Genomic DNA, 57,671 nt, shown 5'->3' on the forward strand with positions numbered 1-57,671 from the left:
AAGTACATCCTCGCATCATAAGTATTCGTAGGTCAGTCAGACCTAAGCCACACCTAGCCCTACTCAGCTAGCAGGTCGACAGATCGATACAGCATGTGGTTGGCACTCAAGATGATTATCTGGGCGGCAGTCTTTAAATGTAGTTGAACTACAGAGGTGAAAAACCTATACCAGTTGACCAAAGCCAATGACAATTAGAGGTTATCATGTAGTGTCCAACAAAGAAAGTAACAACAGTCACTAAAACTTGGTTTAAAAACCAATGTTTAATCTTATAATACGAGAGGTGAAAATCATGAAAAAAGCAACCGGTAAAATGTCAAAACGATCGAGCCTGATAATGTGGGCTGTAATTGTGATCGCTGCCAGCATTGTGGCTACGATTTTCCCGAATGCCATTGTTCAAACGGCTTCGACGATCATTGCTTTGTACGCTCTGTATAAAACAGTTGGGGTTCCCAAGTCATACTATCGTCGGATCGAACGAAACAAAGAGGCACATCAAAAATATAAACAGGAACGTCAAGAAAACTAATTATCGGGCAATGCATTTTCCCTGATTTTTCACGATATTGGTTCATGTTAATGACTGGTGAGGCGCTGCAGACTTGAGTTGCAGTGCCTTTTTATATAGTAGGTGCTAGTTTTTGATAAAAAATGTTTGTTGTTTTTATTAACAGATCACTGATAGCAGATTACTAAAAGACGGTAATATCAAGCTTAAGGTGTGTTTTAGCTTAACTGTCTGGTTTGATAAAGGATAAATTAATCAAAATAAACAAACAAAATAAAACAAATAATGTTGACTATACTGGTTTTATGTGCTAATTTAGACATGTAAATAACATTAACAAACAAAAACGACCATTAAGGAGTTGCGGCCATGCTAAAAAGAGAACGTCTCATGATGCTGCTTGATATGGTCAACCGAAATGGTATTGTCACCGTCAAAGACCTGATCGACCAGCTGGACGTCTCTGATATGACGATTCGTCGTGATTTAGACGAACTGTCGGACAGCGGAAAACTGATCCGGATCCATGGCGGCGCTCAAAGTCTTGCAAGTAGTGATGCGACAGAACTATCCCACGTTGAGAAAAAAGAGATCCACTTAGAGCAAAAAGAAAGAATTGCTCAAAGAGCGGCAAAAATGATCAGTGCTGGCGATACGATCTATATCGGACCGGGGACAACTCAGGAATTGATAGTTCAGTACGTTGATGATGTTGCCAATTTGAGAGTTGTTACGAATAGTTTGCCAGTCTTTGAAAGTTGGCAGTCCAAAAATGTTGACTTGATTTTAGTTGGCGGCACTTTCCGTGAACGCTCGGGTGCATTCATTGGCGGTTTGGCCAGTGATACATTGGGAGATCTGAAGTTTACCAAGTCTTTTGTGGGTGTTAATGGGATCCACAATGAGAGCATGATGACGGCTAATACTGAGGAAGGCAGCGCTCAAGCTGTTGCCACCAGTAATAGTATGAGCAAGATCGTTTTGGCTGACTGTTACAAGATCAATCGTGATGATTTTTATCAGTTTTACAACTTATATGATATGGACTATTTGATCACGAACGATGAGTTGAGCGGTGAAACGCTGGCTCATTACAGACAGTATACGAAGGTTGTATTGGCAGAGGATAAAACAAGCGGCAAATCGCCTAATAGCGGTTTGAAAGCTTGATAAAAATAAGTTTTACCGTACTGGTAAAGTCAAAATTACAAAGGAGATTTTATAATGAAAATTGCATTGGCATCTGACAAAGGCGGATTTGATTTAAAGGAATATATTAAGAACTACCTGACAGGCAAGGATTACGAAGTTGTTGATCTGACAGAAGAACCAGCCGCTGATTTTGTTGATTCTTCTGTAGCTGTTGCCCATGCTGTTTTAGAGGGCAAAGCAGACCGCGGGATCATGTTTGATGAATTTGGTGCCGGCTCAGCAATGGCTTCCAACAAGATCCACGGCATGGTTACAGCTAATGTCGCTGAAGAAAATACTTCACACATGACAACAGAACACAATGGTGCCAAAGCGATCGCGATCGGTGCTGGTATTGTTGGGCCAAAGAAGGCTGAATCATTAGTTGATGAATATCTCGGTGTTAACTACGCTGGCGGTCGTCATCAGATCCGTTTGGATATGCTGGAGAAATTATCTTAATTTATAAGCGGCTTAAACTGAATTAAAAACGTCAACTTCAAGGAGGAAGAAAAATGATTATCGCTTTAGGAAATGATCATATTGTTACAGATACAAAAATTCAAATCTCAGATTATTTAAAGGCTCAAGGCCATGAAGTGATCGATGTCGGGACTTATGACAACACCAGGACCCATTACCCGATTTACGGATTAAAAGTTGCTGATTTAGTGCGCGATGGTAAAGCAGATCTGGGTGTTGTTTTGTGTGGGACTGGCGTTGGAATCTCAACTGCTGCAGACAAAAATACCGGGATCCGGGCAGCTTTAGTGAACGATGTGACAACAGCTAAGTATGCTAAACAAGAATTAAACGCAAATGTGATCGGCTTTGGCGGGGCAGTTGTGGGCGAACATTTAGCCGAAGAGATCGTGCATACCTTCTTGACCACTGAATACAAAGAAACTCCAGAAAACAAGAAATTGATTGAAAAAATCGATGCTGTTGAAAAGGACAACCCCGATCAACATGATAACCCGCACTTCTATGACGATGAAATGAAACTGTGGAACGAAGGCTATTACCACGATTAAGCTTGTGCGTGAGACTAATAATCAATTATAAAGAGGAGAACAAAAAAGTATGTCCAACAAAATTGAAGCATTAAAACGCATGTCCAACAAAGACGGAGTGATTGCTGCTTTAGCGATCGACCAACGCGGTTCTTTAAAGAAAATGTTAGCTTCCGCTGCCAATAAGCCAGCGAACGAAGAAGATATCGTTGAATTTAAGAAGGCTATTTCTTCCGAATTGACCAAATACGCTTCTGCTATCTTGCTCGATCCAGAATATGGTTTGCCAGCTGCCGCAGAACGTGATGCAGATTGTGGTCTGTTGACTGCCTATGAAAAGACAGGTTATGACACAACGGCTCCTGGCCGCATGCCAGACTTGCTGGCTGACTGGTCTGTTAAGCGCCTGAAAGAAGCCGGTGCCGATTCGATCAAATTCATGCTTTACTATGATGTAGATGAAGGCGAAGAGATCAATCGTAAAAAACAAGCCTTTGTTGAACGGATCGGTGACGAATGCTTGGCAGAAGACATGCCATTCTTCTTGGAATTGATGTCCTACGATGCCAATATCGATGATACTAAGAGTGCAGAATACGCTAAGGTTAAGCCGCACAAAGTCAACGCGATGGTCACAGAATTTGCCAAAGAACGTTACAACGTTGATGTTTTGAAGGTTGAAGTTCCTGTTAATATGGACTTTGTTGCAGGCTATAACGGCGACAATGAAGTGGTTTACAGCAAGGACGAGGCTTTGAACTTCTTCAAGGAACAAGACAAAGCAACAGCCGGCGTACCATTTATCTTCTTGAGTGCCGGTGTATCCGCAGAGCTGTTCCAAGAAACCTTGAAATTTGCACATGAAGCCGGCTCAAGCTTTAACGGCGTTCTTTGCGGCCGTGCTACATGGCGTCATTCGATCGAACCATTTGCTAAAGACGGCGAAGAAGCTGGCCGCGAATGGATGCGGACAACAGGGCGCAAGAATATCGAAGACTTAAACGAAGTCTTGGCTGTCACAGCCTCCTCATGGGAAAGCAAAGTAAAATAAGTTTAGTTCGCTTCCCAGATTCAAAAAAGCGCCACCAAATTTTCTTGTTCTTTGAAAATTTGGTGGCGTTTTGTTAGTTATTAAGGCAAACAAGCAGCCGATCGGTCGACGTTTGGAACAAAGATCGAGGAAGTTTGTTCCAAAGGGAAAAAGTTTGGCACAAAGTCTGGCAAACATCCAACCAACCTGATCAAACTTCAATCGATTTGTGACCAGCCCTGTAGTCAATTAGAGTCAAGTCGTTGGATATTTGGATAGAAGCACGAAAAAAGGTTTGAACCGCTGAAAAAAGAACAGTTCAAACCTTTTTATGGTGAAATCTAGATAAATTGCAGGATCGTCATCAACACTGGAACAACAACGATGAATAACACAGTACTCATGACCACGACATCAGTGGCGTATTTGACATCGCTATGAGATTCGTTGGCTAAGATCGGTAAAACTGCCAGCATGGGAGTAGCTGATTGAACTACCAGAGTTTGACTCATGAGACTAGGCATAGTGAAACCTGCACCGGCACCAATTTTGATCAAGATGATCAGTACGAGCGGTGAAAGGATGAAGCGGCCGATCAGTGCTAAAACTGAGTCGCGTTCAAAGTGAAAGTTCTTTAGTCCCGCGTTATACAAAACGATCCCAATGTAAATCAAGGAGAGCGGGGTTACTAAAGAACCGACATAGTTTAGAGTCTGACCTAAGAAGTTCGGAACGGGGATGCCAAGCAGCATCCAAACGATGGCTACGATAAATCCGACCAGTGGCATGGGCAGGATCTTTTTCCAATTAATTTTGCGCTGTTTTTGGGCCGACTTATCAATGGTCGGATCGTCATTTTGAATCAAAAAGACCCCGAAAGCCCAGGTAGAAACCGTATTGACGATATAGTAAACCAGAAAGTACGACATGGCTTTATCGCCAAAGAGTGCCATATTCAAAGGCATCCCAATGAAAATCGTATTGGCATTCACGAAGGCGTTAATAAAGATCCCCCGGCGGCCGCGCTTGATCTTGAAGACTTTGACCATCGTCCAGGCAATCAGATAGCCGATCACGACACCAATTACAGGAAAGACTAATTCCTGTGAGAGACCAATTAAGCTTGAGCGAGTCAGATTTTTCATCACGGCGGTGAAGATCGAAGCCGGCAAAGCGATTTTGGTAATGAGGGAAGAAATTTCACCGCCAAAGGAATCACCGAACCAGTGGTACTTTTTGAGCAAATAACCCAGTGCCATGATCAACACGATCACAACAACACTAGAGACAGAGGTTAGAAATACAGACATGAGATGTGGACCTTCCTTTTTTAAGCAATTTTATGGTAAAAACTATTTGTACTCTGGGACCCATTTAGCAGCCTTGACTGCTTTTTTAGCATCCGTGATGCCTGGTTTAGCTAAGCCCTGGTCAATAGCACTTTGTGCAACGACTTCAGCTACAGTGATGGAAAATGCCGCTAATTTGGAAACAGGAGGTAAGACAGCTGCTCCTGGCTGAGTCGAATCAACGATCCCGCCTAAGGCATGGCTGGCCTGGGCCAACATCTTTTCGTTGATGACTCTGGCACCGACAGCCATTGCTCCAAAGCCGACGCCCGGGTAAACTAAGGCGTTATTAGCCTGACCGATGTCATAACTCACACCGTTATATTCCACTGATCCAGCGGGGATCCCTGTTGCGACTAATGCTTGTCCTTTGGTCCAATTAAGCAGGTCTTGCGCCTTGGCTTCTGCCAATTTTGTCGGATTGGACAATGGAAAAATGATTGGACGAGGAGTATGTGCGGCCATTTCCTGCACGACTTCCTTGGTAAATGCGCCTGGTTGAGTCGAAGTTCCGATCATGACGGTTGGATGGACCGCTTGAACGACTGCGAATAAATCTGTCAAATTAGCAGAATCAGCAAATTCAGTCCGAGAACGCGTAAATTTTTTCTGTCCAGGTGTTAAAGCGGGTGTGTCATCGAAAAGCAGTCCCTGTTTATCTACCAAGTAAAAGTGCTTCTTGGCTTCTGCTGGCGACAGACCTTCACGAATCAATTCGTCGTACAGCATTGAAGCGATCCCGACCCCAGCCGTTCCGGCACCAAAGGTTAAGAATTTTTGGTCGGTGATTTTTTCGCCAGAGATATTTAAAGCGCCTAAAACACCAGCCAGAGAAATGATGCCTGTTCCTTGGATATCATCATTGAAAATTAATTTCTGATCTTGATACTTTTCTAAGAGAACTGCGGCATTATCGCGGCCAAAATCTTCAAAATGCAAGAGTGCTTCAGGGAAGAGGCCGCTGGCAGCGGACACGAACTGTTCGACAAAATCTAAGTAGGTTTGTCCTTGAACCCGCGCGTGCCGGTTGCCGAGGTATTCCGGGTCGTCTAGCAGCTGCTGGTTGTCAGTTCCTACGTCCAAAACAACCGGGAGAACTTGTGCCGGGTCAACCCCGGCTGCGGCAGTGTAAACCATCAGCTTGCCAACGGCGATGTCGACACCATTGACACCCCAGTCGCCGATCCCTAAGATCCCCTGTGAATCTGTCACAACAACAAGGCGAATGTCACGCCCTCCGGCAGCATTTGCCAGAGATTCTTTGACATGCTCAGGATCATCGATCGACAAGAAGGCAGCTGCTTGAGGATCGGTGAATAATTGTCCGTATTGTTCGATCGAGTCCGCGATCGTTGGATCATAAACAACCGGCATAAATTCGGTGATATGCTGATCCATCAGCGCGAAGAAAAGTGTCCGGTTGGTATTAAAGATATTCATTAAAAACAGGCGTTGTTCCAGCGCAGAATCCTTGCTTTTGAACTGGTTGTAAGCTTGTTTGACTTGCTCGGACAAAGTTTGGACTCGAGGAGGCAGAGTGCCGATCAAGTTATATGTCTTTCTTTCATCTGCGGTAAAGGCAGTCCCTTTGTTCTTAAAGGGATCATTTAAGATACTTTGTACATTATTCATAGATAGAACCTCCATTGAATGAAAAAGCGAGTTAGCTAACCGCCTTGCTAAATAAATTAATATTCGTTAAAACGTGTTTCAGTATAGTCGTGTGTTAAAATGATAGTCAAACCTTAAGCTTCGTATAAACATTAATAATATGAGCAGTGTAAAAGCTGATTTGGAGGGCTTTAGATGAATATTAAAGATTTAGAATATTTTAAAATGGTTTTTATTGAAAAAAGTTTTTCGCAAGCAGCGTTGCAAATGCATGTCTCACAGCCCACGATCACGCAGGCGATCAAACGATTGGAGGAAGAATTTGAAAGTGAGCTTTTTATCCGGAATCACTCTCACCAAGAATTGCAGCCGACCAGAGCTGGTAGACAGCTCTTGGTCCATGTGGAGCAGGTTTTACTAGAATTAAAGCTGGCCAGAAAGGAATTGAAACAGTTAGAATTTGGCAAGGTCCGAGTTGGCTTACCGCCGATTATTGGCAATTATTATTTGCCGCAGATTTTTCCGGCCTTATTTCGCAGCGAATTGATCAATAAATTTGAAACGACAGAAGCCGGTTCTGCCGATTTACGCAAACAGCTGATCCATGGGGACTTAGATATTGCGCTGCTCGGTTCTTTGTCACCGATCAGTGATCAGGGCCTGAAAGTTGATCTGTTCGCGCAATCAAGGTTTAAAATTGTAGTCTCTGAGAAAAGCCCCTTAGCCCAAAAAGATACGGTTAAGTTTGCTGATTTGCAAAATGAGAATTTTATCGTTTTAGATAAAGGCTTTGTCCATCAAAAGGCCCTCAAGCAGATCAGCCAGCAAGTTCATATGCGGCCAAAGATCATTTATTCGACGTCGGACATGCATATTTTAAAGGCGCTGGTTGCTGAAGGTCTGGGGATCGGGTTCTTAACAGAGTCGGCAATTGCGGCAACGGACCGGATCCATTCTTTGAGCTTGGAAGATGAAGAACAGCCGATCTTTTACATGTCAACGGCATACCGGCAAAGCAAACTTTTGTCTGCTGATGAACAGAGTATCCTAGAGCTTTTGCAAAAGGAATTGTGAAAAATGGGCTGCACCAAGATAGTCAGCTAACGGCAAGAGTAGCGATGGAAGAACTTTTTGTTTGTGAATGTTTGTTTTTGATAAAAAATGATATTTTTACGTAAAAAACCGTTTACAAAACTAAGAAAGCGGTTTATACTTGGTGATGGATATGAAATGGATTGTTACTATTAGATTAGGCATGACCATAAGACAACCGGTAGTTGAACACGACTGCCTGCTAGTTCTTATGGCCTTTTTTTATCTAAAAAGGGTCAAAGGAGGAAACTTTCTTGCTAGGAATTATCCAAGTACTAAATAACAACTGTGCAATCGTAGACTTGGGTCAAGGCCGCCAAGCATTAGTTAAGGGAAGAGGGGTTGCATACCAGAAACGAAAAGGCGACTCGCTTGATCCCGAGCGAATTGAAAAAGTAATGTACCTGGCGACCAAGGAATCGCAACAGAACTTAGCATTTTTGTTAAAGGATATTCCGATCAATATTGTAACGACAACCTACGAAATCGTGGATAATGCCAAAAGCAAATATCACTATCAAGTGGCCGATTTCGTTTACGTTACTTTAGCAGATCATATCAATGGGATGTATAAGCATCTGCAAAGCAACACTTACCAGAAGACGCCGGTCCCAGATATGCAAGAACAGTACCCGACCGAGTATCAAATCGCTGCGGAAGGCTTAAGGATCATCAATTCAAATTTGAAGGTCTATTTTCCAAAAGACGAGATCAAAAGTATCGCACTTCACTTTATTAACGGCCGGAGTGAAGGCGACGACGATGATGCAGTCTCAGAAAATGAGAGTTCGCAGCTCACCACTGATTTGAACGATTTGGTCCAGAGCATTTTGCAAAAAAACATGGTGCTCAGAAATGGTTCAAACCAGAACTTTTATGACAGATTGATGATCCACCTTGGCTATCTTGCTGACCGTTTAGCTCGGCATGAACCAGCCAATGAGAGGGCGATCATCAAGATCGAGGAAGAAATGCGCCAGTCTTATCCGCATTCTTATGAGATCGCGCATGAAATTTATAGTGCAATCTGCCAGGAACTCGATGCTGACCTTGGTATCAATGAAGAGCTATATTTACTGATCCACATTCAACGGATCATTGATGAAAAAGAACATGAGAGCGATTTGAAGGCTGAAAGATACTAAAGTCAGCTAATTGATAAACGGAGGAAATTACTAATGGCTACAAAAAATGATATTTCAATGGTAGGTTTCGCAATTGTTGCCTACGCAGGCGATGCCAAATCAGATTTGATCGAAGCTTTGAATCAGGCGCGTGAAGGCAACTTTGCTAAAGCACGTGAATTAGTGGAGTCGGCTAACAAGAACATTATAGAAGCTCACAATGAACAAACCAGTCTGTTGACTCAAGAAGCAGGCGGGGCTGAGATGGACGTGACCTTCATTATGGTCCATGGGCAAGATACCTTGATGACCACAATGATGTTCAAAGATCAAGTTGAGTATTTCATCAATGAATACGAAAGGATCGCGAAAATCGAAGAACGTTTAGATAAGGCAGGTCTTTAATTTATGAGTTATTTAAACCGAGTAAAAAGTTTACCGCAGGACTTTGTCTGGGGCGGCGCGACAGCAGCTTACCAAGTCGAAGGCGCTACGAAAGTCGACGGCAAAGGTAAGACAATGTGGGATGACTATTTGGAAGCTCAGGGGCGTTTTTCACCTGATCCAGCCAGTGATTTTTATCATCGTTTCCCAGAAGATATTGCCTTATCAAAAGAATATGGCTTGAATGCGATCCGCGTTTCGATTGCATGGACACGGATCTTCCCGCAAGGTTATGGCAAGCCAAACCAAGAGGGCGTGGCATACTATCATCGTTTGTTTAAGGAATGCTTGGACAACGGCTTAGAACCTTATGTCAGTCTGCATCACTTTGACAGTCCCCAGACCTTGTTTGAAGACGGGGACTGGTTGAACCGCCAGAATATTGACTATTTTGTAGATTATGCAGAATTCTGTTTTAAAGAATTCACCGAAGTCAAAAACTGGTTTACGATCAACGAACTGATTTCATTAGCTTATTCGCAGTATATTCAAGGCAACTTCCCGCCAAATCACCACTTTGATGTTTCGGCCGGGATCCAGGCTCAGCATAATGAATTGCTGGCTCATGCTCGGGTGGTAAATCTCTACAAGAAGCTGGGGCTGACAGGTCGGATCGGGTTGATCCATGTGATCCAGCCGATTTATCCGATCGACGATGCACCAGAAAACGTCCATGCTGCTAAACTGCAAGATGCTTTTATGAATAAGTTCTTGTTGGATGGCGCTTTCTTAGGACATTATTCTGCAGACACCATGGATTCGATCAACGAGATCTTACGCCTCAATGAGGCTCACCTTGAGATCGAGGATGGTGATTTGGATATTCTGGCAGAGGCCGCAACGCAAAACGACTTCTTTGGCATGAATTACTACCAAAACCAGTTTATCAAAGCCTATCAAGGTGAAAGTACCAACAGTTTTAACGGTACAGGTGAAAAAGGAACATCATCCTTTAAGTTTAAGGGTGTCGGTGAAGCAGTTAAAAAAGAAGGCGTCCCGACGACTGATTGGGATTGGAACATTTACCCGGAAGGTCTGTATGATTCTTTGAAACGCGTGACGCGCGATTATCCGAACTGCAAGACGATCTATATCACGGAAAATGGGTTAGGTTTGAAAGAAGAGAAGCCGGCTGAGGGTGAAATTTTAGCGGATCCAAAGCGGATCGACTACATTGACCAGCATCTGGAAGCAATTTTGCAGGCAAGAGATGAGGGTGTTGATGTACAAGGCTACTTTGTCTGGTCGCTGCAAGATCAATTCTCTTGGGCTAATGGATATAACAAGAGGTATGGGTTATTCTTTGTTGATTTTGAGACCCAGAAGCGCTACATCAAGACGAGCGCGCTGTGGTTCAAGGAGTTAGCAGAAACAAAAACAGAGCGGAGATAAGCGGGAGAAAGCGAGCACTAACAGGCTTTGGGCAAAAATGCGGGTTTAAGCATTGTTGACCAAAGCAAGTTAGGCACAGCTTTCTGTCATGAGCAACTCGACTACAAAACACCGCAGTCTGCCGCTGCAGTGTGTATCAAATAAAATTTGTTCAATAAAAACAGAAAACATCCACCACTAAGGCGGGTCGTTACTATTCAATTAGGCGTGACCGCAGGTAGAAAGCGTGACAAGGGGTAAAGACTATCCTTATCTGCTGCTTTTGGCCTGCGGTCTTTTAAATTCAAGGCATTAATTAAAATACAAAAAAAACAAAAAGGAGTGAGGATCTTTGAACGGTATTATTAAAGCAATAGAAAAACACCAATCGACGTTTGAAAAGATTTCGCGTAATATCTATCTGCAAGCAATCAAAGATGGATTTTTAGCCGCAATGCCAGTCATCTTGTTCTCAAGTATTTTCCTCTTGTGTGCATCTTTGCCGTCAGTTTTTGGCGCAGAGCTGCCAGCTGGTCTGAATGAGTGGCTGAACAAGATTTATAATTTTACGATGGGGGTTGTCGGAATGTTGGTTTCCGCAACAACTGCCCGCTGCTTGGCAGGTTCTATGAACAGAAGTAAGATGCCTGCTGGCAAGGCGATCAGTGAGGTTTCAGTGATGATTGCCGCAATTTCTGGTTTCTTATTGTTAGCTGTCACACAACAAAAAGATGGTTCATTCGTGACTGCTAACATGGGGACCAATGGGATCTTATCAGCTTTCGTATCGGCATTCTTAACAGTGAACGTTTATCGTTTCTGTGTGATCAAAGATATCACGATCCATATGCCAAAAGAAGTTCCTGGTACAATTTCACAGAACTTCCGTGATATTTTTGCTTATTCATTCTCAGTTTTAGGTTGTGCTCTAATTGATTTTCTTTCACGTCAATTCGTCCAGGTTCCATTTGCTCAAGTTATTGCCAAGTTGTTCCAGCCATTATTCAATGGGGCAGAATCATACCTCGGCATGGCCTTCATTTGGTTCTTGATCCCGTTATTCTGGTTTGTCGGTGTGCACGGTCCTTCAGTGGTTAAACCTGCGATCGAAGCTCCATTATTCGGTAACACAACGCTGAACCTGGCTGCATTTAAAGCAGGAAATCACCCAACTCATGCTTTAACAGAAAACTTTGGTAACTTTGTCGGCGAACTTGGCGGAACTGGGGCTACTTTTGTTGTTCCTTTCATCTTCATGTTGGCAATGCGATCCAAACAGCTGCGTGCGGTTGGTAAAGCATCATTTCTGCCAGTAATGTTCGCTGTGAACGAACCATTGCTGTTCGCAGCTCCAATGATTTTGAACCCATACATGTTCGTACCATTCCTCTTGGCTCCTGTTGTTAATGTCTTGATCGGTAAGGCATTCATTCAGTTCCTGGGAATGAACGGGTTTATGTACGTCTTGCCATGGGCAACGCCGGGTCCAATTGGGACCTTCCTGGCGACGGGCTTCCAGCCAATTTCACTTGTATTTGTAGTTCTTCTTTTGGCAGTAGATACATTGATCTACTTCCCATTTATTCGAGCATATGACAAGGAACTCTGTGACCAAGAGGCTGCTAAGTTAGCTGCAGAAGGTGCAGATCAAGCAGATGTGATCGAAACAGTGCCAGCTGAAGGTACACCTGCGATGGCCACTGCTTCTGTTAACGTTGAGACACCAGCAGCACAAGAAACGATCGCTAATGATGTTACAAGTAAAGATCCTGATGATCCAACGAAAGTTTTAGTTCTCTGTGCCGGTGCCGGTACCAGCGAATTACTCGCTAACGCTTTGAAGAAGGGCGCGGAAGAATATAACGTTAACCTGACAGCTCGAGCTGGGGCTTACGGTTCACACTATGATATTCTGCCTAACTTTGATGTTGTAGTTTTAGCACCACAGGTTAAGATGTACTATGACGACATTAAGAAGGATACAGACAAATTTGGTATTAAGTTGATCAAAACGCAAGGCAAACAATATATCGATTTGACTCGAGCACCTAAAGAAGCACTTGAATTCGTCATGGGTCAATTGAACGAAAAAGACGAGGCTAATGTGTAATGCGAGCTGGTCTTTGGACCTGGGCTTTTCAGGTTTAAGAAAATAAATTGTGGGCTGGGATAAAACCAGCTTCGGTAAAAAGAATTGGCTGTAGAAATTGATCGTTGATTTCTGCAGCCAGTTTTTTCTTGTAAAAAGTGCAAAAATATCGCTTGAAGTATCTGCAGAGGATATACTAACAATAGCAAAAATAGGGAAGTGAGCAGCATGAATACAACAAAGGGACAAATGCCAGAGAAAAAAGAACCCAAGAATATTCATGAGTTGTTTGCCTGTTGGCAAGATGATGGACAACGAGACCATGAATTAGACTGGGGAAAAGCTGCGGGTAAAGAACTATAATAATCAAACAAGATATTTCTATTAAGAGAAGGCTGAAGGTTTAATTGGAAAATAGGGACATTTATAGCAAATGGAACCTGAAAAAATAGTTTCTCAAAATAGTGCAAGCAGAAATAAGCAAATCATTTTAGTACTTATGATGTCATTTGTATGTTATAATGACATTAAATTGAGGAGGGAGTGATAGATATGTCAACGAGTGCAACGACAATTCGACTTGATGATGAGCTTAAAGATAAGTTGATAAAAGAGCTAAGTGCCACTGGTTTAAGCATTAACGCTTACTTTAATATGGCCGCGAGACAGTTAATACTTCAAAAAAAGATTCCTTTTGAAATTTTGACTGAAGCAGATGAACCAACGGAGGAAACTAGGCGCGCTTTAGTGGCAGCAGAGGCCAAGAAGCTGGGAATCATTCCCGATGATGTTCCTGAATTTGATAATACCAAAGCTTTAAAAAACTTTTTGGACAGTTGAATATGTATAAACTTAAACCTGAACCACAATTTAAAAAAGATTATCGCTAACTTAAACGGAAACATCATGAGTTGATCACTGATTTAATGCAAGCTTTAGAACAACTTCAAGTGAACGGTGTCGTTAATCAAGAATATCAACCACATGTGTTTAAAAATCGATATTCTGGTAATTTATATGATTCATAGGACTAATCCGGTGATTCGTTTGATTCGAGTGGGTGGACATGATGAATTGTTTCATAATAGATTAAATGTTTAAATTGAAAACCAAAAAACTAGCAAACCTATCCCTGAATTGGGAGTGTTTTGCTAGTTTTTTTAAAAATATAAAAGAATTTCAGCATACGCATTAGCCAAAAAATCAATGTACCAACATCTAGAATATTCTACATGACCGCAGACAAGTCACGGTTGTTCACTTCTGTAGATCAGTCAGCGAAATAATGCGGTCTGTCTGGTGAGCCTCTTCCAAGTTATGGGTGACCATAATAATCGTTTTATGATAATCATCCCGCAGCTTGCTGATTTCTTGGAGAGCGGCCTGAGCATTAGCTGGATCCAGGGCGCCGGTCGGTTCATCGGCTAAAATCAACTCACCAGGTTTTAGGATGGCGCGCGCGATGGCAACACGCTGCTGCTCACCACCCGATAAAGTATTAACTAGTTCGTTTTGCAGGTCGCTGATCCCTAGGCGAGCTAGGACTTCGTGAATGGCCGATTTTTTGTCACTTGAAGATTGATGGACAAAGTTCATGGCCAACCATAAATTTTGAAAAACTGTTTCGTTTGAGATCAACGCAAATGATTGAAACAGATAATTGATTTGTTCTCTTCTGATTAAGGTCGCTTTTTTACTGTTGATTTTCGGCAAAAGGTCACCGTGGAGTCTAATTTCGCCAGTTGAGGGTTCATCTAAAAGTCCCAGCAGATTCAGCAAGGTCGACTTGCCTGCGCCCGAAGGACCGACTAGGGCCACGAATTCTCCTTGGGCCACTGAAAAACTAACCGATTTTAGGATCTCCCTTGCACCGAATGTTTTGCCAAGGTTGGTAACAACGATTTCTTCCATAATATATTCAGCCCCGTTTAAATAAAGTAGTGATTTCATTGAAGTTGTTTCTGTTCGTGTAAAACCAAAAGAGTATGAGTTGTAATAATAAACTGATCAGTACTAGGACCACGCCGATCTTGCTTTTAAGCACAAGGATCACGGCTAGCTGCAAGAGATGGATGAAAATGATCCCGAGTAAAGGAGTCCGGTAAAGCTGAAAGAATGAAAAACCCAGGAATTTTTTAACGGCGAGTTTTTCTTGGTTGGCCGTTTGAAAAATTGTCGCGATGACTAATAAACATAGAATTAGCAGAACCAACGTGACCATAAAGAGGCTGCCAAATAATCTGATGGTCTGTCTTAAATCTTTTTGCAGTCCATCAATATATTTTTGAACGCTCAAAAATGCGGGCTTGTTATCTTGCAAGTGGTGCTGGGCCAAAAGCTGGCTAGTCATCGTTTGATGGGCCTTTTTTAGGCTGCTGAATTTTAGATAACCGTCTAACCCAGTTGCTCGGATTCCACCAGTTTCGATATAAGTCATGTTCTCTGGGGTCGCAATATAAATAACTGGCTGTCTGGTGAAGGACTCTTGCTTAGCCGAATCTACCCAGGTGAAAAACTTTTTGTCAAAATGGTACCTTACGAAACGAAACTCTCTTTTTTTAGTGAAAACGGTTGGCACATCATCAGCACTAAGCCCAAGTACCGAATCTTCTTTCAGGAAGGCAGTGAGCTTATTCTGAGCGCGTGCAGAAAGTGTGTCTGGAATAAGAAATAAGCGTGTCCCTGACTCTGCGGCAGCTAGCTCTTTTGGGGCAAGTTGAATGCCGTTTTTTTGAGCAAAATTTGGAGAAAAAGTCAGTTTCCAGAAAGGCTGCTCGGGCAGGTCATGGTAGGGGCCATCTTGTTGCATACTAGCTAACCAGCCGGGTGAAAAGTAATCCGCATGAATGAGGTAAACGCCTTTTTTCTGGCTAATAGCGGCATAGGTCGACCACAGATCTTGGTCTAGCTTAGACGATTTTCCAGCAATAGAAGAATTATCCGTCCCGGTTGCTAAATCGTTAAGCACAGCCAGCTTGGAAACGTGGTCCCATTGAGTTTTTAGCTGTTGATTTTCTGCGATCGATTTTAACGGCAGGTCGGTGGTGTAACTGATTGCGACGATCCCAGCACTCAGCAGCAAGTAGAGGGTAATTGAGAAAAAATACAATATTTTTTTAGGAAAGCTGCCCTTGATCAGCTCAATATTTTTTAAAACTAGGATCACAGATGCTGCTAAGTAGAAGCTAACAAGGGTCACAAGTAAACTAGCGCTGGCTGCCAGTAGAAAGTATTTCAGCAGTACCAGAGTGAATACTTTTTGACCTAAGCTAAGTGCAAAGATAAGCGCACCTACACTCCCAATTATTAGTGTCCAGATCAAAAAAGGGTACGCTGCCTGAAAAAGGATCCCTTTCTTAGTCCACCCAAGCAGGATTAAACTCCCGATTTTTTTGGCGGAGCGAATGAGCAAAATAATGAAAAAACAAAGCAAAAACAAAAATGTCAGTGCTAAAAAGGCGAGCAGTTCCATAAAAATGAAACGGTCATCAGTGCTGATGCCACTTTTGGCGCGGACTAAATCGGCTTGCTTCTGGTGGGTGAGTAAGGATAGCTCGCGAAGGAGTCGGTGATACTCTTGGGGATTTTTAAAACCGCTGATTTCATAGTGCCCGTTGATCGTCGCGCTGTTCGTGACCAACTTATTGAGTTGGTAGATGGTTGTTTTACCAGAAAAGGGGAACTGGTACAGTGCCTTGATCTCATTAACTGAGCCATTACCTAAACCAAGTGTAGCATTGGGATTACTACTCTTTAGCAGTTTATCAATGTCATCTTTTGTCAGTAAATTGTGTTTAAAAAACTAAAAGTAACATTTTTATTTTTGGTATTCCCTAGTATGCCGATATTTAGGCTTGGTTGACCAGCAATTGTATTCCCGCTGTCTTTGCGCATGATTAGTAAATTATCCTGCTGCGCATACTGGGTAAGCAGGGACATAACTTCTTCTTTTTGCTGGCTAGGCACTTTGTTGAGGAACAGTTGATAATTGTTGTCACTGGAAAGATAGTGGCTCCAAGCGTTTTGATAGCTGTTTCCCACCAGCCAGGTTGAAACTAAGAGCAACAAAATTGTTTGTATCAAAATCAAAGCGCACCCGCCCAGGCGGACACGCTTTGAAAAAATTCTTTTCTTCATGATGTTAATGTCACTTTCTAAGTAGAGTTACTTACACGACCAGTAAGCTTGTAGTGTAGCATTTCCAATGTATTTTGAAGCGTCTGCATCTCGGCGCAGCTTACGCTTCAATAATACCACGAAAGCACTTTCAAAAAATGGGTGTATACCTTTTTAATTATCATTTTTTTGATTGCATTCAGAAAATTATGATAATTATTTTAAAAATAACGGTGTATAAACTAGTCTTACGATCGATAGCTAAAAAGAGATGCCACGACTATTATTAACGTGACATCTTTTTTAGCCAACACGAGTAGTTAACATCAGAGTGACCTGATAAAGTGATGGGTTTTATTGTAAACGTTGATTCAAAATCTGGCGACGAGTTTTAAAGTCAATGAGTTGAAGGTCCTGTTCAATTACCCAAGAATAGTGAAAGGGATCTCTGACAACGCCGTTCAGTACGCCTAGCTCTTTATCTTCCGTCAAAGGCACGATCACTTCAAAACCAGCATTAACAGCACGTTGATATAAAGCCTGTGCATCTCTCACAACCAAGTTGAACCATAATGGTTGTGAAACTTTGGGATCGGGTATGTGCCAGCCCATTTTGGGATTGGCATCAAAGAGGTGAAATTGCATCTCTTCAAGTTCAAAAATAACTTCATTGAATGCTGATTTTGGCAGATTTTTACTCGATTCTTTCAGTTTAGTTTCGAAGACAGTCGCATAGGTTTCATAAGCTTGTAATGCATCTTTGACTACACAATCAATTACGATCACGCTAGCACTCCCTTTTTCTATTGGTTTTACAAATTGGATCCAGCTTCTTAATCGCTGCTGTCGCGGTAGGTGATCGAGGTGCCGACGATCAGACGCTCCGGGACTGCCGTGTGTTCTGATTTAACGTTTTGTAACAAGAGTTCCACTCCGTGCTGGGCCATCAAAGACAGGTTAACTTTAACCGAAGTTAAGCTCGGTTCTGTCTGTTCTGCGACCCGGGAATCGTTAAAACTGATGACTGAGACGCGTTCTGGGACTGGCAAATTTTGTTCTTTGAAAAAGTCCAAGGCACCAACCGCTAAAATATCGCTGGCAATAAAAAGCGCCGTGGGAAAATCTTCTTTTTGTTTCTTGTAGGCTTTTTTTACGGCTAGGTAGCCCGCTTGGCGGGTGACATGGTTAGTCGTAAAGACGTTTTGGGCGCGGTAAAGGTGCTTGGAACGCAAGTGGTGGCGATAGTCAACTAAGCGGCGGTCGTAAATTTTTTCGGTGTTGTCACTGGTCCGGCCTTCAGCTAACAAAATACCAATGTTATCCCGACCGTGTTCGATAAAATCGTTGAGGACTTTTTTGACCCCGACCTCATTATCGCTGGTGACACAGCTGAGATCGTTTTCTAGCGTGTTTTCACCGATGAAGACCAAGTGTGCGTTTAGGCGCTTAAGCTGTTCGCGCTGAGCGGTACTGAAACGTCCGATGGCGAGTGCCCCTGCACAGCGGCGGACATTGGTCCAAGGCGAGTCGCCAAAAATCAATGTAGTTGCGTAACCGACAGACTTGAGTTCTTCTTCAACTGCGATGCGCAGTGTCTGATAGTAAGAGTCATCTTGTTCTTGGTCTTTGGTATACCAGGTCACGATCCCGATCTTTTGTGCATGGTTCTTCTTTTTCCCAGGAGAGTAGTTCATCTCATTGGCGATCCTGACCACGCGTTGCCGAGTCTGGTCGGTCACGGAAAGAGTCGCGTCTTGGTTGAGGATCCGCGAGACGGTTGCGATGGAGACGCCTGCTTGACTGGCAATTTCTTTTAATCCCACTGTTCGACCCTCCTTTAAATTTGCTCTGGCATTACCGTTTTTAGTCTATCTATTATTTTATTGTGAAGTCTGTTTTTTTGCAAAGGGAATTCTGCGCACAGCAAATGTTTTCTAGGCGGGATAGCTGTTTGTTCACGAAATAGTCGGGCAGAATAATGTAGTCGCAAAATCCCCCGTAATTTTAGGCTTTAACCTAATAATTACGGGGGATCATTGTTCGTGTCAGAGGATTATTCCGGCAACTCGCCGGTTTCTGTTATTTTTTTGAACCAGTGGGCACTCTTCTTGGGATAGCGCTGCTGGGTTTCAAAGTCGACAAAGAACAGCCCATAGCGCTTATTGTAACCGTTGGTCCAGGAGAACATATCCTGTAAGGACCAGACAAAGTAGCCTTTGACATTGATCCCATCGTTGATCGCCCGCAAGACTTCTGCTAGGTGCAATCTGATGTAGTCGATTCGTTTCTGATCGTCTAAGATCTTCCCGGCAGCTGGTTTTTCTTCTTTCAGACCAAGCCCATTTTCAGTGATGTAAAGGTCCTTGACCAGGGGATAGTTGGTCTTGATCCGCTCTAACTGGTCGTAAAGTCCCTGCGGGTTGATCGGCCAATCCCAGTCGGTCATTTCGATCCCGTCTGGTACGCCGGATTCGCCAATCCCTTGCAGCCGTGAAATAGAAGAACCTTTCTGGCCAGTCCCGTTGTGGACCGTCTCGGAAATACCGTGATATTCTTTCATGTATTTGCTGAAGTAATAGTTCACGCCAACGAAGTCCAGCTGCTGGGCAGCTTGTTTGAGCTCGTCCATCTCGCTGGGATTGATCGTGATCTCTGCTTGCTGATTTGCCGCTAAGATCTCGTTCATTAACGCCAATGTTTCAGTGCCGTATTCACCTGCCAAGGTCCCGTCTAAGAAAACGCGATTGTCCAGTGTATCCTGGAGTTTAGCAGCGTGAATATCCCCATCTTTAGCCGGGTCAAATGGATAAACGGTCTGCAAGGCATGCACGACCCCAATTTGTCCGGCGATCCCCATTTCTTTGAAAGCATTGACCACGCGGGCATGTGCAAGGTTCAAATTATGCTCTGCTTGGAAAGTTTTGTGGAAATTGTACTTTTCGCCTGGTGGGAAAGTCCCAGTCGTATACTGTTGGACTGCCATCGAGGTGGGCTCGTTGATCGTGATCCAGTAGTTGATCTCGCTAAATTCCTGGAAGCAGAACTTGGCGTATGCAACATATTTTTCAATGTTATCTGGGTTTAACCAATCACCAGCCTGGTGCAGTGTTTCCGGTGTGTCAAAGTGGTGCAAAGTCACGAACGGCTCGATCCCATTTTTGCGGCATTCGGCAAACATTTGGTGATAGTAGTCGACCCCAGCTTGTTCCGGCTTGCCGGCACCTATCGGAAAGATCCTGGCCCAAGCAATTGAGATCCGGATCGAGTTTAAGCCGAAATCGTGTGATAATTTCAGATCTTCCGGGTAGCGATGGTAGAAATCACAGGCGGGTTCAGGATCGAAACGGCCTTGTCTTTCCAGGAAGGGTTCCCAGAGGACCTGGCCTTTGTTGTCTTCCTTCACGGCACCTTCGGCTTGGAAAGCAGCGGTTGCGCCGCCAAAGTAAAAGTCTATTGAAAATTTCATGGAACATTCTCCTCTCATGTCTTTGAATCAATTCTCTTTTTTAGTACAAATTACTGCTCAGTTTGTTGGTTTAATTGTTCTGAGACAAAGGCTAGTGCTTTGTCACCGTCGCGGGTCAGTTCAATATACTGGCGGCCGGTTGTGGAAGCCATCTTGACCCCGTATTTGTCAGTGATGCTCTTTAAGTTGTCTTTCATACTGTCCATTTGCGGTGCCAAGATCACCAGATCCATATCTTGGATCAAGTCCATATCTTGACCATAAGCTCGCGCCGCAGCGGACAGGCTAAGATCTCTTTCTTTTGCCAACTTGTTAAGCGCGTTAGCTAAGATCCCGCTCGTACCGCCGCCGGCACATAAGACAAGGACTGTACTGTTTTCCGGGATCCCGTTAACGCTTGGAGTTGCCGGTGCTTCTTTAGCTGCAAGGACAACTGATCCGTCTGCAGCTGGGATCGCTGTACCGTTTTGTTCTTCGATGACAGTTTCTTTGGCAAGTTCTTGTGCCAGCAAGGTTTTGTCATAGGCTTTGAAGAATGGCCAGTAAACTAGGATATCCAAGACGATGATCAGTCCAACGTAGACAAAGGATAATGGTGCAAAACCAGTTGAAACTGGGATACCAATGAAGCCTGGCAGAGTCCATGGCATGGTGTACATGATCGAATTCATGCCTAAGACCTCAACGAAGAATTTAAATAAGCAAATGTTGACGATCGGTGTCAGGATGAACGGCACAAAGAAGACTGGGTTCATAATGATCGGCGTCCCGAACAAAACAGGTTCGTTGACAGAGAAGGTCCCCGGAATAAAGGAAGTCCGTCCAATCGCCTTGAGCTGTTTGGATTTGGCAAAAAGCATGAAGATGTAGGCTAGAACCAAAGTTGAACCGGTCCCTCCAAAGTTCATCACGTAATCCATCGTATTCATGGCCAGGACATGCGAAGCCTGGTGGCCGCCCTGGTACATCTGTAAGTTGGCAGCGGTGTTGGCGATCATGATCGGGACAACTGCTGGTTGGACGATCGAAGGTCCTTGCACCCCGCAGAACCAGAAGAAGGCCATAGCTCCGGCAATGATTGAAAGCCCCAGGTAGGACTCGCTTGCACTAAAGAGCGGCGACAAGACTTGGATGATAAATTTCGGCAAATTGGTCCCGGTCAATTCTTTGAAGGCAACATCGATCGCCCAGAAAAGGCTGACACTAGCTGCCATTGGGATCACGTCTTTAAAGGTTTGCGCGATGTTTTGCGGAACTTGCGGCGGCAACTTGATCGTGACGTTATTTTTGATGCAGACATAGTAGATGTTTGGTGTGATCAAGCCGACGATGTAAGCGGCAATCAGCCCTTGAGTTCCCAAGTATGTTAAATCTACGCCTGCTTTCAGCGGAACGGCGGCTAAGATAATGAATGAGATCTCGGCAGCCATGATGACTGAGATCGGGTTGATCCGATTAGTCTTAGGCAGACGCAAGTTTTTGGAATCGGTCAGATTTTTGGCAGTTGTTCCGGTGACAAATAATGCTAAAAGTCCCATTGAATAGTTATAGGCGATCATCAGATTATTGGTGACGTTATCCGGCCAATAAAAACCCCAGGCATTCGGAACATACGCGATCATTAGGAAAATACTTGAGAATAAGATAATTGGCATGGCAGCGATAAAACCGTCACGAATGGCTGCTATGTACTGGTTAGATGCAATTTTTTCGAATAATGGCTTAAACTTCTCCATCTTTTTTTCAATTCCGGCGCTCACAGTAAAACCTCCCTGTATTAGTAAAATTAAATAATAAATGAAATTCACAACGTTGAAAGTGAAAGCATGCTCTCTCTGGCCAGAGAATGGATCATTTTTAGAATGCGTTTTCAATCCCAACTATTATTATATTTTTAAAAAAGTAAAAGTCAACACTATTTTTACTAAAATTTACTATTTAAATGCTATAAATCAGCTTTGTAAAATATAATATATGATAAAAAACGAAGATATTTTGGGAAAATACATTGAATAATATAGGTGTGATCGTAATTTGAACGTTGCGCTCCCGAGGGGTAAAAACGTTTTCTTTAAAAGCTTGATTCAGCTAAAATATAATTGAAGCGTGAGTTTAGTAAAGGAAGGGCGGTAAATCTAAAGATGAAAATTGCACTGATCGCACATGATAAAAAGAAACCAGAAATGAAAAAACTGGTTTTGGCATACCGTGAGATTTTAGCGGGACACCAATTGTTCGCTACGGGACATACGGGAAATATTGTCGCAGAAGCAACGGGCTTGGAGGTTAAATGTTTCAATTCGGGGCCACTGGGCGGTGATCAGGAGATCGGAGCCTTGATTGCGCAAAATAAGATCGATGCAGTGATCTTCTTGCGGGATCCGTTGACCGCGCAGCCGCACGAACCAGACGTCAATGCGCTGATCCGCCTGTCTGATGTATATCAGATTCCACTGGCAACCAATCTTGGGACAGCTGAAGTGCTCTTGCGGGGGCTCAATAACGGTTACCTTGATTTCCGTAAGCTCGTGAATGGCCGTGAAGATAGGCACGAAAAGTACTAAAGTAGCTGGGTGTTCTCTGGCTTTTCTTGGACCTTAAAATGGAGAAGAAGGGTCCAAGAAAACTTCTCTTGGACCTTAATATAGGAAAGTAAGGTCCGAGCGAGCTTTTCTTGGACCTTAAATTGGGAAAGTAGGGTCCAAGATAGCTTGCCTTGGACCTTAATATAGCAAAAGAAGGTCCAAGCCAGTTCCTGTCCAGCTGGGAGTAATTTTTGCTAAGTGCTAAGGTAGTGGAAACTTATTGTGATGAATGGTTGAATGATTTGTCCTTAGTGGTTAACATTAGAATTAAATTTGATATTAAAGTGGCATGAAGTTTCACTGGGGAATGGAGGTTAGTTGACTTTAAGCCAGACTCTTATCAAATAGAAGATACTTTAGCTTTACCCCAGTCTCTATCTGGGTTAACTTTGTAATACGAGGAGGCAAAGAGATGACAAAAGAGATGCGTATCGAAGAGGATACCTTAGGAAAAGTTGAGGTCCCGGCTGATGCTTTGTGGGGACCGCAAACCGAACGAAGCCGTCATAATTTTCCGACCGGAAGTTATATGCCGCTCGCAATAATTAAGGCTTTGCTGCAGATCAAAAAAGCTGCTGCACGAGCCAATGAACAGGAAGACCAATTGCCTGGAAACAAGGCACAACCAATCATTAAAGCAGTGGATTCACTGCTCGCACTATCAGATGAAGAATTAAGAAAAAGTTTTCCGTTGAAAGTCTATCAGACAGGTTCGGGGACACAAACCAACATGAACGTTAATGAGGTCATTGCGCATGCAGCACAAAAATATAGTGATGGTGTGGAGATTTTGCCCAATGACGATGTTAATCGTGGACAAAGTTCAAATGATATCTTTCCTACGGCAATGAACATCACTTCTAGCGTGGCTGTCTCAGATTTGCAGGCAGCAGTGCGGCATTTGATCAAGGAACTTAAGGATAAACAAGACAAATATTGGCAGGTCGTCAAAATTGGGCGGACTCATCTGCAAGACGCGACTCCTTTGACATTTGGACAAGAGGTCAGTGGTTGGGTCAGCATGCTGGGACATGATTTAAATTATCTGGAAAAGCTGGCACCAACACTGTTGGAATTTCCTTTAGGCGGGACGGCCGTTGGCACGGGGTTAAATGCAGATCCGCACTTTGCGGGCGAAATCGCAGAAAAAATTAGTCAAGTTTATGGCTTCCACTTTAACGGACAGACCAATAAATTTTACGGTTTAGAGGCACATTCGGGGCTAAATGCTGTTCATGGGGTGTTCAAAACCCTAGCTGCGGATTGCATGAAAATTGCCAATGATGTCAGGTTTTTGGCGAGCGGTCCGCGTGCAGGGTATGGTGAACTCAATATTCCTGCCAACGAACCAGGTTCGTCGATCATGCCGGGCAAGGTCAATCCGACACAGGCGGAAGCATTGACGATGGCGGCAGTCCGTGTCATGGGCAACGACGTGGTGATCGATCTAGCTGCTTCACAAGGAAACTTTCAATTAAATGTCTATAAACCGGTGCTGATCCAGGCCTTCTTGGAGTCAGCAGAATTACTGACGGGTACGATCAAAGGGTTTGCGGATAAAATGATCCACGGTTTGACGGTTAATGAAGAACGCATGACAGAGCTGGTGGACAATTCATTAATGACGGTGACGGCATTATCCCCGCACATTGGTTACCATGCAAGCACCCAGATCGCGCAGGAAGCAGAGAAAAAGCAAACGACGTTAAGAGAGGCGGCGTTAGCATCAGGCAAACTGACATCAGAGCAGTTTGATGAGTGGGTCGACCCGTTGAAAATGACACAGAGTGAAGCGAAGCGGTTAGAAAGCGAGCACTAACAGGCTTCGATCAATAATGCGGTTTTTCAGCATTGTTGACTGAAGTAGGTTAGGCACAGCTTTCTGCCTCGAGTAACTCGACTAAAAAAACAGAGTGAATCGAGGCGTATAGAAGGTGAGCACTAGCAGATTTCGCAATTATAGTGCGGTTTGTGCACTATGATGGAGAAATAAGCTAGGCACAACCTTCTGCCTCGAGCAGCTCGACTAAAACCGTGCAAAATAAGGAGCCGAAAACGTGGCAAAATATACTTTTGAACCGAATGATCTCCATGAATTGAAAAATAACTACGATGTGATCATAGTTGGGGCAGGCGGCACCGGCCTGGTGGCGGCATTACAAGCTAAAGAACTGGGATTGTCTCCGGTCATTTTGGAAAAGATGGAGCGGATGGGTGGTAATACGCAGCGGGCATCCTCTGGCATGAATGCGGCTGAGACTAACTTCCAGCTGCAAAATCATATTGTCGATAGCTTTGCAGATTTTTACCAGGATACTTGGCAGGGCGGCGGTCAGCTGAATGATCCTGAACTGTTAGAGTACTTTACTTCTCATAGTGCTTTGGCGATAGACTGGCTCGCAGATCATCAGATCATTTTAAACGACCTCACGATCACTGGTGGGATGAAGACTAAACGGACCCATCGACCCGCCAGCAAAGCGGCGATCGGCAGTTACTTGGTCACGGAATTACTGAAACAAGTGGAACAAGCAGAGATCCCGCTTTTTGCACAGACTAAAGTCAACCGTCTTTTAGCGGAAGAGCAGCATATTATTGGAATCAGTGTGAGCTTGCCAAATGAAGAAACAAAGGAGATCCACGCACCAGCGGTGATCCTAGCGACCGGCGGTTTTGGCGCTAGCCATGAATTGATCAGTAAGTATCGACCTGATCTGGCAGAATACCAAACGACTAATCAAAGCGGTGCGACCGGCGATGGCATTGAGTTGGCACGGGCAATTGGAGCGAGTCTGGTTGATATGGACCAGATCCAAGTCCACCCCACCGTCCAACAGGAAACGGATCATGCTTATCTGATTGGAGAAGCAACGCGTGGCGAGGGCGCAATTTTAGTAGATGCACAAGGCCAGCGCTTCGTCAACGAATTAGACACGCGTAAAAATGTCACGGCAGCTATCAATTCACTCCCCGAAAAGAGTGCTTATTTGCTGTATGACGCACAGGTGCGGCAAAACGTACCCGCTATTAACTTTTATGATCAAATCGGTTTGGTCAGACATGGCGAAACTCTTGCAGAATTAGCGACTAATATTCAGGTTGATCCAGCAGCTTTGGCACAAACGGTAGAGACCTGGGATCAAGCCGTCAAAGACGGGCAAGACGGCCAATTTGGCAGGTCAGCAGGAATGGAACGGACACTGGATCATGGCGGTTATGAGGCTATTCATGTTGCGCCCGCCGTGCACTATACGATGGGCGGCTTGAAGATCAACGCCCAGGCTGAAGTTTTAGATGAGCAGGGGCAACCTCTGCCGGGATTATATGCCGGCGGTGAGGTGGCTGGCGGCCTGCATGGTAACAATCGACTAGGCGGTAATTCGATCGCTGAAACTGTTGTTTTTGGACGGCAAGCTGGACAACAAGCCTATCGGTATTTGAAAAAAATGACAAATCGATAAACATTACGCAAAAAATACGGCAGTTAAAAATAGCTCTTTCCCTTGGTGAGTATGGGAAAGAGCGTTTTTTAGCAAGTGAAAGTGTCAAAGAATTGGTCTAATTACGTTGAAAGAGCTGGTAGATCTCATCGGGATCCTTGGTGTCTTGCAGCCGCTTGATGAAGTCAGGGTGAGTCAGGAGCTTAGCAGTGTTGGAAAGATATTCGAGATGGCTTGATTGAGCATATAGATCATGAGAAGCCCCCTCCTTGCTGTGCGCTATGTTTCCATGGTTATCATATAATGCGGTGGCATGTGACCCAAAAAGATAAACCTTTAAGTTGCTTTAATAATTAGACATAATATGATAAAGCAAATATCTACTAAGGAATATAATTACTGAAGGAATAATATCAAATATGGACAGACTGTGTTTTGCTAAGAAAAAATACTGAAGAATTTGGAATTTTTTCAGAATGACTATAAAAAAATGATTTTTTATAAATCGTCTTGACAATCATAAACTAAAAATAATATAATGAAATCGTTTACAATACGATGCTCTTCAGCCTTTGAATTGGAATAAATTATAAAGTGTAAATCTTAACGTGTTACTATGTGATCTGCTTTTTTCTTAAATATTATAGTTGTGGAAAAGGGACATGGGCAAAGGCTAAGTACAAGAAAATTCCAGTAACAGGTTTGAACTACTGGTGGAATGTTAGCTAATAGAATTTGTTAACAAGTGAAAGATACACTTTCGCGTATGTGAAAGTGTATCTTTCGTGTTTATTTTGATTAAGGGTGATGAGCTTGAAAAAAATTCTGTCAATGTGTGTTTTTTTAGTGGTTATATGTTCTGCTCTAATTACAGTTAATATTTTTCAAACCAAAGATCTTATTCGGACTAATACGATCGAGAAGACAGATGATTCGTTTAATTTTTATGTAACTGAGAGCCAGATTTCAGGCAAAGATGAAATCAAAGAATTTACACGGTTAGCCAATCAGTATCAAGTTAATATTTTTCTTAGCACAACGAATTCTCAAGGAGCTACTGTCAAGTCCGTTGTCTATCAACGTAGTAGTTTTCCCTATGATAATTTTGGATTGCATTCTAAAAAACTGTTTCCAGGACAAAACAATTACTACGCCAGTTTTCCAACGGGTAGTAAATATCAGATAGGGAAAATTCCAGTCTTTTACAGTAAAAACCACGTAATTTTACAGACCCTGGCACGTTACCATCAAAAGAATAACCGAACTGCAAATGGGTCATTTACAGTCGTTGGAGCAAAGGCAGCTGATAAAACTAAGATCATTCACCAATTGAGTTTGTTTTTTGGGATTACACCAACCCAGCTGCAAACGAAAAAATTTGAACAGAGAACAGAAATGTTCAACAAGAATCTTGGGATATTTTTGCTTATCTTGGGAATAGCGGTATTGATTTTTCTTTTGGTTGTTGTATATCTGCCGGTATCGAAAATGCATACTATCGGGGTAATGAAACTCAACGGCTGGAAAAATGGAGCAATTATCTGGAGTTTCATACGACCTGGCATCATTACACTGTTGGGCACGAGCGTGGTGGTAGATCTGATAATTTTGGTTTTATATCGTCATTTCCTACCACATACTCTTCTGCCAATTTTAGTTGGAGGGCAAGTTGGACTAGCAATTCTATATTTGTTCACAAATCTTGCAGTGTATTTGCTGGTGTATAAAACCACGATCCGTGATTTGTTGAAGAATCACTTTAACTTTACCCTTGGAACGTGGTTGGCATTTGGGTTAAAAGGTCTTTTGACGCTTATAACAACTATATTGCTTGTCCAGACTTCGTTTGGTATCACTGAAACGATCCGGCAGGCACAGCAGGTCAAGGATTGGCAACGTTATGGAGAAGTGTTAACACTCGATAAGGTGATGCTGGCAGATCAAGAACAGGCAACCAAAACCCTAACAAAATTATATGCTGATCTTGATCAGAATACGGATACAATGTATGTACGCAGTGTTATCGTTAACCCTGCTAAGGAATTAACAACAAGTACACAGAGATCAGAGTTTGCCGCAAGTGAACGTTACCCGATCATGACTGTGAACGAAAATTATATTCAAAATAAAGTGCCGCAACTTTCGTCACTTTTGAAAGTTAAGTCTAATACTCGCTTATACTTAATTCCTCGCAAATATCAAAATCGCAGTAAAATGTTGCGGTTGGTGCAGAGCTTTCAATATAGCTTACTTAATAGCGAACAGCAAGCACATACGAGTGTCAAAAAAATGAATGTGAAGCTGGTCTATTATGATGATCGGCAAACCAAAGTGTCAGTCTTTGCTTATGACTTTGACATTAATAAAAGGCTGCGTGCACCAATCTTTTCAATTGTGACCCCAGCTAACATGACCTTTTTTGACAAAGAAACTTTATCTGATACTAGTGGGGCAAGCCCTTTGAAAATTCCACCTAGTAAAGCAACAATGCGTGCAGTAAGGCAAGCAATTACTAAAACTAATGCTAGTTATCTGAAGCTGCATTTTGCTACGATGAACTCAATGCTCTCGGATACACTTTCTGAGAACAATGAAGGCCTGGCGTTGTTTACCCTCATGTTAGTGACCGTCTTTTGCTTAAACCTGCTGGCTTCTGTTTTCTTGTTAATGTGTATCATCCAGAATAAAGCACGATCCCTCGCAATTAAAAAGATACTGGGAATCAAACTGACCGAGCGGTACAAGTGGGAAGGACTAGTTGCGTTGGCCCTATATGCAATTCAGTTTTTTGTAGTCTTAGTTTTTGGAAGTTCAAAACTGATACTAATTTTTGCTCTGGTCATGATCATTTTGGATGCGCTGATCTCAGCAGGCTTTATTTCAATTGTTGAGCGGCGTAATCTTCCGGCGGTTTTGAAAGGAGAATAAGATGATTGAGTTAGAGAATGTCATAAAAAAGTACAATACAAAGACAGTGTTGGATAATTTTTCTCTTTCATTGAGGATGGGGAAATGATCGCTATCACGGGGCCTAGCGGATCAGGCAAGAGCACGATCCTAAATATCTTGGGGTTAATAGAATCATTCAATACTGGGACCTATAAGCTATTTGATCAAGTGAATATTAAACCGAATAGCAAGACCGCACAAGCAATTATTAGGGAAGATATCAGTTACCTATTTCAAAATTTTGCGCTAATTGAAGATGAAACAGTTGAGTATAACTTAATGCTTGGAATTCGATATTTACGGTGCGGAAAATCAGAAAAATTAACGATTATTAATGATGCACTTAATAAGGTCGGTTTGCAAGGATACGCAAAAAGTAAAATCTTTGAATTGTCTGGTGGTCAGCAACAACGAGTGGCAATGGCACGGGCACTTATTAAGCCCAGTAAACTGATCCTGGCAGATGAACCTACTGGATCTTTAGATCAGAAAAATTGTGATGAAATAATGCAGTTGCTGAAAGAAATGAATAAGCAGGGCAAAACGATTATTGTCGTTACACACGACGACGAAGTTGCCAAACAGTGTCAACGAATTGTTCATCTTGCTGCGATAGAGGAATAATCAGGTTGTTACACAAGAATGCTTGGAAATAAAAGTATTCTCTAGCTGAACTTTTTCTAAATTTCAGAGAACTGAGAAATAGATTTAAAGGCAATTTTCGATAATAAAATGGCACCCAGGATTTTTCACCAAACAGTAACGCTAGATTTAGTTGAGGCAAACGATTATTTTCCTTATTATGCCCACGTTTAACTTGTGTGAGCGACTCAGAATAACTTGAAATACTCGTTGTATCAAACGCCCAGTATTCATTTTCACTCCGTCACTTGGCTTGCAGTTTAAAGAAAGCAATAAGCTGCTCTTCGGTGATTTCTTGAAAGAGCTCACTGATACGATGGGAAGAAATCGTTTGACCATAAGGATGCTGATGCAATTTAGACCAATGGTCAAACCGACTTAAGGTGCCATTGTCTGATGGGACTAGGAAATAAGCCAGTAACAGCACTTGTCGATAATTATCAGAAAAAACACGCTTTAAATCGTCAGTCAGTCCCGTTTGGCGTCCAATTTGATCCAACAAGTAAGTTGTCGTTACACTTCTGGGAATCTAGGTAACATGCAGACCGTAAACACCTAAAAACATGTAGAAAGGTAAGATCTTTCATGACTAAATACTTGGTGCTTCTTCTCCTGATTGCATTTGTAATGGTATACATCGGCGTTCAGAAGCAGAATAAAATCATCTTATGGTTATCAGTTGCCGTCTTTGTATTGTTAATTCTATTTATCGCTTGGATGATATTTTTGCTTATACCATCGATGTGAGCGCATACGGATGGAGAACGTATTTATTTTTAATTCTAAAAATAATAATATGAAGATAATACTTCAGGGGGGCAGATTATGATTACTGCAAATGAAGTGCGAATTTCCACACGTAGTGAACTACTACATAATTTTTCGTTTGACTTTCGAGATGGCAACATATATTTGATTACGGCGGAAAATGGATCAGGTAAGACCACCCTTCTAAGAACAATGGTAGGGTTAATCCATGTGAAAAAGGGGACTTTCTTAATTGATGGAGCCAAATTTAAGGATAAAAAGTTGCAAACATTTTACTGGGAATCCAGCGACTGGTTCAACGACCAATTAACCGGTGCCGATTATCTCAAATTTGTTTACAAGCAATGGCACTCGAAACAAAACGTAGCGAAAGTAATTCAATTTTGGGGTATGGGTGACTATGTAAATTTACCAATAAAAAAATATTCATTGGGCATGAAACAGAGATTAATCATTGCCTTGTATGAGACAAGCGACGCCAAAAATCTGCTTATGGATGAAATTAGTAATGGCTTAGACTCAGATGGTAGAGAGCTTTTATATTCCAGACTAAGAATATTGGCTGACAATGGGAAATGTATAATTATTACATCGCACTACCGAGATGAAATCGCTGATTATATTGATTGTCAATTAGCCTTTGACTCCGGTACTCTCGTAGAGGTGAAGTGATGGCATACTTAATTTTTTTCGCAAAACGCGCACTTAAAAATTCGCTAACTCTTGTCACAGTTGGCGTAACGCTCATCTTAATAATGATTATGTTGGCAATGAATATTAAAACATATAAATCAGTTTCCTTGAATGCGAATGCTCAACAAAACCTGGACGCATCTTATCTACTAAAAAAGCTGGCTACTCAGGATTTATCAAAATATGAGAAAGGAACAGATCGATATGAAGCTGCAGTGGCAAACTATTCAGATGCTAATAAGGGAATCAATGAGAACTCAAAATTGATTGATGATTTAAAAGACGGCAATTATATTCAGGCGTATAAAATTGCATTGAGACAGAATAACTCTGCTCTTAAGATCTCACTTAAAGACAAAAGTTCTACACCAGAACTTCTGACTGCTTTAAAGCGTGAAAATTTACGTCTAAAAGAATTAGAAAAGGGGAGATTTAAGGAGCAATCCGAAGACTATCCCGTAGATGCACTTGGTTTTCTGACAAATTGTTTAAGGTATGTTCTACCAGTATTATTTACAGTAATAATAGTTTTTGTTTTATCGCAAACGATGGCTGAAAGGTTTTCTAATAAATTAAGCATTGGAGACTTGTTTCCCTTTCAGCACAGTTCAATAAGTATCTCTGATACATCGGCGGGAATTGTTATTTCAATTGGAATCGTTATTTTTATATCTGTTTTCATATTCATTATCTCCGGGATGATTTCTGGATTTGGTCATTGGAATTATCCCATGTTCACTTACGTTTCACCTACATCAAAAATGAGGTTTATCTCAACAGGAACCGTACTTTTAAGGACAGTTCCGCTTAGTTTATTATTTTTGATATTTACGGTTGTTGTTTGTAATTTCATATCAGTATTGACTAAGAACAAGTTAGTTAGTCTCTTTGCCTCGATAGTAGTATTAGTTGCTTTACCACTCACGACATGGTTGGTTATTCCAATGCAGTCTATTGCTCACTATCTTCCTACGACTTATCTATTTAGTGAGCTTACTGTTACCGGTGAACTTGCAAAAACATTTGATAATTACAATATAACAGCAAATTTGGGCTTGATTGTCGTTATATGCTCTATTCTTCTGATTCTGGCAGGTACGTGGATCGTGGAACGGTCCGAGAATAAATGATTTTACTAGAGTTTACAAGTTAAATAATGCAGAAAATCCCCGGCATGCCGGGGATTTTTCATATAAAAACTACCAAGCCTAGTAGTTTTTGTTGCTTTTAATCTTTAGAAGAAAAAGTGTCAAAGAATGAGCTGGTAGATCTCATCGGGACCACTGGCTCCTTGCAGCTGCTTGATGAATTCAGGGTAAATCAGGAACTTGGCAGCGGTGGATAGATATTCAAGATGGCTGGATCGAACCTATAGACCAAGAAAAGCTCTTCCTTGCTGCAGTATATAAATAATGCAGTGGCTGTGCCAAAAAAATAACTTGTAAGTTTGCCGGAGATATAAGCTAAAAATGTTTGGATTTTTTTTACAAAAGTAATACCATAAAGTTTGTCGCTGTGATATTTCCCGGGAACAATGGCGCATCTCGCACCCGTCCCGTGGTATCAATGTTTCTAGCACCACCGATTTTACTGTGGCACAGTTTTGACCCTTTTCAAATTATTTTGGCTCATCGGGCACCTCCTTGGAGAATATCCCGTTGAGCTTTTTTGCGACTTCAAAGTTACTGTTGGGGTAAAGATGACCGTAAGTGCCGAGCGTCGTTTCGATGTCCTCATGTCCCAGACGTTCTTTAATCTGGAGCGGGTTTTCACCGAGACTGATCAACAGCGACACATGCGAGTGGCGGAGGCCATGCACGGTAATCCGCTGAACTTTGGCGAGTGTACTGTACGCGTCCACAATATCCAAAAATTGCCCGTCAGAGCACGGAATCCCATCACGTGAGAATACCCACTCGGACGTCACCATCGCCGCTTGTGCGACCTGCCACGCATCTAAGCACGCAATGGTATCATCATCAAGCGCCACGGTACGGCGACTGGCGGCAGTCTTTGGCGCTGGAGTTTCAAACCAGTTGCGGTTGTGATAGTCCATGGTCTTATTGATGTTCACCGTCTTAGCTTCAAGATCAACGTCTGTCCACTTTAACGCCCGTGCTTCACCGCTACGCAAGCCAGACATGAACATGAACCACAACATCGTGTAATCAAAGCGGCCAGTGTACGTGTTGGTGTTCGTCTTGGCGAGTACCTTTTGGAAGTCGGCTTGCGTCCAGAAATTGATCTTCGCTTTCTTCTTTTTGATGAGGCCAACGACCCGTACTGGATTCTCGTTGATGATACCAAGCACCTTAGCACGTTCAAGCACTTGGCCTAACATAATGTTGATGGTACGCGCATAGGATTGCTTACAGTCTTTGAGTACGCTGACTTGCCAATGTTGCACATCAATCGGCCGAATTTGGTCAATGATGATGTCGTTGAACCTAGTCAGATACTCACTGTTCATCAATACTAGCCGCTGACGGTAGGTGCGTGGCTTTACTTGGGTTTTGTACCAAGGCTTGAACACGTCTTCCATAAAGTCGCCAAACTTAGTCTGCTTGATGTCCTCATCATCGGCGATCCCCGCCGCCAACATTGCAACTCTTGCTTTTTTCGCCTCCGTTTTCGTTTTGAAGCCGCTGGCACGTTTTTGAATTCGTTTGCCAGTTCGTTTGCCAGTTCGTTTGTCAGTTCCTAAGCTTACGCGGAAGCTAAAAGTGCCGTCCGCCTGTTTGGTAATATGGTCTTTCGTAGTCAAGATAGTTCCTCCTTAACTGCGGAAAGGCCACTTGGTGCACCCTCAAGTTGGCTTAGTTTCAAGCCTAATACTGCGTCTACTGCTTCCACTGGAACACGGTCTACGCCTTTCTTACCGTACCATCCAAGGCCACGTTTGAGCAACAACTCTTTTGCCATTTTGATGATACGGCTTGCTTGCGATTGACTGTACCCCAGCTTGATAAGGTCAGCTCTAGTCATCGTCAGGAAGACTGGCTGTTCTGGTACGTTAATATTCAATCAAATCACTTCCTAAAGTTTGGTGGGAGTGAGATAATCAAACCAGATAGAACCCATATTTTATCTGTGAAGGGTGACTACTTGCTTTGGTCAGCGTAGTCGCTCTTTTTTGATTTCTCACGTTGCTTTGAATCGGTCATAACACCGTTGCGTTGGTGCTGAAAATGGTGGATCACGTCCCAGTGGCGTTGCGTCAACTTACCACTGTCGATGATGGCTTTGAGTTCGTTTGTGTTATTGTACTGGTCAATCAACTGCAACATCTTGAGTGAGGGTGCGACTTGCTTTCTCAACCACCGCGTAATATGGTCATAGTTTAACGGTTCTGGATTAGTGGAAAGTCGCAGCTTATCCCGATTGTTACCGATGAACGCCGCCCAACGAGGATCTAACACCCACTCACTTCTGGGTTTATGACTTGGCGTCAAGAAACGCAGATACTGATTGATGATGCCGAACACGACTTGTTCGGGATCGCGCGTCGCCAATAGATGTTCAACCGCTGTGGCGGCACGTTCGCGGCGTAGCCGCACTTCAAAGCGAGTACGGATCGGTTGATCTTCAATGGCGATTTCTGGGTGTTTCTGATGTTGCTCAAATGCCTTGTCGTAGATACAGAAATTGACTTCGCTTTGTGGCGAACCAAGGTACAAGGTGCGCCCAGAGGCGTGCCACTGTTTGGTGCGGTTGTCCCTGAACCCGCGAAAGCGTGAGCTGAATTCATCATGATCGCACTTCTCAATTAGTGTTGGCACATCTAGTAATCCGTTGCGGTCGTTGATGGCTAAATCAAGTCGGGTGAAGTGGCAATCCAGTTTGAGACAAGTTTCGAGAAAATCGTACCAAGTTCGATGTTGCGATTGCAGATACGATTCGACGTAGCGACAACCTTGACCTTTCAGCTCAATCATTGTGCCACTGTCGTCTTTCGGGTTGTAATCTTCGGCATCCACATCTTGGTAAGGTGATAACATCATCTTGATCTCACCGCATGTTAAGGTTGCTGAATAGCCGTAGTGAGCGCCGTCGTGGAGATTGAAATGGATCGGGCTGATTTGGAACAGTTCGTTAATCAACTCTTCGTAGTCGTGCGTCTTGAAGGTGACGCTGAGATAGTCGATACAGACGTCCAGATTATTCTGACCGGTCAACGCACGCAACGCCAACGTCAGGTCTAATCGGGCTTTATCGTTGAGCGGCTTCTTGCGACCCAGCAGTTGATTCAGGTGTGACCGGCTGTAATTAGCCATGTCTGCGAGCTGACCTTGAGTAATATTGTTATCGCGCATTTCGTCGTGGACTTGATCAAGCCAATCTTTGTTGGTCATGCCGCCAATTAAGTTTAAGTCTTTGAGCATGTTAGCTCCTTTCCAAGCGTCCTAACAGCAATTCGGCGTTTTACCTATACGGTAAGGCCGTGCCACAGGCGCTTTATGCCTACCGTCGGATTTCTTGTTACTTGTATTTGCCCCCCTATTAGATACTGGGGGCTTGAGGCGGCCGGCTAACGCCGACCGCCGCCGCTCGCGCTAGCGGCTTTCGCGCTGCACGCCGCGCACGGCGGCGATGCGTTGCAATACCCTTCCGGAAGGTCTGTGAGAACTTTCGCTCTCAACATATACAGACTGTTTGTAGGACGTATTTTGAAACTGAAAGTTGAACTGTAACAGGATCTTAACATGAACCTGATTTATTCATAGGTTTGTGAAATACAACCATAGGCTCAATAGCGACACTAACTTCGCCATGCCGAATCAATACACCTTGATTTTGGCCAACTTATTCAGAGTCGGCGTCGCCAAATAGACCGAACGTATTTCAACACTTCGGCCAGGCCCGACCATTTAGTTGCTTTGGTCACATTTGCAAAATATCGTTCAACACATTGCCTATAAAGCCACTAAAAACTTGGCTTGAAGCTAAATGTAGGACGATTCGGTGCGCATGATGCGTGATCTTACCCGTAACATGGAGCAATTCAAAGCGCAAGGTTGCGATTGTCTTTCGTGAGTCAAAAGGTATCAAAATGAGTTTGAATAGTTGAACGATGTTGTAAGCAACAGCACTGATCAAGGCCCTAGCAGCGTTCATCGTAAACGAGTGACTGTCATTCTTGTCGAAAGCAAAACCGGCTTTCAATTCTTTGATCAGATCTTCGACTCTTCCGCGTTGACGATAGCGGGTGATCAATGTTTCACACGGAATCTTCGTATCATTAGTGACCAATAAAGTACCCGCGTTTTACAATCAAGTTAGCCACTATCGTTAGCACTCAGACAAAATAAAAAACACCAAGTCGATACGACCTGTTATCATTAAAGTTCCTACACAATTAATGAAAGAGGTATCGTCTTGATGCAAGAACAGAATATCATGTCTCACACCAAAGGTCACCATCTGACTGCTTTCGAACGTGGAAAAATCGCTGCACTTCATGGAGAGGAGAAGTCAAATCGAGAAATTGCACGCATACTTGGTATCTGCCGGCAAACCGTCGCCAACGAGCTAAACCGAGGCCAGATCGATCAGGTTCAGAAGATCAATGGCAAGCGTGTGTATCGCACTGAATACAGCGCTGAGACAGCCCAGCTTCGCTACGAAGATAACCGGCGGCGATGCCACAGACCTCTCAAGCTCGTCCAAGCCGCTGACTTCATCGCTCACTTCACAGAACACTTTAAACAAGACGGCTGGTCCCCAGACGCCGTGGTTGGCCGAGCCAAGGAAAAGAAGCTCTATCGACCCGAGGAGATGGTTTGCACGGCGACGCTGTACAGCTACATTGATGCTCAGCTCCTGGAGATCAAGAATATTGATCTGCTGGAGAAGACCAGCCACCACATCAAGCACAAGGCCAACACCAAGCATAAACGCCTGCTTACTGGACGCAGTATCGATGAGCGCCCCAAAAGTGTGGATAGTCGCCGTGAGTTCGGCCACTTCGAGTTAGATACAGTGGTGGGTAAGCGTGATGGTCAAGAGAGCGTCATTATGACGTTCATCGAACGCAAGTCCCGTTTCCAGTTCATGCGTCTGATTGACGGCCGCGACGCCGACTCCGTAAACTACGCCATGCGCGGTATCGTTGCGGAGTACGGCGACGTCATTAAAACAATTACTGCCGACAATGGCTCTGAGTTCGCCGACCTAGACTCGGTGGTCGATGGCGTGGCCACCGTGTACTATGCGCATCCATACCGTTCCAGCGAGCGCGGCACCAACGAGGTCCACAATAAGATGGTTCGGCGAGACTTTCCCAAAGGTGAATCCCTAGACGCTGTCAGCCCACAAGCTGTCGCCGAGACTCAAGATCGGCTCAACCGCCTCCCTCGTCGCCAACTCAGATATCGGACGACCGAGGAAGTCTTCGTCGCTGAGCGCGCTCGAGCTCAGCGACGAGCTGCCAAGGTAGTCGTAGCCAGCTAACTCAACTCATCAAAGATAACAGTTCATCTCACGGTGTCGTGCCATGGGGTGGCTAACTTGTTCTTGCAATTTGCGGACCAATAAAGTATGATCGTCCCAAAGAAAAGACTCAGCCTTACTTTCAGAATGCACGATCACGCGATAATTATCCGCCCAAGTTTTAACTTGATAGTCCAGTTCGTGGTCTTCACTTTGAAAATCAGTCGTCATCTCAGTGGCTTGAGTTGCCGTTGTGGTGAGTTCGTTAATGCGGTTATTCTTCTTCAGCCGGACAATAAATTTAACACTGCGCTTGGCACAGGCTGCATAAAACTCTGGCTTGGCAAAGCCTGAATCACCGCGGACTGTGATGTTCATATCAGGGCGTAAGGCTTTAAGATGATCAAGGATCGGGGCGATGAACGTATCAGCATCGCTACTGGTATAGACGTTACCCGGGCGCAACTGCGCACCTAGTAAAAGCCCGGTGGCATCATCAAAAACCAGCAGAGGGTGATAGCCATTAGCTGAATAATGACCATTATAGGTTGCGTGTTCTTGATGGCCGAAGGTATCCGAGTGTGTGGAGTCGATATCAAGGATCATTTCAGTGCGTGAAGGATCTTTAAGGACCACATCAGCCAGTTTCAGTAACAGGTTTTGGGTTTCAACCAGATTATCTTGAGTCAGGCTTGCGATGAAACGTGAAATAGAAGCTTGAGAGGCCACACCATACTCACCTAAAGCAATCCTAATAGCAGGATCCTGACGCCAAGTATTTGCCGCAGAGTCAGTGCAATAACCGGCAATCCGGAGCATAAGCGTAAATTCAAATAGATATACGAAAGAGATCTTGGCAAATTTTCGCTCATCATTAAAGAAAATCGTATTACGAATCAAGTTTTTGAGGTGGATCCGATTGGTAAATTCAATTGGTAGTATCATTCCAGCATCATTGGATAATTGTCCGGCGTCGTTGATAACAGATAAATGAGGATTGCATTGAAGTGAAGTTGCGCGTAGTCTAAGCATTGTGTTATGGCCTTCATATTGTTGGTTTTCAGCGACTCTACAATATCACAAGACCGCACCCAGTGGGTGAAAAACACAAAGCAGCGCAACTTCATGCCAGTCATGAGGTTGCGCTGTATTTTGTCGTGTTTAAGAATAATCCAGGCTAAATGTTCTCCCGCTCCGAAGTCTGTTATACTATGCTTTATCGTATAAATTTTAAATTTTAATGAATTTCTTTAGGGGGAATAGGTAATGCTATTTGTAAAGGATATGTTCGTGCTACTAGTCGCCGTTGAGGCATTGCTGATAATGCTTCTCGAGATGTTTGGCACCCAAACAAAAATGGCCCGTAAGGCTTTTGACTTGTCAAAAGGATATCTTGCCACCAAAGAAGCCAAATCATCGATGGCAAACCAAGGACTATATAATGGATTTATCGGTGTAGGCTTGTTATATGCTCGATATGGGCTCAGTGGTGGTGCCTCCTACCACGTTCAGATTTTATTCGTGGGTTTTGTCGTGCTTGCTGCCGCTTTTGGATCACTGACAGCTAACAAGAAAATCATATTTACACAGGGTAGTCCCGCAATCGTAGCGCTTTTTATGCTTATATTTGTACACTGATGTGCTCCTCATAGTAAGATAAACTTTGGCTCCTAGAGAAACGGTAAGAATCGTTAGATATGCCAGTTAATTCTGATGAGGATAAGCTATTGAAAGTATTATTGGCCTGCCATCCGGCGGGCTTTTTGATTGCAAAAAAATAAGCCCCATATAGGGACTAGGGTGTACTAATTGGTATGCACATGGTTGGTACACGTGACTACTCTGTGGTCTTTCATGACGTGCAAGTTATATGGGCCTCGCCTCTAGAATGAGTTATTATTGAGTGCCACGGGTGCTCAAAATATCGGTATAAAAGCATTTCTAGTTTTGGGCTTGTCACTGATTTGCACTGATTTTCAAACCTAGGTGATTATCTAAATAGCTAGGCAGACGCCAGCCAATTCATTATGAGGCGCTATTTTTAATTTTCAGAACGTCCCCACTCTGCTATACTTCTTTTCGTAACATAAAATTTGGAGGCATTCAAAATGATTAAAGAATTTAGAGACTTCATTATGCGTGGCAACGTTCTAGATCTTGCTGTAGGTGTCATTATTGGCGGTGCGTTCACCGCTGTTGTAACTTCCCTGACCAAAAACTTGATCAACCCAATTATTTCTATGTTTGTAGGTAAGGCTGATTTAAGTAAGCTATATTTTACAATTTTGAACGCAAAATTTACGTATGGCAGCTTTCTTAACGACGTCATTAACTTCTTGATCACTGCTTTTGTAGTCTTTATTATTGTCAAGACGGTTAATCGTATTATGCCGTCTAAAAAACCTGATGCTCCTGTTGTTTCGAAGGAAGAACTCTTACTTACACAGATTCGCGATTTACTGCGCAATTCACAATGAGCTATCGTAAGTAGTAAGAGGGAATAGATATCTTCGGCTTTCTTTTTGGCCTTAACTCCTGTATACTTATAATTAGTAACAAAGAATATATTTAATGGGAGGGATTTACATGCACTTCATTTGGTCACTAATTGTTGGCGCAATAATCGGTGCTATTGCTGGCGCTATTACAAGCAAAGGAAAATCGATGGGTTGGATTGCAAATATTATTGCTGGGCTCATCGGATCATCTATTGGTGAAGCACTACTCGGCCATTGGGGTCCTAAACTTGCTGGTATGGCAATGATTCCATCGATAGTTGGCGCAGTGATTGTCGTAGCGGTTGTATCATTCTTTGTTGGTAGATCTAAAGATTGATTGGAGGTCATATGCATGGATGCTTTAAAATCAATTTTTACATTTATGGTAGCCAGCACTTTGCTGGTTGGAGGAGCTCTGGTAGCTGGTACAATTTTGGCAGCCAAGGAAATAGATAAGGCTGGGGATAAATTGCAGGATTCGATTCATGACTAATGATATACGGGCCGTCTGTGATAGACACACGTTCGCAAAATCCTGCTGAAAGCGTAACTTTCAGCAGGATACGGTACGGTTGAGGTACGAGAAGACTTGATGCTACACACGGAAAAGGGTATCGTGGTTTAAGATGCATCGAAATTAACCCCAGCTCGGCATGTCAATTGGCATGCCGAGTTTTTTTACTCCCTCAATTGTCAAATCAAGTGCAACACTTTATAACCAATTCTTGTTAGTGGTATAGCTTATGCCATATTGGGGTAATAGTCGCAAGGACGAAACCAGCCCAGTGAGCGCCTTGGGCGATGATTCAACGCCGACTGTGCTGGCTGGATCTCATCAAGGGTTACGTTCTTGAATGACTTTCCTTTTGGGAAATACTCACGTAGAAGGCCATTAGCATTCTCATTTGATCCACGCTCCCAGGGTGAGTACGGATGAGTAAAGTAAATCTTCGTGCCAGTCACGCGAGCCAAAGCCGAGAACTCTGAACCATTGTCGAACGTAATGGTATCTAACTCCCTGGCCCCATAAGAATCGATTGTCTCCTGAAGCGCCCGACGGCAGGTCTCAGCGTGGTAGTCAGGTAGCTTAACGATTATCTCAGTACGGGAGTACCGCTCTGTCAACGTCATCAGTGCTGGGTCACTTTCAACTCGCTTTCCCTTGACCAGGTCGCCCTCCCAGTGGCCGACTCCTAGACGGTCGTCAACGGCCTTTGGCCGATTCTCAATCGACTCACCGAGCTTATGCTTGTTAGTGCGAGCGTGGCGCAATCCTGGTCGCTTGATGCGACGCCGTAACTTGACGGGTAAATCTAGGTTGGTGATTGGGAGCAGACCTGCGTCAACCCTTGCTACAAGCGGACTATCACAAATGCAAGCTCGACAAAAACATAACTAAATATCTATTGCCCTTATGATGATATTTTAGCAAACGAGAAAAACTAGTCCGAAATCTCATCATAAGAGCAAGTGTGTTAATCAGTCCGTATTAGATAGTTTTCCGTCGACAATTTTGTAGACATTATCAGAAAACTCTCGCAGACGATCATCGTGCGTGACGATGACGACTGCTTTTTCCTCGTCATGCGCAATATTGGCAAAAAGTTGGCCAACTTCTTTGACACGTGCCGTATCTAAGGCTGCCGTAGGTTCATCGGCTAGGATGATCGCCGGGTCTGTATAAAACGCACGGGCAATTGCAACGCGCTGTTGTTGACCGCCAGACAATTCGCCAGGGTATTTGTTTAATAATTTTTGAATGCCTAGCGTTTCAATAATTTTGTCAAATCCATCTTGACTGAGGTTATTGTTAGGCTTTACCTGGTCAACAAGTTTGAATTGGTCTGCTACGGTTAAATATGGCACAAGATTGTACGCCTGCAAGACGAAACCGATTTGTTCAAGTCGTCTTTTTTCGGCTTCTTTGGTACTCAAATCACTGATATCGTGGCCATTCAAACGAACTGAGCCGTCTGTTGGTGTTTGTAACCCGCCTAAAATGGTTAGCAAGGTACTTTTACCAGATCCTGAAGGCCCAATGATAAGCGACACCTCACCAGCTTTAAACGCTAAACTGACGTCTTCTAGTGCCGTAACTAAATTGGTTTTCTGACCAAATTGTTTCGTCACGTGTTCAAGGGCTAGTTTTTCTTCACGCATCTTTTTAACCTCCAATTACTGATACCGGATCAATCTTACTAATCACACGAATCGGAATGATTGCACCCAGTAACCCGGTTACCATCAATCCGACCGCAATGAGTACCATCAATCCCCAATCAAATGCCATTGGTACGCTATCTGGAATCCCAAATTCAGTTAATGCCGATAGTACGGCACCAACGACGATACCAGTTGCCATGATAAAGAACGTCTCAAATAACGTATTTTGGGCCAAAAAAAGATTTGGAATGCCTTGTGCACGCAAAACTGCCAAGTTAGGCAATTTTTGAACCGTTAGAATGTAGAGGAAGATGGTAATCACAATCAATGAAATGACAATCAGGAATCCAATCATGAGACCAAACGTCGCTTTTTGCGGTGTATAACCTGGCAATTTATTGATAAAGGCTTGGTATGAATAAGTCTTTAATGCTTTATCATCGACCGATTGTGACGTTTTTGAAGCAACGACGCTACCCTGGAATTGATCTGACACGCCCTTAATGATACGCCATTGCGCTAACTCGCCATAAATAACAGGTGCGGTGTTATACGTGGCATTTTTCGCATAACCCACGATTTTATATTTCGTATCAGATAACCCAATCGAAATTTTATCCCCCATACCGTAAATATCCTTATCAACTGAGTCAGCGAGGACGACTTCGTTAGCTGCCTTTGGCAAGTTCCCCTTGGTTAATTGTAGGTTTTTAGCGATGTACTCGTCGTTATTCATCCCAACGAATTGTGCGGATTCACGTTTTCCGCCAATTTTCATATTAACTGGTGTAATGCCAAGTGTTGCGGTTTTGTCGTCGCTTAACTGATCAACCTGTTTCGTTGTCAGTAATGACTGTCCGGCATTACCATTAGCGTCTTTGGTCATTACAAACGACTTAGACTGCCAGCTGTCCACCGCTGCGGTGTTAGCTGTTGCCAGCCCGAGCGCCAGGGCACTTAAAATGAAAATCAAATAACTGATTAAGACGACGACTGTTAGAATCAAGCCGTACCGTAGTTTTTCTTTTTTAATCTCTCTAATTGCTAAAAACATTTGTTCCTCCTGTATTTGTTGAAGTTCAACAAACTTACTATACACAAGCATACATGATATTATGATGAGATTACAAAATGATTTTTCTAGGATGTGTCTTCAAACTATCTAGTCATTAACACTATTGACGCAGCGTAAACAAATGTTCGGAACACATATGACGTCTTATCGTAGCAAGTAGCTACCCGTCTAACATGTTTAAGCCGATTAAAGAAACACTCAATTGAATGTCTTTCTTTATATATCCACCAGTCTACTGACCATGGTTCTCGATTATTCTCTTTTGGTGGGATTGTATACTTTCCGCCTTGGCTCGTGATGAATTCTCGAATTGCTTTACCACCGTATGCTTTATCGGCAACGACATTAACCCCAGTCAACTGAATGGTTTTCAATAATTCAAGCGCTACGGGACCGTCATGACGATTGCCTTCTGTTAACATAAATTTAACCGGGTTTCCCAATGCATCGACCAGCGCATGTATCTTAGTTGAATTACCACCAACGGAACAACCAATATTATTGCTTTCAAGTTTAGGACCGCTTTGTTTAGCACCGGCACTATGCTGATGCGCAATAACAGCCGTCGAATCAATATGCAGGTATTCCATATCCGCGTCCTAGCGAAGCGCGCGGAAGATACATTCCAATACACCATCGCGGCCCCAGCGGGAAAGCCGTGTATAAACCGACTTTCATGGTCCAAATCGTGCAGGTAAATCACGCCAAGGCGCACCAGTCCGATTGATCCACAGAATCGCATTTAACATGGTCCGATTATCTCGTAATATTGGACGACCTGTACTTTATGGTGGAAATAATGACTCGATCTGGGTCCATTGCTCATCAGCGATCTCATAGCGATGAGTAAGCATCACAATCAGCCCTTTACTCCAACATATCAGATTCAGGCCGTTTCGTACAACTAGTAGGCAATTCGCGAATATTTTTGAGTTTGAAGACACATCTTAATTTATATTGTTAACTTGATGTGGCTTTGATTACGGTTACACAGTTTAATCATACCAAACTTCCACCGTTTATTCCACTTGTATAACAATGTGTTCAAACGTAACCTAAAAACAGACGCTCCATGTGTTCGACTGAAAAACTGGTTATTCAGTATAAGTCCAAAAGGCGCAACAGCACCCACGACTTGAACGGCATCGATTGAAAGCCGCAAACCAAACACGCTTGCGGCCATCTAACAATTTAAGGACCTGCTTCAAAAAATCAAAACTATAGACATTCGCAAAGGATAAAGAACTGGAAGCTTGTTTGCCACGAAATTTAATTCACAAAGAGTAGCCATGTTACGGATAGCGTATACAAAAATGCCGCAAAGCATCCGAAAGGTTTGGCTCCATCCTAATTTTGGAAAATGATGGGTGGCTTCATCGGTAGATCACCGTTAAGCACCTCTAATAGGCTCTTGTCGATGTCGCGCTAACCCGGCATGGCAGTTCTGAATGTACCCGCTTATATCTGTGCACAAAGCTACCAACGCTGCGGATTCGAGGAGACACTATGAGCACCACCATAAGCTCTGCGTAGGATTCTGAGCACTGCTCTAAGTGTGTGCCTGGACAACACACAGCACGGTTCTTCTCGTATACGGCAACACCGGTTTCGGCAAAGTAACGCTGGTAGTGTCTGCCAGCACCACGGATCTGTTCGGTATTGCCACGCCTGAGTTCACTGCTAACTGTAAACTTGTTGCGATAAATCTGCTCGGCGGTTTGAGCGATGACGAAAGCAGCTTGATGGAGTGCTTGAAGCTTCCCCCGTTCGTCTAAACTGAGTTATTGATGTTGTCCTGTCGTGCTAATCTGAGAGTGGGCCATGATGGCTCCTTTCTTATATGCATAAGATGCTTATAAGACAGGAGTCATCATGACCTTTTTGGTCTAGTCTATAAGCTTTTGCACTTCAAGTTAAAATCGGAGTTACAAGAAGCCTGAACTCAGTATAACGTTTTGCTAGTTAAAAAAAGAAGCCAACAACGCTTCTCTTTTTTCGTGGGGTGGCACGTTTGTGGCACATTCCATCAGCACATTATATAATATTGATTTAGCAAAGTGTCCTAAAGGGCGGTTTACCCCGCGATTCTAAATTTCATTCGTTTGAGACGTTTATTTCCCAGGAAATTATTGCTAGTGTTTCAGAGAGGAAGTTATTTTGTATGAACGAACAAAAAGTCAGCCGCCAAACGATAGGTTCGATTGCAGCGGCCGCAATCTTATCTTTTATTGGGATTTTGGTAGAGACTTCATTGAACGTGACTTTTCCAGAGTTAACGCGTGAATTTTCAGTTTCACTTGGTACCATGCAGTGGGTCACATCGGGCTATCTGCTAATGGTGACGATCGTGATGAGCACTACCGGATTTTTGAACCAAAAGTTTAATTCCCGCACTTTATTTATGACTGCAATTATTTTTAATATGATTGGAACATTGCTCTGTGCAACGGCCCAATCTTTTCCGATCTTACTTGGAGGACGCTTGCTTCAGGCAATTTCGACCGGTGTTTCTACTCCGTTGATGTATCACATTGTTTTATCGCTTGTTCCGCAAAGCAAAAGGGGCGTTTACCTCGGGATCGCTGCAATGATCATTTCCTTGGCGCCAGCTCTTGGCCCCACATATGGCGGAACGCTGTCTGCTTTTTGGTCCTGGCGTGCTATTTTCATTGTTGCGTTAGTTTTTCTGCTGGTTGCTGCACTGATCGGCGGCAAATATATTCGACTTGAGGCGCGAGGGACAACGACTAAGTTTGATTGGCTGGGGGTTATCTTACTGACCGTCACTTTCGGCAGCTTAAGTTTAGCCTTTGCCAATGCTGGTAATTATGGTTTCAGTGATCAGCGCTTTGGCTGGTTATTTGTTGTTTTTGGAGCGGCAGCCGTTTTATTAGGACTGCACCTGCATTTCTCGCAACGCAAAATTTTGAACTTTGGTCTGCTGCATAACCCAGTTGTTGGCTTGAGATGGTTAAACTTCTTTATCCTGCAATTTATTAACATTGGGATCTCCTTTGTGATCCCGATTTTTATCGAGGATAACCTGCATGCCAGTGCTTTTATAGCTGGTTTAGTATTGTTGCCGGGTTCATTGATCGGTGCCGCGATTTCACCGCTGGCTGGCCGGATTTTTGATCAGCACGGGGCATTTGTCCCACTGTTATGTTCAAGCATTTTTATCTTGATCGGGACAACTCTTTTCTATTTATCCACTTTCACGGCAACACTGCTCATGATCATGCTGATTTATGTTTTCTTGCGGAGCGGCTTTAATCTGGGCTTTAGCAATTCCATGACAGATGCCAGCCTACAAGTTTCTGCCGACAAAAACGCAGATTTAAATTCGTTGTTCAATACATTTCAGCAGTTTGCGGGTTCCTTTGGGACAAGTGTTTTGTCTGCGGTGATTTCTGCCAAACGTCTGCAGCCAGGCAAGGTGGAGTCTTTGACCGCTAGTGGAAGCAGAGTTGACTATGGCCTGCTGGTTGTTCTGGCATTGATCAGTTTAAGTACAGTTGTGATCAGTAGACAGCTTAAAAGTAAAAAGTTGAATAACTTGTAGTCAATGGTTTTTCAGATCCTGCACACAGTATAGTGTGTAATTCTGGTAGAAGATAATAGTCAATCACCGAAAAAAAGCCCCCTCCAATTGGAAGGGGTTTTTGATTACAAAAATTCGTTGGTCATTCACTAGTTTTTTTCTTCAACTAAAACTGAGTTGTTTTGCTTGGACTTTACTCACTTCTGCGACCGGCAGATTGACCATCCAGGCTTGCGGGTCTTTTGCCTGGATCTTTTTCATGAGGCTATGCATCAAACCTACTGGGATCTGGTGAATCAATAAATAATCTCCCTGCTGTATGGGAGCATAGTTGGCAAATATTTGCTGACAATTGAAGACGGCTCGCAGTAAATAGTTGCTTTTTGTCAAGTTTGCTTGAAAGGTCAGCTGGCGCTTAAAGTTACGCTCCAAGTGATTTCTTGACTGATAAATATCCAAGATATCTTGGATTATGGCATTGGCTGTCGGTAATTGCCCGGCGCCCTGACCGATAAATCTTAAATCGCCGATGGTCTGACCATGGAGGGAGATCAGATTGTAATTTTCATGCGTGTTTGCTTCGAAAGTGTTGCTTTGATACAGTGTGGGCTCAACCACGTAGTCAAACTTGTTGCCTTCCTGATGACTTTTACCCATTAACTTGACTGTGTATCCTTCGCGTGCAAAAGCGGTGATATCGGCAGCGGTAATGTTGCGGATCCCAAAGACCGGCAAGTCCTTGGTTGGTACAACAAAACAATCATAGGCAATGTCGCAGCTGATGCAGAGTTTGTTGGCGATATCCCAGCCGTCAATGTCGGCACTCGGGTCGGCCTCGGCATAACCCAATTCCTGCGCCTCGGCCAAAACTTCACCAAACGCGGCACCGCTTTTTTTCATCCGGTCGAGGATAAAATTACTGGTCCCATTGAAAATCCCCTGAATTTGGTTAACATCGTCGATCCGAGCTGCTCGTTCAATTTCAGAGATCCAAGGAGTGCCACCGCCAACACTGGATTCAAAGTAAAATTTGACCCCGTTTTCTGCAGCAGTTTGCGTGAATTCCTGCAAGTAACAGGCAATTACAGCTTTGTTGGCCGTAATGACATGCTTGTGATGGCGCAAGGCAGCTAGAATATACTGGTGAGCCGGTTCCAAGCCTCCGAGCACTTCCACAACGACATCAACTTCTGGATCATTCAAAATTTTGTCATAGTCAGCTGTCATTTCTGGTATGGCAGCTTTTTTGTTTTTTCTGATCAAGATATGTTTGACATGCAGCTCTTCAGTCAGACGGCTGACCTGCTTAACCAGATTAAACACGCCGGTCCCAACTGTTCCAAAACCTAAAATTGCAAGATTCACGCTCGTCCCCTCCAAGAAAATGTGTTTTTTAAAAACAAACACTTGTATTTGTATGGTGAACAGATTATCATGATAATTACAAAAAGGCAAGGAGATATTTCAAATGGGCAAAAAATTTACCAGTACCAGAAGCGAGCAATTTTATGTTTCGGCTAAGGAAGCACTAAAAAAGGGCTTAGCCAGCGACCGCGGTTTATTTGTCGACCCGGAGCTGGGTGAGGAACAGCTCGACCTGGCTGAAATTTTGAATTTGGATTATCAGGAACTCGCGCAAAAGATTTTAGCATGCCTGTTGCCCGATTTTTCTCCAGCTGAAATTAAAGCCAGCGTCCTAAATGCTTATGATGATAAATTTGATAGCAAACAAATCACTCCGCTCCGGCAGGTGGGCGGCTTTTATGCCTTGGAACTCTGGCATGGACCGACCAGCGCCTTTAAGGATCTGGGATTACAGATCCTGCCGTATCTGCTGAAATATGCCATAAGTCCCGGTGAACGCAGCCTTGTTTTGACCGCCACAAGCGGCGATACCGGCAAAGCAGCTTTGGAAGGCTTTAAAGATACAGAAAATGTTGGAATCGTCGTCTTTTACCCCGATGGCGGGGTCAGTTCGATCCAAGAAAAGCAGATGCTGACAACGAACGGGACAAATACCAAGGTCGCGGCGATCACAGGCAACTTCGACGATGCCCAACAGCACGTCAAAGAGATCTTTAATGACGTTCAACTGCAGGAAAAATTAGGTGAGCGGGTGCATCTTTCCAGCGCAAATTCGATCAACATTGGCCGTTTGGCACCGCAAGTTGTCTATTATTTTGCTGCCTATCAGCAGCTGGTTGCTCAAGGTACGATTGAATTAGGCGACCAGGTCAACTTTACGGTTCCAACTGGTAATTTCGGAGATGTCCTGGCTGGATACTACGCTAAGCTCTTAGGCTTACCCGTTAAAAAGCTGATCGTTGCTTCCAATGCTAATAACGTGCTGGTGGATTTCTTTAGCAACGGAGTCTATGATCGTAACCGACCATTCTTGCAAACGGCAGCCCCCAGCATGGATATTCAAGTTTCCAGCAACCTAGAGCGGCTTTTGTACTATGAGTCGGGCTTGGACAGCGGTTACGTCAAAAAACTGATGGACCAGCTGGAAGCAACTGGTCGTTACCAGATCACTGCCAAATTGCTGGAGAACTTGCAAGCCGATTTTGCCTGCGGGTACAGTACTGATGCACAAATTAAAGCCGCGATCCGCGAGGTTTATGAGCAAGAAGGGTATTTAATGGACCCGCACACGGCAGCCGGATACCATGTTATGCACGCATATCAAAAACGCGATTCGACGCCGATGGTTCTGTTGTCCACGGCCAATCCGTATAAGTTTGCCGAAACAACGGCACAGGCGCTCTGGCCGCAAGCCAACTTGCCGGCTGACACGGTGTCTTTGATGCAAAAAATTGCGGAGTACACGCACATGTCGATCCCGCAAAATTTGCTTGAATTAGATCATTTACCGCAGAGGTCCAAAAAAGTACTGGTTCCAGCAGAAATGCAGGAATATGTAAAAGAACAAACGGAGGCGATTTTTGATGATCAAAGTCAAAGTACCAGCAACCAGCGCTAATCTTGGGGTAGGCTTCGACTGCATGGGGCTAGCCGTCTCCTTATACTCAGAATTTTATTTTGAAGAAAATCCCGCAGGGCTGGAGATCAACGGCTGCCCATCCGAATATCAAAATGAACACAATTTGGTTTACCAAGCATTTGTCAAGGGATGCAAATACTTAGATGAGCCCGTGCCAAGCATTAAGCTGACTATTGCCAGCCAAGTTCCGGTTGCACGCGGCTTAGGCAGTTCAGCTGTCTGCATTACTGCTGGACTCAAGGCAGCCGGAGTTTGGTTTAACAACGCGCTGTCTAAAGAAGAAATATTGAAGCTGGCCATCGAGATGGAAGGGCATCCTGACAATGTCACACCTTCAATATACGGCGGGTTGTGTGTCACATTTTTAGACGATGAAGCAGGTGAGCCTGTGCTGGCTCAGTATGAGGTGTCAGAGTCGTTAAAATTTGCAGCTTTGATCCCGGATTATCCGATCAGTACAAAAGAGGCGCGGGCAGTCTTGCCCACAACGATGAATTATGCCACGGCGATCCACCAGGTCAGCCGCTGCACAATTATGGCACGGGCGTTGGAGACCGGAGATGACAGGCTCTTGCACCAGACCTGCCACGACTTGATCCACGAACCATACCGCGCCAAATTAATTCCTGAGTACGGGCAAGCGAAGAAGATGACTGAGGCGTTTCATGGTACGATGTATATCAGCGGGAGCGGTTCGACACTAATGGCGATCATGCCTGATCAAGAAGCAGCTGATTTCTTTGTCGCAGAAGCACAGGCAGCCTTCCCGCAATGGAAGATCAACGAGGTCGCGATCGATCACGATGGTCTGCAAAGTGAGGTAATAGAACGTGGAGAAGTATTATATCGTTGACAGCTCAATTTTGCCCGACTCTTTTGGCAAGGTGATCCAAGCCCGCAAGTTATTGGAAAAAGGTGAGGTTACACAGGTCAGTGACGCGGTCAAAAGAGTGGGCATCAGCAGGGGGACATATTATAAATATAAGGATCTGGTCTTTTCGCCAGATGAAAACGTCGGCATTCGTAAGGCTGTGATTTCACTGATGTTGGCCGACCAGAGCGGGTTATTGGCGCAAGTTTTGCAAAAAATTTCGCTTTCAGGTGCCAGCGTTCTGACAATCAACCAAAATGTGCCAATTAATAATGTAGCCAGCATCGTGATTTCACTGAACATCAATCAAATGACAGAGACGATCACCGTGTTGTTGAACATTATCAAAAAAATTTCAGGTGCCAGCAATGTTCACTTAGTGGCCATGGAATAAGTGTATCTGGGAAAACATCCAAAAAGTCCATTCAAATAGCCCCTGATTTTTTAGTTAAAATCAGGGGCTTTATTTTGATCTATTGTGTCAAAATTTCATCTGGTCCAGTCGTCACCACCAGTAAAAGCAACTCATTGTGATTTAGTTTATAAACTACGATTCAGCCGTCATTTTGATTACCATAGTTGCCATAACGGACCGAATGAAATTCTCGAAAACCATGCCATTTTCCTTGTAAAGCATGGTCTATAATCCATTTTAAGTCACACTTAAATATCTTGGTCGCCGTAATCTCCACCCAGATGGTCTACCCAATCGTCAAAATCTGTCAAGAAGCGAATGTCTGTCACATCATCATTTTTATACGGAAAATCCCCATCAAGTCGGAGATTTTCTGCATGATTTCACTTTCAAACTTTTGTTGCACCTACATTAGCAAATAAAGCGAAAAAATTATCTATAATCGTCAGTTCGATTCTTTAAATTAAGATTATTAAATAAAAAAATAAATAAAAAAGTTCTATTGCAAAAAAATTAAAAAATGACGATGAAATGGTTAGATTTATATTTGATTTTTATAATTATTCGATGTAAGATAAGCATGGATGAAGATTGATGTCCAATATTGGCCAAAAGAGGTGATATTTATGACAGAAGTAGTAGAGTTGCCTGGTGGTTGGCGTTGGGGCAAAAGATAGCATTATCGATGAGCCTTTATTGTTATCTTTGTATTGTTCAATAGGTTCATCAATTAGACGCAAGCAGTGAATACGCACTGCTTGTCGTTTTAAGTTAGGGAGGATTTATCATGAGAATTAAAAAGACACTGCAACCGCTTGAATATAAAGGCAACATTATATTTGGTGCTGGAAACAAAAACATTGTAAGACATATTCCAAACACTAAAATTAACAGACTGCTTATTCAATATTTAGACGGACAAATTAAACGTAGCGAGTTGGAAATATCTGATTCAGAGTTGGAAATTGCTCTTGGCAAGTTTAAGAAGCTGGGATTACTTACAAATAATCCTTATAATTCTTCCGACAGATATTCGAGAAACGCAAACTTTTTCGAATGGCTTGACACAACATCTAATTTAGACCCTTTTGTGTATCAGAAAAGACTAGAATCTTCTGTAGTTCTTATTATTGGGTTAGGGGGAATTGGGTCAACGGTAGCGGAAGAGCTGGTGAGGAGTGGGGTTAAGAATCTTGTATTAGTTGATTACGACTCTGTCGATGAATCTAACATCTCCAGGCAAAGTACATATTGCAATGCAGATGTTGGTACTCTTAAGATTAAAGCTTGTGCGTCATACCTCAAAAAAATTGACAACAAGCTTTCTATTGAGACAATTAACAAAAAAATTTGTACAATTGATGATCTTAAAGAAATGGTCAGCCAAGATATTAACTTAATTATCAATTGTGCGGATACTCCTAAGGAAATTGATATTTGGGCAGATAAAGTTTCTTCAGAACTTAAAATTCCTGTAGTCTTCGGATCATATGCATCAACTACTATAAATACAATTGCTAAAATTCCGGATTATTCTGTAGACATTAAGGATTTTCTTGCCAGTAATGCAATTACATCTGAATCTATTATTAGCACTGATTTTGACACAGCCGTCATTTCTCCGGTTACTTTTATGGCTGCAGGTATGGTTGGATATTACGCTGTGATGATCCTTACAAAGCTTAGACGACCTTCGACAGCAATTCAAATTGATTTGGACGGGTGGGAGGTGCTCAAATATGACATACGAGCAGCGGCAAAAGATTGAGAATGGTAATTTTTATAAGGCTCTTATTGCTCACGGATGTATGATCATCGGTTATGCGTCGTTGGAGATTGTTCTTTTATACCTTCTTGTTCAAAGCTATCACGCATCATCTGCTGTATTGGGTTTTTTTGGTGCTATTGCTGCAGTTCCAGCAACAATTATCGGCTTTCTTGCACCTGTCTTCGACAGAATAACTGCCAGAAAAAAATGGTTGATATTAATGCAGTTACTTGAAATAACAAGCATTTTTCTTCTGGCTGTATGTTTAATATCTAAACAAACATTATATCTGGTTGCTTGTTTGGATCTTCTCCTTGTCGCAGTATCAACGGTTTCGAACACGCTGGAAATTGGGTTTATTCCAGAAATACTATTTGAAGATGAAGCCAAAATTGAAAAGACTGTGGACGTTCAATACGTACTAAGTTCAGGTCTCAGTATTTTGACTGGGTTATTTAGCTCTCCTATTCTGCTATTCGTTGGTTTCAGAGCGCTGATTGTTATTAGTATCATAGCTTCAGCCTTGGGTATTTTTTTCTATCTTCTAATAAAAGACATCCTTCCTAATAGCAGCAACATTAACTTAAAATACATAGATAATGGGGAAACTGTCAACGACCAAAAAAAAGCGAAAAGCGGATATGTTCAACGATTACTGAGTGATGGAAAACAATTTTTACATGCTTTTCCTGCAATAATAATTATTTTTACAGAAGCAATTTTGGGCGGCATAACTGGCCTTTTGTTCCAACTCTTGCCAATTACAATGAAAGAACTGGGAATTCCTGTCGCTTTATTTTCGCTTGTTGATGCAGTGCAACAGGCAGGTGATGCTGCTGGAGGTTTTATAGCTCCCTTTATAAAAGTTCGACTAACCACTTTCTTTATCTTAGACTATCTGTTTTCTGGAATATGTTTCGTCCTGATCGGCTTTTCCAATATGCCCAACATAATACGGATCATTCTCCTACTACTTGCCTCAATAGTAATGGGAATGTCAGGAAATGTATTTGAAAAATTAATGTACCGTTCTTTCAATATGCAAAACATTAGTGCTATGCATGCCATTGCTACCTCCGTTTTTTCTCTATTTTCGATTATTGGATACTTGGGATCTTTAATTCAAGTAGGAACGCTGATGTTTTGGACAACTGCTGGGTTGTTGTCCATTTTCTTTGGACTATTATTAGTAATTATGCAAAAGAAGATGGATTCTTAATATTATTTAGCGGCTAATTTAAGCTTGAAATTCTGAATCCGTTTGTCAAAACAACACTTCAAAAATTATATATCTTACTAGATCTTTCTTTTTTTGGAAGATCTTTTTTGTTCGATAAAAGTTTGCTTTCTTATTTTTCTGTGCTAAAATTAAGTTGTCTAGTCGAACACAAGTTCGTATTATTGGTAAATAACTTTTAAGGAGGTTGGATTTAAAACTACTTACTCATTTGAAAGCTTGTTCGTTTTAGACATTTATGATTACAAAACACAGAAAGGATGTTTTATGTATGGATGAAATGGTAAAAGAGACACAGGTCTGGCTCAACAAAACCTATAGTGCAGTTTCTGGCTTTGGTAAAGTGCCCGAGGATGGTAATACTGGTTGGAACACAGTTTATGGGCTAACTCGAGCTTTACAACACGAATTGGGGATCACAACTCTTGTTGATAATTTTGGCCCTTCAACTGCAGCCAAATGGGACGCCCAATTTGCCAATATAGTTAAAACTGGTTTTAAGCACAATGTGGTTAAGATCATTCAGGGCGGATTTTGGTGTAAGGGTATCAACCCTGAGGACTTTACTGGAGAATTTACTGCTAGCACTGCAGCGGCTGTCGTTGAATTAAAAAAAGACGCCGGTCTCAAGGACACCAGCGCCAAGGTAAACTCGGATATTATGAAAGCCTTGTTGACAATGAGCGCGTTTGTTTTAGTTCCTGGCGGGGATGCTAAAATTCGTTCAATGCAACAACAGCTTAATCATGATTATCAAGCCTACACTGGTATTTTACCATGTGATGGGATTTATCAAAAGGATACGAACACTGCTTTGATCTATGCTTTACAAGCAGTTGAAGGGATGGATACGGGAACTGCTAATGGTTATTATGGTCCTGGTACGATCAATAAAACACCAACTGTTAATTCTGGCGCAACTGGGGCAATCGTCAAAATTATTCAATATGGTCTTTATGTTAATGGTTTCTATTCAGGAGATTTTAATGGCCAATTTACGCAAAGTGTTGCTGACGGTGTAGTTTCCTTTAGAAAATTTATGAAGTTACCACCATATAATTCAACTGCTGATTTGACTGTGATCAAAGGCTTGTTAACTAGTAACGGCAACACTAACCGCTCTTCTGAAGCTGTCGACATGGCTACTCAAATCACATCAGCCGCTACGGCTAAATCACTGAAAGAAGCTGGATATAATATTGTCGGTCGTTATTTGACAGGAAGCGTCGGGACTGGCAGCAATGAACGAGATAAAAGTCTGACTAACAGTGAAATTAAGCTGTTATTAGATGCTGGACTTAAGTTCTTTCCGATTTACGAAGATGGCGGCTATGAAGAAAGTTATTTTAATAGTAAACAAGGTTTCACAGACGGTTCAATTGCGGTTAATGCTGCCCGTCAGCTTGGCCTCCCGAGTGGGACGGTTATCTATTTTGCCGTTGATGTTGATATTCAAGATGGAAACATGAGTAGTACGGTTATCCCTTATTTCGAGGGTATCGCTGGTATTATAGGCTCAACTGAATATAGCCCAGGTATTTATGGAACACGCAATGCCTGCTTGCATGTCAACAAGTTAGTTAAGTATAGTTTTGTTGCTGATATGTCTTCCGGGTGGAGTGGAAATTTAGGGTTTAAAATGCCCGAAAATTGGAGCTTTGATCAGTTCAACGAATTTACCGGAGCCTCAACAGGTATTGACATGGATCAGGTTGCTGTTTCTGGTAAAGATAACGGGGTTTCTAAAGTTACCAAGGTTAATACAAATCCTAATGCCGCCTTTTTTGCCCAACTACAACAAGTTGAAGACCAGGCGTATAGTTATATCAGCAGTGAAAATTCTTCAACTCCTGCTGAACAGCTTGTTGCCCAATTTTATAGACAATTTTCTTATTCTTCACCAAGTTGGGACCCCTTAGCCGGTGGGTTAAATACTAGTTGGGTGGCATTTGCAAACTCAGCATTACATGTTTCAAAAGAAAGTAACTTCGAAACTCTTTATGATAGCACTACTGGCATAAAAATTGGCTTACCACACATGATGGCTTCTTTGAACACACTTTTATTTTGGGGAGAACCACAGTCAGCCTCAGGAATTCAAGACCTTGGAGGATGGTGTGGAGATCTTTTGACAAGTATAGAAGATGCTCATCTTGACGAGAAAAAATACAGCTCTTTTTATAATTCAATTACCGCATATGTAGGTAATAAAGGGCAATTTGGAAGGGAAGACTTGGTTGACGATTTAGATGCACTCAACATTTACAGTACGATCCGTTCACAAAGTAACCAAACTATATCCAAAATCATTAAGACTTATTACACCAGTAATGAAAGCTCCGTTCGGTTTAATTCTTACCTAAGTAATCGTTTTGATGATGACCTTGATTCACTACAAAATGACACATATACTCTTTTAAAAGGTGGAACAGGTTCATGGGGTACGGCTTATAAAACTGCTTTATTGGCTTTTAAAAAATTCAAACTACAAAAGTATCCTTCTTATTCCGACAGTGAGGCCAAAGATGCCGCTAAAGCTTTTCGCAAGTTAATTGAACAAAACGCATAGAAAGTAATAAGCAAAATGATAAACTATATATATTAGTTTGTCATTTTGCTTATTTTAGTCTTCACATTCATTAAAAAAATAGAAAGAGGTGCTATATCAGCCTTGTATTCATGGTTAATGATAATATTAGCTGTCATTTTTTTCATAACAATTGACTTTTTGTATCTAAGTAACCATATAAATGGTACCACCATTGAAAATGGCTATTTTAAAAGCATCATCACAATTATTATTTCACTTTTATCTAGTTGGTTCATCTCCAAAGGTTTGTCCTCCCTTTTTCTAAATTCTCCCTCAGAAGTTGTAGTCGCTAATTTGTTCGGCTTTATACTAATAATTGTGGCATTGATAGGTTTCTTACTTCTATTCAGCACTGCAAGGCATGATATTATAGCTGGAAGAAAAACTATCCAAGAGGCTCAAAAAAAATACTTTGGCCACAATCAAGCCCTAACTTTTGTTATGGTTCATTACGTAATCGGAATAAGTAGTGTTGTATTAATTAATAGCATTATATATTTGCCAATCTTTCTCGACTTTTTGATTCCTATCCCCAAAAGTTATCCTGGTAACATTGAAAAAAGCGAATTACAAGAACTCATAGCTTTTATTAT

The 57,671-nt window shown here is 42.8% G+C and carries 48 protein-coding genes and 5 pseudogenes (1 of these 53 running past the window's edge); 32 read left to right on the top strand and 21 right to left on the bottom strand.

Going from position 1 to position 57,671, the window contains the following annotated elements; all coding sequences use genetic code 11:
* Positions 1–295: 295 nt before the first annotated feature.
* The 5 genes from LFYK43_RS01300 to lacD all read left to right on the top strand — a co-directional run bounded on the left by LFYK43_RS01300 (position 296) and on the right by lacD (position 3,769).
* Positions 296–535, top strand: coding sequence for a hypothetical protein (locus LFYK43_RS01300; protein ID WP_124974658.1), 240 nt, complete (start codon positions 296–298; stop codon positions 533–535).
* A gap of 348 nt (positions 536–883) precedes the next feature.
* Positions 884–1,684 carry a DeoR/GlpR family DNA-binding transcription regulator gene (locus LFYK43_RS01305; protein WP_124974660.1) on the top strand — a complete coding sequence of 267 codons (801 nt, stop codon included), beginning with the start codon at positions 884–886 and terminating at the stop codon, positions 1,682–1,684.
* Positions 1,685–1,738: 54 nt separating this feature from the next.
* Positions 1,739–2,167, top strand: a complete 429-nt coding sequence (gene lacA, locus LFYK43_RS01310) for a galactose-6-phosphate isomerase subunit LacA (protein ID WP_124974662.1) — start codon at positions 1,739–1,741, stop codon at positions 2,165–2,167.
* A 53-nt stretch (positions 2,168–2,220) separates the two neighbouring features.
* Positions 2,221–2,739: a galactose-6-phosphate isomerase subunit LacB gene (lacB, locus tag LFYK43_RS01315; RefSeq protein ID WP_124974664.1), complete on the top strand. Its 519-nt coding sequence runs from the start codon at positions 2,221–2,223 to the stop codon at positions 2,737–2,739.
* A gap of 49 nt (positions 2,740–2,788) precedes the next feature.
* Positions 2,789–3,769 carry a tagatose-bisphosphate aldolase gene (gene lacD, locus LFYK43_RS01320; RefSeq protein WP_124974666.1) on the top strand — a complete coding sequence of 327 codons (981 nt, stop codon included), beginning with the start codon at positions 2,789–2,791 and terminating at the stop codon, positions 3,767–3,769.
* A 320-nt stretch (positions 3,770–4,089) separates the two neighbouring features.
* On the opposite strand, the gene LFYK43_RS01325 is transcribed toward lacD, so the two are convergent.
* Both LFYK43_RS01325 and LFYK43_RS01330 read right to left on the bottom strand, forming a co-directional pair.
* On the bottom strand, positions 4,090–5,058 hold the full coding sequence (locus tag LFYK43_RS01325; RefSeq protein WP_124974668.1) for an AEC family transporter: 969 nt from the start codon (positions 5,056–5,058) through the stop codon (positions 4,090–4,092).
* Between the two features lie 42 nt (positions 5,059–5,100).
* Positions 5,101–6,729, bottom strand: a complete 1,629-nt coding sequence (locus tag LFYK43_RS01330; RefSeq protein ID WP_124974670.1) for a malolactic enzyme — start codon at positions 6,727–6,729, stop codon at positions 5,101–5,103.
* Positions 6,730–6,903: 174 nt separating this feature from the next.
* Here LFYK43_RS01330 and LFYK43_RS01335 point away from each other — a divergent pair, with 174 nt between their 5' ends.
* The 7 genes and pseudogenes from LFYK43_RS01335 to LFYK43_RS01360 all read left to right on the top strand — a co-directional run bounded on the left by LFYK43_RS01335 (position 6,904) and on the right by LFYK43_RS01360 (position 13,668).
* Positions 6,904–7,782, top strand: a complete 879-nt coding sequence (locus tag LFYK43_RS01335) for a LysR family transcriptional regulator (RefSeq protein ID WP_124974672.1) — start codon at positions 6,904–6,906, stop codon at positions 7,780–7,782.
* A 272-nt stretch (positions 7,783–8,054) separates the two neighbouring features.
* Positions 8,055–8,945, top strand: coding sequence for a PRD domain-containing protein (locus tag LFYK43_RS01340; protein ID WP_124974674.1), 891 nt, complete (start codon positions 8,055–8,057; stop codon positions 8,943–8,945).
* Between the two features lie 33 nt (positions 8,946–8,978).
* A complete protein-coding gene (locus LFYK43_RS01345; protein ID WP_124974676.1) occupies positions 8,979–9,329 on the top strand; it encodes a PTS sugar transporter subunit IIA in 351 nt (116 codons plus the stop codon).
* 3 nt (positions 9,330–9,332) lie between these two features.
* On the top strand, positions 9,333–10,760 hold the full coding sequence (gene lacG / locus LFYK43_RS01350; RefSeq protein ID WP_124974678.1) for a 6-phospho-beta-galactosidase: 1,428 nt from the start codon (positions 9,333–9,335) through the stop codon (positions 10,758–10,760).
* 331 nt (positions 10,761–11,091) lie between these two features.
* Positions 11,092–12,849: a PTS lactose transporter subunit IIBC gene (locus LFYK43_RS01355; protein ID WP_124974680.1), complete on the top strand. Its 1,758-nt coding sequence runs from the start codon at positions 11,092–11,094 to the stop codon at positions 12,847–12,849.
* Positions 12,850–13,080: 231 nt separating this feature from the next.
* Positions 13,081–13,191, top strand: a pseudogene (locus tag LFYK43_RS12940) (AbrB/MazE/SpoVT family DNA-binding domain-containing protein); the annotation flags it as partial.
* A 189-nt stretch (positions 13,192–13,380) separates the two neighbouring features.
* Positions 13,381–13,668 (top strand): type II toxin-antitoxin system RelB/DinJ family antitoxin, encoded by a 288-nt coding sequence (locus tag LFYK43_RS01360; protein WP_124974682.1) that lies wholly within the window; start codon positions 13,381–13,383, stop codon positions 13,666–13,668.
* A gap of 417 nt (positions 13,669–14,085) precedes the next feature.
* Here LFYK43_RS01360 and LFYK43_RS01370 read toward each other — a convergent pair whose 3' ends face one another.
* The 7 genes from LFYK43_RS01370 to LFYK43_RS01400 form a co-directional block, all read right to left on the bottom strand.
* Positions 14,086–14,778 (bottom strand): ABC transporter ATP-binding protein, encoded by a 693-nt coding sequence (locus LFYK43_RS01370; protein WP_229717875.1) that lies wholly within the window; start codon positions 14,776–14,778, stop codon positions 14,086–14,088.
* A complete protein-coding gene (locus LFYK43_RS01375; protein WP_158609166.1) occupies positions 14,747–16,027 on the bottom strand; it encodes a bacteriocin-associated integral membrane family protein in 1,281 nt (426 codons plus the stop codon). Before LFYK43_RS01375 ends, LFYK43_RS01370 begins: the two co-directional genes overlap by 32 nt.
* 581 nt (positions 16,028–16,608) lie before the next feature.
* Positions 16,609–16,965, bottom strand: a complete 357-nt coding sequence (locus tag LFYK43_RS01380; protein ID WP_124974686.1) for a hypothetical protein — start codon at positions 16,963–16,965, stop codon at positions 16,609–16,611.
* 333 nt (positions 16,966–17,298) lie between these two features.
* A complete protein-coding gene (locus tag LFYK43_RS01385) occupies positions 17,299–17,730 on the bottom strand; it encodes a VOC family protein (protein ID WP_124974687.1) in 432 nt (143 codons plus the stop codon).
* Between the two features lie 47 nt (positions 17,731–17,777).
* Positions 17,778–18,767 carry a LacI family DNA-binding transcriptional regulator gene (locus LFYK43_RS01390; protein WP_124974689.1) on the bottom strand — a complete coding sequence of 330 codons (990 nt, stop codon included), beginning with the start codon at positions 18,765–18,767 and terminating at the stop codon, positions 17,778–17,780.
* A gap of 230 nt (positions 18,768–18,997) precedes the next feature.
* Positions 18,998–20,410, bottom strand: a complete 1,413-nt coding sequence (gene lacG / locus LFYK43_RS01395) for a 6-phospho-beta-galactosidase (RefSeq protein WP_124974691.1) — start codon at positions 20,408–20,410, stop codon at positions 18,998–19,000.
* A gap of 50 nt (positions 20,411–20,460) precedes the next feature.
* A complete protein-coding gene (locus LFYK43_RS01400; protein WP_124974823.1) occupies positions 20,461–22,158 on the bottom strand; it encodes a lactose-specific PTS transporter subunit EIIC in 1,698 nt (565 codons plus the stop codon).
* A 393-nt stretch (positions 22,159–22,551) separates the two neighbouring features.
* Here LFYK43_RS01400 and mgsA point away from each other — a divergent pair, with 393 nt between their 5' ends.
* The 3 genes from mgsA (at position 22,552) to LFYK43_RS01415 (ending at position 26,456) form a co-directional block, all read left to right on the top strand.
* Positions 22,552–22,974, top strand: a complete 423-nt coding sequence (mgsA, locus tag LFYK43_RS01405; protein ID WP_124974693.1) for a methylglyoxal synthase — start codon at positions 22,552–22,554, stop codon at positions 22,972–22,974.
* A 433-nt stretch (positions 22,975–23,407) separates the two neighbouring features.
* Complete coding sequence (locus tag LFYK43_RS01410) at positions 23,408–24,814, top strand: class II fumarate hydratase (protein ID WP_124974695.1); 1,407 nt, start codon at positions 23,408–23,410, stop codon at positions 24,812–24,814.
* Between the two features lie 238 nt (positions 24,815–25,052).
* The gene (locus LFYK43_RS01415) at positions 25,053–26,456 is read left to right on the top strand and encodes a flavocytochrome c (RefSeq protein WP_124974697.1); all 1,404 of its coding nucleotides are present in this window, start codon (positions 25,053–25,055) and stop codon (positions 26,454–26,456) included.
* A 97-nt stretch (positions 26,457–26,553) separates the two neighbouring features.
* Here LFYK43_RS01415 and LFYK43_RS01420 read toward each other — a convergent pair.
* Positions 26,554–26,670: pseudogene (locus LFYK43_RS01420) on the bottom strand (PTS sugar transporter subunit IIA); the annotation flags it as partial.
* Positions 26,671–27,266: 596 nt separating this feature from the next.
* Here LFYK43_RS01420 and LFYK43_RS01425 point away from each other — a divergent pair.
* Entirely contained in the window at positions 27,267–29,363 is a 2,097-nt protein-coding gene (locus LFYK43_RS01425) for a DUF1430 domain-containing protein (protein WP_158609167.1), read from the top strand.
* 1 nt (position 29,364) lies between these two features.
* Positions 29,365–30,008: pseudogene (locus tag LFYK43_RS01430) on the top strand (ABC transporter ATP-binding protein).
* Positions 30,009–30,270: 262 nt separating this feature from the next.
* Here the strand turns inward: LFYK43_RS01430 and LFYK43_RS01435 are convergent.
* Positions 30,271–30,525 (bottom strand): hypothetical protein, encoded by a 255-nt coding sequence (locus LFYK43_RS01435; protein ID WP_124974701.1) that lies wholly within the window; start codon positions 30,523–30,525, stop codon positions 30,271–30,273.
* Between the two features lie 326 nt (positions 30,526–30,851).
* Between LFYK43_RS01435 and LFYK43_RS01440 the strand changes: the two genes are divergently transcribed.
* Both LFYK43_RS01440 and LFYK43_RS01445 read left to right on the top strand, forming a co-directional pair.
* Positions 30,852–31,466 carry an ATP-binding cassette domain-containing protein gene (locus LFYK43_RS01440; protein WP_124974703.1) on the top strand — a complete coding sequence of 205 codons (615 nt, stop codon included), beginning with the start codon at positions 30,852–30,854 and terminating at the stop codon, positions 31,464–31,466.
* Positions 31,466–32,617: a hypothetical protein gene (locus tag LFYK43_RS01445; RefSeq protein WP_124974705.1), complete on the top strand. Its 1,152-nt coding sequence runs from the start codon at positions 31,466–31,468 to the stop codon at positions 32,615–32,617. The genes LFYK43_RS01440 and LFYK43_RS01445 overlap by 1 nt, the downstream gene beginning before the upstream one ends.
* Before the next feature lie 488 nt (positions 32,618–33,105).
* Here LFYK43_RS01445 and LFYK43_RS01450 read toward each other — a convergent pair whose 3' ends face one another.
* The 4 genes from LFYK43_RS01450 to LFYK43_RS01465 all read right to left on the bottom strand — a co-directional run bounded on the left by LFYK43_RS01450 (position 33,106) and on the right by LFYK43_RS01465 (position 36,737).
* Positions 33,106–34,251, bottom strand: a complete 1,146-nt coding sequence (locus tag LFYK43_RS01450; protein WP_124974707.1) for a site-specific integrase — start codon at positions 34,249–34,251, stop codon at positions 33,106–33,108.
* The gene (locus LFYK43_RS01455; protein WP_225419500.1) at positions 34,248–34,511 is read right to left on the bottom strand and encodes a DUF3173 family protein; all 264 of its coding nucleotides are present in this window, start codon (positions 34,509–34,511) and stop codon (positions 34,248–34,250) included. The genes LFYK43_RS01450 and LFYK43_RS01455 overlap by 4 nt, the downstream gene beginning before the upstream one ends.
* Before the next feature lie 77 nt (positions 34,512–34,588).
* Positions 34,589–35,869 (bottom strand): replication initiation factor domain-containing protein, encoded by a 1,281-nt coding sequence (locus LFYK43_RS01460; RefSeq protein ID WP_124974709.1) that lies wholly within the window; start codon positions 35,867–35,869, stop codon positions 34,589–34,591.
* Between the two features lie 499 nt (positions 35,870–36,368).
* Positions 36,369–36,737 carry a transposase gene (locus tag LFYK43_RS01465; protein WP_124974711.1) on the bottom strand — a complete coding sequence of 123 codons (369 nt, stop codon included), beginning with the start codon at positions 36,735–36,737 and terminating at the stop codon, positions 36,369–36,371.
* 129 nt (positions 36,738–36,866) lie between these two features.
* Between LFYK43_RS01465 and LFYK43_RS01470 the strand changes: the two genes are divergently transcribed.
* Positions 36,867–37,937 carry an IS30 family transposase gene (locus tag LFYK43_RS01470; protein ID WP_124974829.1) on the top strand — a complete coding sequence of 357 codons (1,071 nt, stop codon included), beginning with the start codon at positions 36,867–36,869 and terminating at the stop codon, positions 37,935–37,937.
* Between the two features lie 9 nt (positions 37,938–37,946).
* On the opposite strand, the gene LFYK43_RS01475 is transcribed toward LFYK43_RS01470, so the two are convergent.
* Positions 37,947–38,948 carry an IS1380 family transposase gene (locus tag LFYK43_RS01475; protein ID WP_124974713.1) on the bottom strand — a complete coding sequence of 334 codons (1,002 nt, stop codon included), beginning with the start codon at positions 38,946–38,948 and terminating at the stop codon, positions 37,947–37,949.
* 234 nt (positions 38,949–39,182) lie between these two features.
* Here LFYK43_RS01475 and LFYK43_RS01480 point away from each other — a divergent pair, with 234 nt between their 5' ends.
* The 4 genes from LFYK43_RS01480 to LFYK43_RS12680 all read left to right on the top strand — a co-directional run bounded on the left by LFYK43_RS01480 (position 39,183) and on the right by LFYK43_RS12680 (position 40,907).
* On the top strand, positions 39,183–39,554 hold the full coding sequence (locus LFYK43_RS01480) for a DUF1304 domain-containing protein (RefSeq protein WP_124974715.1): 372 nt from the start codon (positions 39,183–39,185) through the stop codon (positions 39,552–39,554).
* A gap of 470 nt (positions 39,555–40,024) precedes the next feature.
* The gene (gene mscL, locus LFYK43_RS01485; protein WP_124974717.1) at positions 40,025–40,393 is read left to right on the top strand and encodes a large-conductance mechanosensitive channel protein MscL; all 369 of its coding nucleotides are present in this window, start codon (positions 40,025–40,027) and stop codon (positions 40,391–40,393) included.
* Positions 40,394–40,502: 109 nt separating this feature from the next.
* A complete protein-coding gene (locus LFYK43_RS01490) occupies positions 40,503–40,751 on the top strand; it encodes a GlsB/YeaQ/YmgE family stress response membrane protein (protein ID WP_124974719.1) in 249 nt (82 codons plus the stop codon).
* A gap of 15 nt (positions 40,752–40,766) precedes the next feature.
* Positions 40,767–40,907, top strand: coding sequence for a hypothetical protein (locus LFYK43_RS12680; RefSeq protein WP_164507541.1), 141 nt, complete (start codon positions 40,767–40,769; stop codon positions 40,905–40,907).
* A 248-nt stretch (positions 40,908–41,155) separates the two neighbouring features.
* On the opposite strand, the pseudogene LFYK43_RS01495 reads toward LFYK43_RS12680, so the two are convergent.
* The 4 genes and pseudogenes from LFYK43_RS01495 to LFYK43_RS01510 form a co-directional block, all read right to left on the bottom strand.
* A pseudogene (locus LFYK43_RS01495) lies at positions 41,156–41,779 on the bottom strand (IS30 family transposase); the annotation flags it as partial.
* Between the two features lie 114 nt (positions 41,780–41,893).
* Positions 41,894–42,574 carry an ABC transporter ATP-binding protein gene (locus tag LFYK43_RS01500; RefSeq protein WP_124974721.1) on the bottom strand — a complete coding sequence of 227 codons (681 nt, stop codon included), beginning with the start codon at positions 42,572–42,574 and terminating at the stop codon, positions 41,894–41,896.
* A gap of 4 nt (positions 42,575–42,578) precedes the next feature.
* Complete coding sequence (locus LFYK43_RS01505) at positions 42,579–43,631, bottom strand: ABC transporter permease (RefSeq protein ID WP_124974723.1); 1,053 nt, start codon at positions 43,629–43,631, stop codon at positions 42,579–42,581.
* A gap of 104 nt (positions 43,632–43,735) precedes the next feature.
* Positions 43,736–44,506 (bottom strand): annotated as a pseudogene (locus LFYK43_RS01510) (IS5 family transposase).
* A gap of 1,307 nt (positions 44,507–45,813) precedes the next feature.
* On the opposite strand from LFYK43_RS01510, the gene LFYK43_RS01515 reads away from it, so the two are divergent.
* Positions 45,814–47,214, top strand: a complete 1,401-nt coding sequence (locus LFYK43_RS01515; protein WP_124974725.1) for an MFS transporter — start codon at positions 45,814–45,816, stop codon at positions 47,212–47,214.
* 141 nt (positions 47,215–47,355) lie between these two features.
* Here LFYK43_RS01515 and LFYK43_RS01520 read toward each other — a convergent pair whose 3' ends face one another.
* Positions 47,356–48,558, bottom strand: a complete 1,203-nt coding sequence (locus LFYK43_RS01520) for a homoserine dehydrogenase (protein WP_124974727.1) — start codon at positions 48,556–48,558, stop codon at positions 47,356–47,358.
* A gap of 103 nt (positions 48,559–48,661) precedes the next feature.
* Here LFYK43_RS01520 and thrC point away from each other — a divergent pair, with 103 nt between their 5' ends.
* From thrC to LFYK43_RS01560, 7 genes are all read left to right on the top strand, one after another.
* Positions 48,662–50,176, top strand: coding sequence for a threonine synthase (gene thrC / locus LFYK43_RS01525; protein ID WP_124974729.1), 1,515 nt, complete (start codon positions 48,662–48,664; stop codon positions 50,174–50,176).
* The gene (gene thrB / locus LFYK43_RS01530) at positions 50,142–51,050 is read left to right on the top strand and encodes a homoserine kinase (RefSeq protein WP_124974731.1); all 909 of its coding nucleotides are present in this window, start codon (positions 50,142–50,144) and stop codon (positions 51,048–51,050) included. The genes thrC and thrB overlap by 35 nt, the downstream gene beginning before the upstream one ends.
* The gene (locus LFYK43_RS01535) at positions 51,028–51,462 is read left to right on the top strand and encodes an ACT domain-containing protein (protein ID WP_124974733.1); all 435 of its coding nucleotides are present in this window, start codon (positions 51,028–51,030) and stop codon (positions 51,460–51,462) included. The genes thrB and LFYK43_RS01535 overlap by 23 nt, the downstream gene beginning before the upstream one ends.
* An 808-nt stretch (positions 51,463–52,270) precedes the next feature.
* Complete coding sequence (locus LFYK43_RS01545) at positions 52,271–53,251, top strand: HesA/MoeB/ThiF family protein (protein WP_124974735.1); 981 nt, start codon at positions 52,271–52,273, stop codon at positions 53,249–53,251.
* Positions 53,223–54,470, top strand: a complete 1,248-nt coding sequence (locus LFYK43_RS01550; RefSeq protein ID WP_124974737.1) for an MFS transporter — start codon at positions 53,223–53,225, stop codon at positions 54,468–54,470. Before LFYK43_RS01545 ends, LFYK43_RS01550 begins: the two co-directional genes overlap by 29 nt.
* Before the next feature lie 289 nt (positions 54,471–54,759).
* Positions 54,760–57,057: a glycoside hydrolase domain-containing protein gene (locus tag LFYK43_RS01555; protein WP_229717876.1), complete on the top strand. Its 2,298-nt coding sequence runs from the start codon at positions 54,760–54,762 to the stop codon at positions 57,055–57,057.
* 45 nt (positions 57,058–57,102) lie between these two features.
* Positions 57,103–57,671, top strand: the 5' portion of a protein-coding gene (locus LFYK43_RS01560) for a hypothetical protein (protein WP_229717877.1). 79 nt of this gene lie beyond the right edge of the window; only the first 569 of its 648 coding nucleotides appear in the window; it begins with the start codon at positions 57,103–57,105; the stop codon falls past the right edge of the window.

It is taken from the genome of Ligilactobacillus salitolerans (genome assembly GCF_003864415.1).
In the GTDB taxonomy this organism is placed as follows: domain Bacteria; phylum Bacillota; class Bacilli; order Lactobacillales; family Lactobacillaceae; genus Ligilactobacillus; species Ligilactobacillus salitolerans.

Bases quoted from the DNA above. Each gene is read 5' to 3' on its own strand.
- LFYK43_RS01300 (WP_124974658.1), top strand. From the start codon at position 296: ATGAAAAAAGCAACCGGTAAAATGTCAAAACGATCGAGCCTGATAATG.
- LFYK43_RS01305 (WP_124974660.1), top strand. From the start codon at position 884: ATGCTAAAAAGAGAACGTCTCATGATGCTGCTTGATATGGTCAACCGA.
- lacA (WP_124974662.1), top strand. From the start codon at position 1,739: ATGAAAATTGCATTGGCATCTGACAAAGGCGGATTTGATTTAAAGGAA.
- lacB (WP_124974664.1), top strand. From the start codon at position 2,221: ATGATTATCGCTTTAGGAAATGATCATATTGTTACAGATACAAAAATT.
- lacD (WP_124974666.1), top strand. From the start codon at position 2,789: ATGTCCAACAAAATTGAAGCATTAAAACGCATGTCCAACAAAGACGGA.
- LFYK43_RS01325 (WP_124974668.1), bottom strand. From the start codon at position 5,058: ATGTCTGTATTTCTAACCTCTGTCTCTAGTGTTGTTGTGATCGTGTTG.
- LFYK43_RS01330 (WP_124974670.1), bottom strand. From the start codon at position 6,729: ATGAATAATGTACAAAGTATCTTAAATGATCCCTTTAAGAACAAAGGG.
- LFYK43_RS01335 (WP_124974672.1), top strand. From the start codon at position 6,904: ATGAATATTAAAGATTTAGAATATTTTAAAATGGTTTTTATTGAAAAA.
- LFYK43_RS01345 (WP_124974676.1), top strand. From the start codon at position 8,979: ATGGCTACAAAAAATGATATTTCAATGGTAGGTTTCGCAATTGTTGCC.
- lacG (WP_124974678.1), top strand. From the start codon at position 9,333: ATGAGTTATTTAAACCGAGTAAAAAGTTTACCGCAGGACTTTGTCTGG.
- LFYK43_RS01360 (WP_124974682.1), top strand. From the start codon at position 13,381: ATGTCAACGAGTGCAACGACAATTCGACTTGATGATGAGCTTAAAGAT.
- LFYK43_RS01370 (WP_229717875.1), bottom strand. From the start codon at position 14,778: ATGAAATCACTACTTTATTTAAACGGGGCTGAATATATTATGGAAGAA.
- LFYK43_RS01380 (WP_124974686.1), bottom strand. From the start codon at position 16,965: ATGAAGAAAAGAATTTTTTCAAAGCGTGTCCGCCTGGGCGGGTGCGCT.
- lacG (WP_124974691.1), bottom strand. From the start codon at position 20,410: ATGAAATTTTCAATAGACTTTTACTTTGGCGGCGCAACCGCTGCTTTC.
- mgsA (WP_124974693.1), top strand. From the start codon at position 22,552: ATGAAAATTGCACTGATCGCACATGATAAAAAGAAACCAGAAATGAAA.
- LFYK43_RS01410 (WP_124974695.1), top strand. From the start codon at position 23,408: ATGACAAAAGAGATGCGTATCGAAGAGGATACCTTAGGAAAAGTTGAG.
- LFYK43_RS01425 (WP_158609167.1), top strand. From the start codon at position 27,267: ATGTGTGTTTTTTTAGTGGTTATATGTTCTGCTCTAATTACAGTTAAT.
- LFYK43_RS01440 (WP_124974703.1), top strand. From the start codon at position 30,852: ATGATTACTGCAAATGAAGTGCGAATTTCCACACGTAGTGAACTACTA.
- LFYK43_RS01445 (WP_124974705.1), top strand. From the start codon at position 31,466: ATGGCATACTTAATTTTTTTCGCAAAACGCGCACTTAAAAATTCGCTA.
- LFYK43_RS01460 (WP_124974709.1), bottom strand. From the start codon at position 35,869: ATGCTCAAAGACTTAAACTTAATTGGCGGCATGACCAACAAAGATTGG.
- LFYK43_RS01470 (WP_124974829.1), top strand. From the start codon at position 36,867: ATGCAAGAACAGAATATCATGTCTCACACCAAAGGTCACCATCTGACT.
- LFYK43_RS01475 (WP_124974713.1), bottom strand. From the start codon at position 38,948: ATGCTTAGACTACGCGCAACTTCACTTCAATGCAATCCTCATTTATCT.
- LFYK43_RS01480 (WP_124974715.1), top strand. From the start codon at position 39,183: ATGCTATTTGTAAAGGATATGTTCGTGCTACTAGTCGCCGTTGAGGCA.
- mscL (WP_124974717.1), top strand. From the start codon at position 40,025: ATGATTAAAGAATTTAGAGACTTCATTATGCGTGGCAACGTTCTAGAT.
- LFYK43_RS01490 (WP_124974719.1), top strand. From the start codon at position 40,503: ATGCACTTCATTTGGTCACTAATTGTTGGCGCAATAATCGGTGCTATT.
- LFYK43_RS12680 (WP_164507541.1), top strand. From the start codon at position 40,767: ATGGATGCTTTAAAATCAATTTTTACATTTATGGTAGCCAGCACTTTG.
- LFYK43_RS01500 (WP_124974721.1), bottom strand. From the start codon at position 42,574: ATGCGTGAAGAAAAACTAGCCCTTGAACACGTGACGAAACAATTTGGT.
- LFYK43_RS01505 (WP_124974723.1), bottom strand. From the start codon at position 43,631: ATGTTTTTAGCAATTAGAGAGATTAAAAAAGAAAAACTACGGTACGGC.
- LFYK43_RS01515 (WP_124974725.1), top strand. From the start codon at position 45,814: ATGAACGAACAAAAAGTCAGCCGCCAAACGATAGGTTCGATTGCAGCG.
- thrC (WP_124974729.1), top strand. From the start codon at position 48,662: ATGGGCAAAAAATTTACCAGTACCAGAAGCGAGCAATTTTATGTTTCG.
- thrB (WP_124974731.1), top strand. From the start codon at position 50,142: ATGATCAAAGTCAAAGTACCAGCAACCAGCGCTAATCTTGGGGTAGGC.
- LFYK43_RS01545 (WP_124974735.1), top strand. From the start codon at position 52,271: ATGAGAATTAAAAAGACACTGCAACCGCTTGAATATAAAGGCAACATT.
- LFYK43_RS01550 (WP_124974737.1), top strand. From the start codon at position 53,223: ATGACATACGAGCAGCGGCAAAAGATTGAGAATGGTAATTTTTATAAG.
- LFYK43_RS01555 (WP_229717876.1), top strand. From the start codon at position 54,760: ATGGATGAAATGGTAAAAGAGACACAGGTCTGGCTCAACAAAACCTAT.